52 protein-coding genes, 4 tRNA genes, 1 pseudogene and 2 riboswitches (1 of these 59 running past the window's edge) are annotated in these 57,671 nt (G+C 31.1%); of the genes and pseudogenes, 50 read left to right on the top strand and 7 right to left on the bottom strand.

The features are described from left to right. From atpA to ABF633_RS09940, 10 genes are all read left to right on the top strand, one after another. Positions 1-372, top strand: partial view of a F0F1 ATP synthase subunit alpha gene (gene atpA, locus ABF633_RS09985; RefSeq protein WP_415523544.1) — the final stretch only. Its footprint begins 1,131 nt before the window's first position; 372 of the gene's 1,503 nt are visible here — the last part of the coding sequence; its start codon lies beyond the left edge, outside the window; its stop codon occupies positions 370-372. A 38-nt stretch (positions 373-410) separates the two neighbouring features. Beyond that, positions 411-1,256 carry an ATP synthase F1 subunit gamma gene (gene atpG, locus ABF633_RS09980; RefSeq protein WP_415523543.1) on the top strand — a complete coding sequence of 282 codons (846 nt, stop codon included), beginning with the start codon at positions 411-413 and terminating at the stop codon, positions 1,254-1,256. Between the two features lie 12 nt (positions 1,257-1,268). Beyond that, positions 1,269-2,666 (top strand): F0F1 ATP synthase subunit beta, encoded by a 1,398-nt coding sequence (atpD, locus tag ABF633_RS09975; RefSeq protein WP_415523542.1) that lies wholly within the window; start codon positions 1,269-1,271, stop codon positions 2,664-2,666. Between the two features lie 16 nt (positions 2,667-2,682). Continuing rightward, positions 2,683-3,087, top strand: a complete 405-nt coding sequence (locus tag ABF633_RS09970) for a F0F1 ATP synthase subunit epsilon (protein WP_415523541.1) — start codon at positions 2,683-2,685, stop codon at positions 3,085-3,087. Positions 3,088-3,314: 227 nt separating this feature from the next. Continuing rightward, the gene (locus ABF633_RS09965; protein WP_415523540.1) at positions 3,315-4,118 is read left to right on the top strand and encodes a hypothetical protein; all 804 of its coding nucleotides are present in this window, start codon (positions 3,315-3,317) and stop codon (positions 4,116-4,118) included. Between the two features lie 31 nt (positions 4,119-4,149). After that, complete coding sequence (gene murA / locus ABF633_RS09960; RefSeq protein ID WP_415523539.1) at positions 4,150-5,409, top strand: UDP-N-acetylglucosamine 1-carboxyvinyltransferase; 1,260 nt, start codon at positions 4,150-4,152, stop codon at positions 5,407-5,409. Between the two features lie 104 nt (positions 5,410-5,513). After that, a complete protein-coding gene (spoIID, locus tag ABF633_RS09955) occupies positions 5,514-6,548 on the top strand; it encodes a stage II sporulation protein D (protein WP_415523538.1) in 1,035 nt (344 codons plus the stop codon). 266 nt (positions 6,549-6,814) lie between these two features. Continuing rightward, positions 6,815-7,591, top strand: coding sequence for a peptidoglycan DD-metalloendopeptidase family protein (locus ABF633_RS09950; protein WP_415523537.1), 777 nt, complete (start codon positions 6,815-6,817; stop codon positions 7,589-7,591). A 111-nt stretch (positions 7,592-7,702) separates the two neighbouring features. Next, positions 7,703-7,957 carry a sporulation transcriptional regulator SpoIIID gene (gene spoIIID, locus ABF633_RS09945; RefSeq protein ID WP_003445786.1) on the top strand — a complete coding sequence of 85 codons (255 nt, stop codon included), beginning with the start codon at positions 7,703-7,705 and terminating at the stop codon, positions 7,955-7,957. Between the two features lie 121 nt (positions 7,958-8,078). Continuing rightward, on the top strand, positions 8,079-9,098 hold the full coding sequence (locus ABF633_RS09940; protein WP_415523535.1) for a rod shape-determining protein: 1,020 nt from the start codon (positions 8,079-8,081) through the stop codon (positions 9,096-9,098). Between the two features lie 95 nt (positions 9,099-9,193). On the opposite strand, the gene yyaC is transcribed toward ABF633_RS09940, so the two are convergent. After that, complete coding sequence (gene yyaC, locus ABF633_RS09935; protein ID WP_415523534.1) at positions 9,194-9,736, bottom strand: spore protease YyaC; 543 nt, start codon at positions 9,734-9,736, stop codon at positions 9,194-9,196. Between the two features lie 108 nt (positions 9,737-9,844). Here yyaC and ABF633_RS09930 point away from each other — a divergent pair, with 108 nt between their 5' ends. The 13 genes from ABF633_RS09930 (at position 9,845) to prfB (ending at position 22,409) form a co-directional block, all read left to right on the top strand. Then, a complete protein-coding gene (locus ABF633_RS09930; RefSeq protein WP_415523533.1) occupies positions 9,845-10,510 on the top strand; it encodes a hypothetical protein in 666 nt (221 codons plus the stop codon). Positions 10,511-10,745: 235 nt separating this feature from the next. Further along, a tRNA-Tyr gene (locus ABF633_RS09925) sits at positions 10,746-10,830 on the top strand. 6 nt (positions 10,831-10,836) lie between these two features. After that, a tRNA-Val gene (locus ABF633_RS09920) sits at positions 10,837-10,912 on the top strand. 18 nt (positions 10,913-10,930) lie between these two features. Continuing rightward, a tRNA-Thr gene (locus ABF633_RS09915) sits at positions 10,931-11,006 on the top strand. A gap of 5 nt (positions 11,007-11,011) precedes the next feature. Further along, positions 11,012-11,096: transfer RNA gene (locus ABF633_RS09910), tRNA-Tyr, on the top strand. Between the two features lie 103 nt (positions 11,097-11,199). Then, positions 11,200-11,308: riboswitch (SAM riboswitch) on the top strand. Positions 11,309-11,381: 73 nt separating this feature from the next. Continuing rightward, positions 11,382-12,557: a methionine adenosyltransferase gene (gene metK / locus ABF633_RS09905; RefSeq protein ID WP_415523532.1), complete on the top strand. Its 1,176-nt coding sequence runs from the start codon at positions 11,382-11,384 to the stop codon at positions 12,555-12,557. Between the two features lie 286 nt (positions 12,558-12,843). Then, on the top strand, positions 12,844-15,051 hold the full coding sequence (locus ABF633_RS09900; RefSeq protein ID WP_415523531.1) for an ATP-dependent RecD-like DNA helicase: 2,208 nt from the start codon (positions 12,844-12,846) through the stop codon (positions 15,049-15,051). Between the two features lie 101 nt (positions 15,052-15,152). Continuing rightward, a complete protein-coding gene (locus ABF633_RS09895; RefSeq protein WP_415523530.1) occupies positions 15,153-16,178 on the top strand; it encodes a hypothetical protein in 1,026 nt (341 codons plus the stop codon). Further along, complete coding sequence (locus ABF633_RS09890; RefSeq protein ID WP_415523529.1) at positions 16,151-16,828, top strand: ComF family protein; 678 nt, start codon at positions 16,151-16,153, stop codon at positions 16,826-16,828. The genes ABF633_RS09895 and ABF633_RS09890 overlap by 28 nt, the downstream gene beginning before the upstream one ends. Before the next feature lie 679 nt (positions 16,829-17,507). Then, positions 17,508-17,675 carry an aspartyl-phosphate phosphatase Spo0E family protein gene (locus ABF633_RS09885; RefSeq protein WP_415523528.1) on the top strand — a complete coding sequence of 56 codons (168 nt, stop codon included), beginning with the start codon at positions 17,508-17,510 and terminating at the stop codon, positions 17,673-17,675. A 278-nt stretch (positions 17,676-17,953) separates the two neighbouring features. Further along, entirely contained in the window at positions 17,954-18,490 is a 537-nt protein-coding gene (gene hpf / locus ABF633_RS09880; RefSeq protein ID WP_415523527.1) for a ribosome hibernation-promoting factor, HPF/YfiA family, read from the top strand. Positions 18,491-18,777: 287 nt separating this feature from the next. Next, entirely contained in the window at positions 18,778-21,285 is a 2,508-nt protein-coding gene (gene secA / locus ABF633_RS09875; RefSeq protein WP_415523526.1) for a preprotein translocase subunit SecA, read from the top strand. A 16-nt stretch (positions 21,286-21,301) separates the two neighbouring features. Next, positions 21,302-22,409, top strand: a protein-coding gene (prfB, locus tag ABF633_RS09870) for a peptide chain release factor 2 (RefSeq protein WP_415523554.1) whose coding sequence is annotated in 2 segments (ribosomal slippage) — positions 21,302-21,379 and positions 21,381-22,409 — 1,107 coding nt in all. Because the reading frame shifts where the segments join, the coding sequence is not laid out codon by codon here. Between the two features lie 97 nt (positions 22,410-22,506). Here prfB and ABF633_RS09865 read toward each other — a convergent pair. Further along, a complete protein-coding gene (locus ABF633_RS09865) occupies positions 22,507-22,938 on the bottom strand; it encodes an HAD hydrolase-like protein (protein WP_415523525.1) in 432 nt (143 codons plus the stop codon). A 375-nt stretch (positions 22,939-23,313) separates the two neighbouring features. Here ABF633_RS09865 and ABF633_RS09860 point away from each other — a divergent pair, with 375 nt between their 5' ends. The 20 genes from ABF633_RS09860 to galT all read left to right on the top strand — a co-directional run bounded on the left by ABF633_RS09860 (position 23,314) and on the right by galT (position 45,315). Beyond that, positions 23,314-23,955: a precorrin-2 dehydrogenase/sirohydrochlorin ferrochelatase family protein gene (locus ABF633_RS09860; RefSeq protein WP_415523524.1), complete on the top strand. Its 642-nt coding sequence runs from the start codon at positions 23,314-23,316 to the stop codon at positions 23,953-23,955. Between the two features lie 222 nt (positions 23,956-24,177). Beyond that, positions 24,178-25,389, top strand: coding sequence for an ROK family protein (locus tag ABF633_RS09855; RefSeq protein WP_415523523.1), 1,212 nt, complete (start codon positions 24,178-24,180; stop codon positions 25,387-25,389). Positions 25,390-25,509: 120 nt separating this feature from the next. After that, positions 25,510-25,725 (top strand): sulfur carrier protein ThiS, encoded by a 216-nt coding sequence (gene thiS / locus ABF633_RS09850; RefSeq protein WP_415523522.1) that lies wholly within the window; start codon positions 25,510-25,512, stop codon positions 25,723-25,725. After that, positions 25,715-26,545, top strand: a complete 831-nt coding sequence (locus ABF633_RS09845; protein ID WP_415523521.1) for a HesA/MoeB/ThiF family protein — start codon at positions 25,715-25,717, stop codon at positions 26,543-26,545. The genes thiS and ABF633_RS09845 overlap by 11 nt, the downstream gene beginning before the upstream one ends. Before the next feature lie 164 nt (positions 26,546-26,709). Beyond that, positions 26,710-27,117, top strand: coding sequence for a M67 family metallopeptidase (locus ABF633_RS09840; RefSeq protein WP_415523519.1), 408 nt, complete (start codon positions 26,710-26,712; stop codon positions 27,115-27,117). A 31-nt stretch (positions 27,118-27,148) separates the two neighbouring features. After that, on the top strand, positions 27,149-29,452 hold the full coding sequence (locus tag ABF633_RS09835; RefSeq protein WP_415523517.1) for a sulfurtransferase TusA family protein: 2,304 nt from the start codon (positions 27,149-27,151) through the stop codon (positions 29,450-29,452). 32 nt (positions 29,453-29,484) lie between these two features. Then, positions 29,485-30,714 carry an O-acetylhomoserine aminocarboxypropyltransferase/cysteine synthase family protein gene (locus ABF633_RS09830; protein ID WP_415523515.1) on the top strand — a complete coding sequence of 410 codons (1,230 nt, stop codon included), beginning with the start codon at positions 29,485-29,487 and terminating at the stop codon, positions 30,712-30,714. Positions 30,715-30,723: 9 nt separating this feature from the next. Beyond that, positions 30,724-31,314 carry an adenylyl-sulfate kinase gene (gene cysC, locus ABF633_RS09825; protein WP_415523513.1) on the top strand — a complete coding sequence of 197 codons (591 nt, stop codon included), beginning with the start codon at positions 30,724-30,726 and terminating at the stop codon, positions 31,312-31,314. Between the two features lie 346 nt (positions 31,315-31,660). Next, positions 31,661-33,346, top strand: coding sequence for an adenylyl-sulfate reductase subunit alpha (locus ABF633_RS09820; RefSeq protein WP_415523512.1), 1,686 nt, complete (start codon positions 31,661-31,663; stop codon positions 33,344-33,346). Further along, positions 33,330-33,644: a ferredoxin family protein gene (locus ABF633_RS09815; RefSeq protein ID WP_415523511.1), complete on the top strand. Its 315-nt coding sequence runs from the start codon at positions 33,330-33,332 to the stop codon at positions 33,642-33,644. Before ABF633_RS09820 ends, ABF633_RS09815 begins: the two co-directional genes overlap by 17 nt. Before the next feature lie 46 nt (positions 33,645-33,690). Continuing rightward, the gene (locus ABF633_RS09810; protein WP_415523510.1) at positions 33,691-34,725 is read left to right on the top strand and encodes an aliphatic sulfonate ABC transporter substrate-binding protein; all 1,035 of its coding nucleotides are present in this window, start codon (positions 33,691-33,693) and stop codon (positions 34,723-34,725) included. A gap of 30 nt (positions 34,726-34,755) precedes the next feature. Beyond that, positions 34,756-35,595, top strand: a complete 840-nt coding sequence (locus tag ABF633_RS09805; protein ID WP_415523509.1) for an ABC transporter ATP-binding protein — start codon at positions 34,756-34,758, stop codon at positions 35,593-35,595. Beyond that, complete coding sequence (locus ABF633_RS09800; protein WP_415523508.1) at positions 35,585-36,304, top strand: ABC transporter permease; 720 nt, start codon at positions 35,585-35,587, stop codon at positions 36,302-36,304. The genes ABF633_RS09805 and ABF633_RS09800 overlap by 11 nt, the downstream gene beginning before the upstream one ends. An 85-nt stretch (positions 36,305-36,389) precedes the next feature. Then, positions 36,390-37,190 (top strand): sulfate adenylyltransferase subunit CysD, encoded by an 801-nt coding sequence (cysD, locus tag ABF633_RS09795; RefSeq protein WP_415523507.1) that lies wholly within the window; start codon positions 36,390-36,392, stop codon positions 37,188-37,190. 15 nt (positions 37,191-37,205) lie between these two features. Further along, positions 37,206-39,038: a GTP-binding protein gene (locus tag ABF633_RS09790; protein ID WP_415523506.1), complete on the top strand. Its 1,833-nt coding sequence runs from the start codon at positions 37,206-37,208 to the stop codon at positions 39,036-39,038. Positions 39,039-39,324: 286 nt separating this feature from the next. Beyond that, positions 39,325-40,401, top strand: a complete 1,077-nt coding sequence (gene hemA, locus ABF633_RS09785; RefSeq protein WP_415523504.1) for a glutamyl-tRNA reductase — start codon at positions 39,325-39,327, stop codon at positions 40,399-40,401. A 37-nt stretch (positions 40,402-40,438) separates the two neighbouring features. Continuing rightward, positions 40,439-41,341 carry a hydroxymethylbilane synthase gene (gene hemC / locus ABF633_RS09780; protein WP_415523503.1) on the top strand — a complete coding sequence of 301 codons (903 nt, stop codon included), beginning with the start codon at positions 40,439-40,441 and terminating at the stop codon, positions 41,339-41,341. A gap of 2 nt (positions 41,342-41,343) precedes the next feature. Next, positions 41,344-42,831 (top strand): uroporphyrinogen-III C-methyltransferase, encoded by a 1,488-nt coding sequence (gene cobA / locus ABF633_RS09775; protein ID WP_415523502.1) that lies wholly within the window; start codon positions 41,344-41,346, stop codon positions 42,829-42,831. Positions 42,832-42,929: 98 nt separating this feature from the next. Then, positions 42,930-44,234, top strand: coding sequence for a glutamate-1-semialdehyde 2,1-aminomutase (hemL, locus tag ABF633_RS09770; RefSeq protein WP_415523501.1), 1,305 nt, complete (start codon positions 42,930-42,932; stop codon positions 44,232-44,234). Between the two features lie 64 nt (positions 44,235-44,298). Beyond that, complete coding sequence (gene galT, locus ABF633_RS09765; protein ID WP_415523500.1) at positions 44,299-45,315, top strand: galactose-1-phosphate uridylyltransferase; 1,017 nt, start codon at positions 44,299-44,301, stop codon at positions 45,313-45,315. Between the two features lie 103 nt (positions 45,316-45,418). Here the strand turns inward: galT and ABF633_RS09760 are convergent. Next, positions 45,419-45,595, bottom strand: a pseudogene (locus tag ABF633_RS09760) (nitroreductase family protein); the annotation flags it as partial. Between the two features lie 164 nt (positions 45,596-45,759). Between ABF633_RS09760 and ABF633_RS09755 the strand changes: the two are divergent. The 6 genes from ABF633_RS09755 (at position 45,760) to ABF633_RS09730 (ending at position 53,196) form a co-directional block, all read left to right on the top strand. Beyond that, positions 45,760-45,912, top strand: a complete 153-nt coding sequence (locus ABF633_RS09755) for a winged helix-turn-helix transcriptional regulator (protein WP_415523553.1) — start codon at positions 45,760-45,762, stop codon at positions 45,910-45,912. A 188-nt stretch (positions 45,913-46,100) separates the two neighbouring features. After that, positions 46,101-47,399, top strand: a complete 1,299-nt coding sequence (locus ABF633_RS09750) for a hemolysin family protein (protein ID WP_415523499.1) — start codon at positions 46,101-46,103, stop codon at positions 47,397-47,399. 221 nt (positions 47,400-47,620) lie between these two features. Next, a complete protein-coding gene (locus ABF633_RS09745) occupies positions 47,621-48,340 on the top strand; it encodes a DUF975 family protein (protein ID WP_415523498.1) in 720 nt (239 codons plus the stop codon). A 305-nt stretch (positions 48,341-48,645) separates the two neighbouring features. Continuing rightward, positions 48,646-49,872 carry an EAL and HDOD domain-containing protein gene (locus tag ABF633_RS09740; protein ID WP_415523497.1) on the top strand — a complete coding sequence of 409 codons (1,227 nt, stop codon included), beginning with the start codon at positions 48,646-48,648 and terminating at the stop codon, positions 49,870-49,872. A gap of 270 nt (positions 49,873-50,142) precedes the next feature. After that, on the top strand, positions 50,143-52,299 hold the full coding sequence (locus tag ABF633_RS09735; RefSeq protein WP_415523496.1) for a Tex family protein: 2,157 nt from the start codon (positions 50,143-50,145) through the stop codon (positions 52,297-52,299). Positions 52,300-52,364: 65 nt separating this feature from the next. Beyond that, a riboswitch (FMN riboswitch) is annotated at positions 52,365-52,481 on the top strand. A gap of 91 nt (positions 52,482-52,572) precedes the next feature. Next, on the top strand, positions 52,573-53,196 hold the full coding sequence (locus tag ABF633_RS09730; RefSeq protein WP_415523495.1) for an ECF transporter S component: 624 nt from the start codon (positions 52,573-52,575) through the stop codon (positions 53,194-53,196). A 168-nt stretch (positions 53,197-53,364) separates the two neighbouring features. On the opposite strand, the gene rimI is transcribed toward ABF633_RS09730, so the two are convergent. The 4 genes from rimI to ABF633_RS09710 all read right to left on the bottom strand — a co-directional run bounded on the left by rimI (position 53,365) and on the right by ABF633_RS09710 (position 56,335). Further along, positions 53,365-53,811, bottom strand: a complete 447-nt coding sequence (gene rimI / locus ABF633_RS09725) for a ribosomal protein S18-alanine N-acetyltransferase (protein ID WP_415523494.1) — start codon at positions 53,809-53,811, stop codon at positions 53,365-53,367. Then, positions 53,804-54,517, bottom strand: a complete 714-nt coding sequence (tsaB, locus tag ABF633_RS09720) for a tRNA (adenosine(37)-N6)-threonylcarbamoyltransferase complex dimerization subunit type 1 TsaB (protein ID WP_415523493.1) — start codon at positions 54,515-54,517, stop codon at positions 53,804-53,806. Before tsaB ends, rimI begins: the two co-directional genes overlap by 8 nt. After that, a complete protein-coding gene (gene tsaE / locus ABF633_RS09715; RefSeq protein WP_415523492.1) occupies positions 54,514-54,972 on the bottom strand; it encodes a tRNA (adenosine(37)-N6)-threonylcarbamoyltransferase complex ATPase subunit type 1 TsaE in 459 nt (152 codons plus the stop codon). The genes tsaB and tsaE overlap by 4 nt, the downstream gene beginning before the upstream one ends. A gap of 118 nt (positions 54,973-55,090) precedes the next feature. Further along, the gene (locus ABF633_RS09710) at positions 55,091-56,335 is read right to left on the bottom strand and encodes an HD-GYP domain-containing protein (protein WP_415523490.1); all 1,245 of its coding nucleotides are present in this window, start codon (positions 56,333-56,335) and stop codon (positions 55,091-55,093) included. Between the two features lie 348 nt (positions 56,336-56,683). Here ABF633_RS09710 and ABF633_RS09705 point away from each other — a divergent pair, with 348 nt between their 5' ends. After that, positions 56,684-57,586 (top strand): metal ABC transporter substrate-binding protein, encoded by a 903-nt coding sequence (locus ABF633_RS09705; RefSeq protein WP_415523489.1) that lies wholly within the window; start codon positions 56,684-56,686, stop codon positions 57,584-57,586. Positions 57,587-57,671 lie beyond the last annotated feature (85 nt).

Genomic DNA, 57,671 nt, shown 5'->3' with positions numbered 1-57,671 from the left:
GTGTCTGGAACTCTTAGACTTGAACTAGCACAGTATAGAGAACTTGCTGCCTTTGCACAATTTGGTTCAGATTTAGATAAGGAATCAAAGAAGAGACTTGAAAAAGGTAAAAGACTCTTAGAGATATTTAAGCAGGATCAATATCAGCCAATGTCTGTTGAAAAACAGATAATTATAATTTATGCATGTGTAGAAGAATATTTAATGGATGTAGAAGTGGGTAAGATAAAAGAATTTGAAAAAGGTCTTTTAGACTACATGGATACACACCATAAAGAAATTGGTGAAGCAATACTTACAAAAAAAGTATTGGATGATGAACTTAAAAAAGCTCTTAATAGTGCAATTGAAGAATATAAAAAAGTATTTTAGCAGAGGTGTATTTACCTTACCTTTGCGGGAGGTGAAATATGGCAGCAGGACTTATTGTAATAAAAAGAAGAATTAAGTCTATAACTAATACTAGAAAGATAACAAAAGCCATGGGACTTATAGCCACCTCTACATTAAGAAAAGCCAGGAAAAATTTGGATGCAAATGCAGGTTATTATGATTCCTTTGAAGATACAATGAAAAAGATAGCCAGTGGTGTAATGGGAAAAAGTATATATACCACTGGCAATGACAGCAAGAAGAAATTGTATATAACTATGACTTCAGATGCTGGGCTTTGTGGAGGATTTAATGGAACTGTTGTAAATACAGCAGTAAAGGAAATATCTAAAGACAGAGAAAATTCACTTATAATGTCTGTAGGACAAAAGGGAAGAGGATATTTTAGAAGATTACATTATGATACAATAGCTGAATATGTGGATATCCAAAATGAGCCTACATTAACAGAAGCGAAGACAATATCAGAGCATGCATTAGGTCTCTATAATAAGGGAGAAGTGGGTGAAATAAATATAGTTTATTCAAAGTTTATTTCCACCGTAAAACAAGAGGTAATAATAAAAAAGGTGCTGCCTTTTGACATGAAGAAGATAAAATATGATGGTTCAACTGAATTTGAGCCTGATGCCAATGAGTTGATTGAAGGTATAGCGGGTATATATTTAAAAGCTCAGGTATTTAATTTTTTATTGAATTCAAAAGCAAGTGAGCAGGCATCTAAAATGACTGCTATGGATAGTGCTACAAAAAATGCCAATGATTTATTGGATGCTTTAAATCTAAAATATAATAGAATTAGACAGAGCGCAATCACTCAGGAAATAAGTGAAATAGTTTCAGGAGCAGAGGCTCAGAAATAAGGAGGGAAACTCATGCCAGAACATATAGGTAAAGTTGTTCAGGTAATAGGACCTGTAATAGATATAAGATTTGTAAGTGAAAACCTTCCTAATATATATAATGCATTAGAAATAAGCATGGGAGATAAGAAACTTATAGCTGAAGTTGAGCAGCATATAGGTGATGATATAGTGAGAGCTATATCTATGGAGCCAACTGATGGTTTAAGAAGAGGAGCAGAGGCAGTTGATACTGGAAAACCAATTTCAGTTCCTGTAGGAAGGCCAGTTCTAGGACGTCTCTTTAATGTATTAGGTAAGACAATTGATGAAGCAGGAGATTTCAAGGATGATGAATATTATCCTATACACAGACTGCCTCCTAGCTTTGAAGAACAATCAGTAGTACCTGAAATGTTTGAAACAGGTATAAAAGTAGTAGACTTGCTTGCACCTTATCAAAAAGGTGGTAAGATAGGACTATTTGGAGGTGCTGGTGTTGGTAAGACAGTTCTTATACAAGAACTTATCAACAATATAGCAAAAGAGCACGGTGGATTGTCAGTATTCACAGGTGTTGGAGAGAGAACAAGAGAAGGTAACGACCTTTACTACGAAATGAAAGAATCTGGGGTTATAGATAAAACAGCTTTGGTATTCGGACAAATGAATGAACCACCTGGTGCTAGAATGAGAGTTGCACTTACAGGACTTACAATGGCTGAGAAGTTCAGAGATGAAGGACAGGATGTGCTTCTATTTATAGATAATATATTTAGATTTACACAAGCTGGTTCAGAGGTTTCAGCTTTACTAGGAAGAATACCTAGTGCCGTTGGTTACCAGCCAACACTAGCTACTGAAATGGGTGCTCTTCAAGAGAGAATAACTTCCACAAAGCATGGTTCAATAACATCTGTTCAGGCAGTATATGTGCCAGCAGATGATTTGACAGATCCAGCTCCAGCTACAACTTTTACTCATCTTGATGCTACAACAGTTTTATCAAGATCTATATCAGAACTTGGTATCTATCCTGCTGTTAGTCCACTTGAATCTAGTTCAAGAATACTTGATCCGAATATAGTTGGGCAGGAACATTATGATGTAGCAAGTAAAGTAAAACTTATTCTTGAAAGATATAATGAACTTCAAGATATAATAGCAATACTTGGTGTGGATGAGTTATCAGAAGAGGATAGAGCTATTGTTAACAGAGCGAGAAGAATTCAAAGATTCTTGTCTCAGCCATTTTCTGTTGCAGAACAGTTTACTGGTATGCAGGGTAAATTTGTTTCTATAGCTGATACGATAAAGGGTTTTAAGGAAATACTTGAAGGTAAATGTGATGATTTACCTGAAGCAGCATTTTTGTTTGTAGGTACTATAGAAGAAGCAAGAGAAAAAGCTAAATCCATGATGGAAAGCTAAAAAGGAGTGATTTTGTATGTCATCTAAAATAAAATTAAGCATACTGGCTCCAATGGAAAAATTCTATGAAGGTGATGTATCTGAAATAAATACATCTACAATGACTGGTGACATAGGAATACTTCCCCAACATAGTTCTTTTATAGGATTATTAAGACCTACTGTTACAAAATTAAAGCTTGAAGACGGCAGTGAAAAGTCTTTATTTACATCTACAGGTATACTTAAGGTTACTAAAGAAGAAATACAGATGATAGTTGATGATGCTGAGTGGCCTGAGGAAATTGATGTAGAAAGAGCAGAAAGAGCTAAGGAAAGAGCAGAGGAAAGATTGCATAAGCGTGATCCTAAAACTGATGCTAAAAGGGCCGAAATTGCTCTTCAAAGAGCACTTGCCAGAATTAAGACTAAAGGTATGTAAAAAATGGTCTAAGAATTTATGTTCTTAGACCATTTTTTACATTCAACATATAATGAAAATACTATCTAAATTTATTGAAATACAGTAAATTTAGATAGTATTTTTTTATTTTTAAAGGGCAAAAATAAAATTTTCACACATCATATGTAAAATTTATATATTAATAATGTATAGGAATAAAAAGGAAAAAATAGGTTAATAATCTAAAGAGAAAGGTAGGGGGGAACATGAGGATAAAAAAGAATTATATATTTTTGGTTATCATAATTTCTATTACATTTTTAATGGAAAATGCATTAGCTGTTGAAAATAAGGATATAATTAATGAAATTTTAAGTAAAACTAAAAGTATGCCTGTGGAAATGGGAATAAATACTTATTATGACACAAAAAGTAATGGAAAAGATGAGTGCATAAAATGGCTTAAATTAATGAATTTATATGATAATAGTGCACCAGACATAGTAATTAATAATGACAATTATAATTATGAGGATTTACTAAAGAGTGGTAATGATGTACAGCTAGAGGATAAAAACATAGAAAATAAGAGCAAAAACATAAAAAATAAAGTTACTATAAATGACAATAAAGTATACTGTAGAGAATTTGAAAATGGAGATATATATGGTTATATAGAAAGTAGAAAAGATGGAGATGTAAATAAAATCAATCTATTTATTCGAGAAATAAATAAAAAAGGTGACATTAATAATTTAGAAAAGCAGGTTAGAGCATCTATTGATAAAGAAGCTTCTAATATAACACTTTATAAATATATTAAAGCAAAGATTTCTAAAGACGATGTAAAAACTACTCAAAATAAAATAGAAAATTATTTAAAAGGTATTGGCAGTAGAAATGTATCAACTGTTGAAATAAATAGAGGATTTAGTACGGTAGCTTATACAAATAAATATGCTCCAATATCAGATAATGGAAATCTTATAGATTTTAATTATGCAGTTATAAAGGAATCTGATGGAAATTATATAATTTTAGGTACACCTATAATTGGTATTACTTATTAACGTATAAATAAGAGTAAATTGGAGGAGTAAAATGGAAAAGTTTATTATTAAAGGGGGAAGTACTCTAAGAGGTGAAGTGAATATTAGCGCTGCAAAGAATGCTGTACTTCCAATAATTGCGGCTACAATTTTATGTGGAGATAAATGTATAATAAAAAATTGTCCTATGCTCTTAGATGTATATGTCATTACAGATGTCTTGAAATCTTTAGGAGCAAAGATTAATATAAATAAAATAAATAGAGAAATCGCTATTGATACCAGCGGAATAATTGATTGTGAGGTTAGTAGCGATTTAGTAAGAAAGATGAGAGGATCATTTTTAATAATGGGTCCTATGATATCTAGATTTGGTAAATTTAAAACTTCCTTTCCTGGAGGATGTAATATAGGAACTAGGCCTATTGATTTGCATTTAAAAGGCTTTAAGGCTTTAGGTGCTGAAGTTAAATTAAATCATGGTTATGTAGAAGTTTCTACGAAAAAATTAGTTGGTGGAAAAATATATTTAGATTTTCCATCTGTGGGAGCTACAGAAAATATAATGATGTCAGCAGTATTGGCCGAAGGGGAAACAATTATTGAAAATGCAGCTGAGGAACCGGAGATAGGAGATTTGGCGGAATTTCTAAATCGAATGGGAGCAAAAATTACGGGTATAGGAACAGATACATTAAAAATTATTGGAGTAAAAAATCTAAATGGGATAAGCTATGAACCAATCTATGATAGAATTGAAGCAGGAACTTTTATGATTGCAGCAGGAATAACAAAAAGTAAAATCAAGATTAATGGTATAAACAAAGAGCATATAAAGCCTGTAGTAGCTAAATTAACAGAGATGGGAATTGGCTTTGAATTTAAAGGACAAGAATTACTGATAGATGGAAGAAATGATTTAAAACCCATTGACATAAAAACTATGCCTTATCCTGGATTTCCTACGGATATGCAATCCCAGATGATGAGTCTTCTTAGCTGTGTTTGTGGAACAAGTGTAATTACTGAGACAATTTTTGAAAATAGATTTATGCACGTTACAGAACTTAAAAGAATGGGCGCTAATATTAAAATTGATGGCAGAAGTGCAGTTATAGAGGGTATAAATAAATTAAATGGTGCTGAAGTAAAAGCCACAGATCTTAGAGCTGGGGCAGCTTTAATACTTGCAGGACTGGAAGCAGAAGGTGAAACGGAGATATCTGATATTCATCATATAGATAGAGGTTATGTTGAAATAGAAAATAAATTACAGAATATTGGAGTTAATATACAGAGAGTAAAATGTTAAATAAAAAAAGGGTCACATATCAGTGGCTCTTTTTTTATTTGTAATAAACTAATTAATATTTAAATAAATTATATTAGTAGTGTACAAAGGAGGGGATAATGAAAATGTTAAAGAATTTTTTTATAACTGTTTCTTTGGGAATTGTATTCATATTGTTTCTTGCCATATTCATAGGAGGGACTGCAGAAAATATTGGCAAATTAAATAAAAGCAGCAGCCAATTGGAAAAATATGATATTAGTCCTACGGATATAGTATTTGATAAAAATAATAGTGGAGGGGCAAATATAAAGGTATATATAACCGAAGAAAAAAAGATTAAGGAACTAGCACTTGAAGAATACACAAGGGGAGTAGTGGCTGCAGAAATGCCTGTAGAATTTAATATAGAAGCCCTTAAGGCACAAGCGGTGGCGGCAAGAACTTTTGCAGTAGCCCATATGGAGGTATATGGTGGTAAAAAGTATCCAAAAGCTAATGGAGCAGATGTGACAGATACAGTTGATTGTCAGGTGTATATGGATAAAGATGCTAGATTAAATAGTTGGCCTAAAAGTTTATCAGGAGAATATTGGAATAAAATTACACAGGCGGTTCAGGAAACAAATGGACAAGTACTTAAATACAGTGGAAAATTAGTTACAGAACCATACTATTTTGCTATAAGCAGTGGTAAAACTGAGAATAGTAATGATATTTTAGGTAAGGATATACCATATCTTAAAAGTGTTTCAAGCCCTGGAGAGGAAAGTGATCATAATAAATATAAAAGTCAAGTAAAAATGTCCTATAGTAGTTTTGTGAATAAAGTAAAAAGTGAATACAGTAATTCTAATTTAAATATTTTCAATGTTAAGAGTTCAATAAATATTATAAGTAGAACTGAGGCAGGAAGCGTTAGAGAGATAAAGCTAGGTAATAATACTATAACAGGTTCTAAATTCAGGAGTATGATGAGCTTGAATTCAGCTAATTTCTCTATAAAGTATAATATTACAGATATAGAGATAAACTGTGTTGGTTACGGTCATGATGTTGGAATGAGTCAGTGGGGAGCCAATGTAATGTCAAAACAGGGAAAGAATTATAAGGATATATTGACTCATTATTATAGTGGAGTAAGTATAGAAAAAATTTAAGGCAATATATTTATAGCACTATTATATTATGTATTTAAAATTGAATTTTAATATGGCAGTGGATAAAAGATAAAGATTCTACAATAAAAATTTTATTATTTTTATTGTAGAATCTTTTTAATTATTAAGAAATTAATAATACAAGGCTATTTAAGGGCTAAAATGAAGCATTATCCATATTTATATGATAAAAAAGGAAAAATATTTTATATAAAATGTATTATTTGCTAATTTGTGGACAAAATACAAAAAGGAGGTGTTAATCAATGGATAAAAATGATTTACAAAACAAACAAACAATTAAAAAGGAAAAAATTAGTTTCTGGAAGAAAGATGGATTTTATGTAATCTTGTTTCTATGCTTATGTGTGGTTGCAGGTGTTGCTACATATGTAAATACCAATCCTAAACATAAGAGTAGTTCACTGTCAAAGCAAACGCAAGTATCAGTAAATGATCAAAACAAGAAGGCAACTAATGATCCCAAAACTACAGAAAAACCAAAAACAAATACAGCAAAAGATGATAGTAAAAAAACTAGTATGGACAATGCTAATCTAGTAAAAAAAGACACTACGAAGAGTAATGCAAGTGTTCCTACCAATGCAGCACCGGTAACGAGTATGGTTACACCTGTAAATGGTACTATTGCTCAAGGGTATACAGGAGTTTCTGGTGCTATGGCAGTAGGTTTAGATAATGTATCAAGAACCATATTAGGGGAGTATATAAAAGTAGCCAATAAAGGAGTACCTGTTTATGCGTCAATGAATGGAAAGGTATCTTCAGTTAGCGGTGGAAATGTAGTCATTATAAGTAGTGATGGAAAGTTAAAAACTGTATATGACAATTTAGACCCATCAAGTATATCAATAAAAGCTGGAGATACAGTTGCTAAGAACAGCAAAATTGGTGTAATAGGCGATAGTGATAATGCCAAAGATAGAATAGTTAATTGTGATCACTTATATTTTGAAATTGATGAAAAACAAAGTGATGGAACTTATAAGGATGTAAATCCACAGAATTATATAAAATACTAATTATTCTATATATCAGCCATTCCTAAAAAAATAGGGGAATGGCTGATATTAAGTAATCAATATGGTATATAGTGCATATTTATAATATAGAAGGGTTAAGGAGGTAGCACTTTGAAAGATTACATTGAGGAAAGAGTTTTAGAAGTAGCACAATACATTATTGAATCAAAAGCTACAATCAGAAAAACTGCTAAAGTTTTCGGAGTGAGTAAAAGTACTATACACAAAGATATGACAGAGAGATTACCTCAAATAAATCCTCAAATTGCTGAACAAGCTAAAAATATTTTAGAAGTTAATAAAGCTGAAAGGCATATTAGAGGTGGAAAAGCTACAAAAATGAAGTACAAGGCTATTGAAGGTTAGAAACATTCCTATTATAATAAAAAAAGAGGAAATTTTTATGATTTTATGTAATAATAAAGTTATAATATGATAAATGTGTTGTTTTGTGTAAAAAAACACAGGAGATGGAGTGAATAGAGGAATGTTTTTTGGAATTGGATCTGATATGGGCATAGACTTAGGAACAGCCACCGTGCTTGTGTACCTTAAAGGGAAAGGTATAATTTTAAAAGAACCATCAGTTGTAGCGATAAATCGTAATACTAGCGAAGTTCTTGCAGTTGGTGAGGAAGCAAGAAAGATGATAGGCAGAACACCTGGAAATATAGTAGCTATTCGTCCATTAAGAGATGGGGTCATCTCAGACTATGATATGACTGAAAAAATGTTAAAACATTTTATACAAAAAGCTTGTGGAAAAAGAAGAATGTCTGCACCTAAAGTAGTAATTTGTATACCTTGTGAAGCTACAGAGGTTGAAAAAAGAGCTGTAAAAGATGCGGCAATGAATGCAGGGGCAAAGAAACCTTGCTTGATAGAAGAACCACTGGCAGCAGCAATTGGTATGGGGCTTGATATAACAAAGGCAAGTGGGAATATGGTTATAGACATAGGTGGAGGAACAAGTGATATAGCTGTTATTTCTTTAGGAGGAATAGTAGTAAGAAGGACTATAAAGGTTGCAGGAGATAGATTTGATGAATCTATCATTAAATATATAAGAAAAAAACATAAATTAATGATTGGTGAAAGAACTGCTGAAGATTTAAAAATAAATATAGGTTCAGCCTTTAAAGGCGAATCTGAAGAATCTCTGGAAATCAGAGGAAGAGATTTAATAACAGGGCTTCCTAAAAATTTAATTGTAACTTCGCAAGAGATGAGGGAAGCACTTGAAGAAGCGGTTAGTGCTATTGCTGAATGTACGCATTCAGTACTTGAAAAAACTCCTCCTGAATTAGCAGCAGATATTGCTGATAAAGGAATAGTTATGACAGGTGGAGGTTCCCTTCTAAAGGGGTTGGATAAGCTTATTCAACATGTTACTAAAGTTCCAGTTTATGTTGCTGAAGATCCAGTTTCTTGCGTAGCACTGGGAACTGGTAAAGTTTTGGAATTTATTGATAAAGTATATCTAGATGGAGAAGATATATTAATGTAATAAATAGTGCTAAAAAGTGACTGCAATATAATAACAGTCACTTTTTTATTATTTACATTTTTTATTTTAAAATAATTCCTCTATTTCAGTACTTTTTAATTCCTTTTATTAGGAGTGTTCTTAAATAAATAATATGAATGTAGCAATGCATCACAAATTACTGTAGTCATATCTAAAATTAAGTTTAGTCTTATATTCCTATTGGTAAATAATTCGGTGCTATCGCAGGAGTCAACTATACCAATTATAGATGAATTACCTACGTCAGGAAGAGATTTTCCAACACCTTTTCCAGGATGTATAGGATAATCACGCACTTGTATCTCACCAATATTATTGCTATTACCTAAACATGCATCTATTCCTATAATCTCTGATTTAGGATAGAGTACTTTTAGGTGACTTAATTTTTTATCAAGATTTAGTGCATGAATTGGTTCTGATATTGTTCCATAAACTGGCAAAGGGAAATTTTTATTTTTTAACATAGTGCCTGTTAATGGTCCGAGACAATCTCCTATGCATCTATCTGTACCAATACAAACTATTATTGTATTATCATTAATATAATTTTTTAAAAAATAGGCTATTTCATAATAGGCCATGGAATTTTTGTAAAATGTTTTGACTTTATTCAAGAATTACACCTCCCAATAATCTATATGAAATTGTAATAGGTAATATTATGAAAAATTGAATAAAAAAATTTTTTGATGAAATAATTAATAGATATTGGAGGGATTTGTGTGAATAAAAAGAAATTAAGTATTGTGGTAACAATGGCTACAGTAGTAACTGTAATTATTATGCTTTTAACTTTTAGTTTTAGTAAAGGGATGGATTCTGATGACAATAAAACTTTGATTCTAAATAATACTAAAGTGAAAAAGGAGCCCAATATAGATACTTCTAATAATATTAAAAATAATTCTCTAGAGGGAAGTGTAAATAGCGATAAAAATTCAATTAAATCTGCTGATGTAAAGGTATCTAATAATGAAAGTAGTAATAGACAAGTCTCCTCAGATTTAAATTATCAAAATGAAAGTAAAGCAGGAGACGTAGATAAAGAAAATATAAGTAATATAAGTGGAGAAAATAACTTATCTTCCTATAGTTCAGAAAAAGGAAATGAACCTGAGAATAGAAGTGATGTTTCAGTATTTAAGGTTTCTAAAGAAAAAATAGCAAGTGAACTTACTTTTTCAGATAAAGTAAAAATTTTATCTATAAGTAAAAATCTTTCATCTAGCGACCTAAGTGAACTCAATGATGATATAAACAATGGCAATGAAAAAAAAGGGATTTCAGATGCTATACAACTTTTAAAAAGAAAACTTAATAGCAAGGATTTTAACAATGCCAAAAATATTGCAGCAAGGTTTATTAATTTAAATAGCATAAATAATTGATGTTCTATAAACTATTTTTATAGAAGAGGATGAGAGCATTATTAAAAGTAATAATGGAATAAAAAATATGAGTTGATGCATATAATGGAGAAAAATGAATGTATGGGGAGATATATAGATAAAATCGTGATATTTATCCTGATTTGCAATTTGAAAATTGACCCTTAGAATTATATAATATTCCTTGTTGATGCGCTTGATTCTCAGAGCGTTATCTAAATAGTACTTATAGCGTGGAGGAATTCCCGAGTGGCCAAAGGGGGCAGACTGTAAATCTGTTAGCTCAGCTTTCGATGGTTCGAATCCATCTTCCTCCACCAAAAAATGGGCGCTTAGCTCAGCTGGGAGAGCATCTGCCTTACAAGCAGAGGGTCACAGGTTCGAGCCCTGTAGTGCCCACCATTTTATATAATTGCATAGGCTGGCATAGCTCAATTGGTAGAGCAACTGACTTGTAATCAGTAGGTTATGGGTTCAATTCCTATTGCCAGCACCAATTTTGGAGGAATTCCCGAGTGGCCAAAGGGGGCAGACTGTAAATCTGTTAGCTCAGCTTTCGATGGTTCGAATCCATCTTCCTCCACCAAAAGACACATAGGTGTCTTTTAATTTTATATATATTGACTAGTTATAAATACTATGTTACTATAATATTGAAGTTTAAATTTAACTACATAATGAATTTTATACTCTTATCAAGAGAGGTGGAGGGAAGTGGCCCTATGAAACCCGGCAACCAGTGTGATATTTTCACATTAAGGTGCCAATTCCAGCAGATAGATTTCTGCAAGATAAGAGAGATTTGCAAAAATAGTCTCTTCTTATTTAAGAAGAGGCTTTAGTTTTTTTATATGACAAGGGGGAAAGTACAGTGAAAAAATTATTTACTTCTGAATCGGTAACTGAAGGACATCCAGATAAAATATGTGATCAAATATCTGATGGAGTATTAGATGCTATACTTGCGCAGGATCCATATGGAAGAGTAGCTTGTGAAACAACCGTTACCACAGGTATAGTTAATGTAATGGGAGAAATATCAACAAAATGTTATGTTGATATACCTAAAGTTGTTAGGGAAACAATAAGAGAAATAGGATATACTAGAGCAAAATTTGGTTTTGATTGTGATACATGTGCGGTAATTACGTCAATTGATGAACAATCTTCTGATATAGCTCAAGGTGTAGATGAAGCACTAGAATCAAGAAAGGGAGAAATGGATAAATTAGAGGCTGTTGGAGCTGGAGATCAAGGTATGATGTTTGGTTTTGCAACAAACGAAACTCCAGAATACATGCCTATGCCAATAGCTTTAGCCCATAAACTCTCAAGAAAACTAACTGAAGTTAGAAAAAATGGAAAGTTAGCTTATTTAAGACCAGATGGAAAAACTCAGGTGACAGTTGAATATGAAGATAACAAACCAGTGAGAATAGATACTATTGTTATATCAACACAACATAGCCCAGAAGTTTCACAAGAAGATATTGAAAAAGATCTTATTGAGAATGTAATAAAACCAGTTGTTCCTGCTGAACTTTTAGATGAAAATACAAAATATTTTATCAATCCTACAGGAAGATTTGTTGTAGGTGGACCACAAGGAGATTCAGGTCTTACTGGTAGAAAAATAATAGTAGATACTTATGGTGGCTATGGCAGACATGGCGGCGGAGCATTTTCTGGTAAGGATCCAACTAAGGTTGATAGATCAGCAGCTTATGCTAGCAGATGGGTAGCTAAAAATCTAGTTGCAGCTGGTATTGCTGATAAACTTGAAATACAGCTTGCTTATGCAATAGGTGTTGCAAAACCTGTATCAATTTCTATAGATACCTTTGGAACTGGAAAAATTTCTGAAGATAAGATTGTTGAAATTGTTGAAAAGGTGTTTGATTTGAGACCTGCTGCAATAATAAGAGATTTAGATTTAAGAAGACCAATATACAAACAAGTAGCGGCTTATGGACATTTTGGTAGAACAGATATAGATGTACCATGGGAGAAACTCGATAAAGTAGATGAAATAAAAAAATATATATAAAGTTACTTTAAAATTCAGTATCTAAAATATAATGTTTTAAAGTTAATTAAAATAGGGAGCTTCAATAAGCTCCCTATTTTGATGTTATAAATTATTTGCTAAAGTTTAAACTATTAAATTGTATGTTAAGTACAGTATTTAATGTAATATTTATGTAAATAATAACAATGTCAGTTCTAACTAAATATTTTGTAATGGGCATATTTAGTATGATATAATTTTTATATTAAACATTATAGATAATAATTGTAACTGGATAAGATTTGTTGATAGTAGGAGAGATTTTATGTCCCAATTAAACTGCATTGTTGAAGATATAGTTTTTAAAAATGAAGAAAATGGGTATGTTGTAGCTCACGTTAAAGAAAAAGATATAAGGCATACTATAGTAGGGTGTATACCATATATTATAGAAGGGCAATCACTAAAGTTGCAGGGAGAATGGGTTAAGCATCCGCAGTTTGGAAAGCAATTAAAAGTTACTGCCTGTGAAGAAATAGTACCAGATTCTAAAATTGGAATAGAAAAATATTTATCTTCTGGAGTTATAGTTGGAATTGGTCCTGTAACAGCGAAAAAAATAGTTGATAAATTTGGTGAGAAGACTCTTGAAATATTGGATAATGACATAGATAGGCTTAGTGAAATAGAAGGTATAGGAGATAAAAAAATAAAAATTATATATGAATCTTATTCTGCACAAAGAGAAATAAGAAATATAATGGTTTTTTTACAAACTTATGGAATAACCTCTAACCAATGTGTAAAAATATATAAAAAATATGGATCAGAATCTATAAAAGTTGTTAAAGAAAATCCCTATATGTTAACAGAGGATATAGCTGGTATTGGATTTAAAAGTGCAGATAAAATTGCAAGGAGTTTAGGTATAGAAGCAGACTCTCCTTTTAGAATACAAAGTGGAATAAACTATGTTGTAAATGAATTTTGTGCTATGGGAAATACCTATATGCCTGTAGAAAAATTAATTAAGCAAGCCATGGATGTGCTTTCAGCAGAAAAATCAAATATAGAAAAAAATATATATGAATGTACTCTAGAACAGAAAATAAAAATTGAGATAATTGATAATCAAAATTGTGTATTTACTATGCCCTATTACTATTGTGAATTAGGTGTAACTAAAAAAATAATAACTTTGGCTACTAACAAATATGATGATATTAAAATTGATATAGATAGCAAAATAGAAGAGTTTGAAAATTTGAATTCTATAAATTTCGCATTGACGCAGAAAGAAGCTATAAGAGGTGCTTTTGAAAATGGAGTTGAAGTGATTACTGGTGGTCCTGGTACAGGAAAAACTACTATCATAAATTGTATAACCCATATATTTGAAAAGGAATCTTTGAGAGTATTTATGGCTGCGCCAACAGGTAGAGCTGCCAAAAGAATGTCAGAGGCTTCTGGAAGAGAAGCAAAGACAATACACAGATTATTGGAACTTGGGGTTGGAAACGATGAACAAATGACATTTTTTAAAAAAGAGGAATGTCCTTTAGAGTGTGATGTAGTTATAGTTGATGAAGCATCTATGATTGATATTGTATTGATGAATAATCTCCTTAAAGCCATAGGAATGGGCACAAGGCTTATAATTGTTGGGGATGTTGATCAATTGCCTTCTGTGGGACCAGGTAATGTGCTAAAAGATATAATAGAAAGTGGAGTTATAAAAGTAGTGAGGCTAAAAGATATATTTAGGCAAGCTAAAGAGAGTATGATTATAGTAAATGCACACAAAATTAATAACGGAGAAATTCCAATTTTGAATAAAAAAGATAAGGATTTTTATTTTATAGGCAGGGATGGAAACGAGAATATACTTAATACTGTTATAGAGCTTATACATAAACGTCTGCCTAAGTTTAATACAAAATGGCATAGTAAACAGCATATTCAAGTTCTTTCACCTATGAGAAAGGGACTTCTAGGAGTATCAAACTTAAATAATAGTATTCAGCAGGTTTTAAATCCCAATGAAGAAGGAAAAAAAGAAATTAAATCTAGAGACATGATATTTAGAACTGGTGATAAGATTATGCAGACTAAAAATAATTATACATTGAAATGGACTAGAGTTGCCGGTATTGGGGAAAAAGAAGGCGAAGGTGTATTCAATGGAGATATAGGATTTATTGAAGATATTGATGATAAAAATAATCTTATTGTAATATTTGATAACGAGAGAAAAGTAGTCTACGAAGACATGTATCTAGATGAGTTAGACCTTGCATACGCTATTACAATACATAAAAGTCAGGGAAGTGAATTCCCAGTAGTAGTAATTCCAGTGTTTATGGGACCACCGCTGCTTATGAATAGAAATTTATTATATACGGGTATAACTAGAGCTAAAAAGCTAGTAGTTCTTGTAGGTAACCAAAAGGCAATACAATTTATGATAAGTAATAATAAAAGCTTTGATAGATATTCCGGTCTTAAATGGAGAATTTTAGATATAATGAAATAGAAATGTAATAAAATACAAATAAATATATTATTTGTATTGGAAAAATTGAATTCTATTATATCATCATTGAGAATAATATGATGAGTATGGGAGGCATAGTTATGAATGCTAATAATTTAAATAATCTAAGCATAGAAGAAATAAAAATCAGTAATGCCATTTTAAATTGGAGTTTCGGAAGAAAAAATTTTTTAAGCGTTGTAGCGCCTCCGTATAATACATCCCTTATATTTATTAAGACAATAATGGAATTCATAAGTAATGAAAAAAAAGTATTATACATAACTGGTGAATATGAAAAGAATATTCAAATAATTAAATACTTTAGAAATAATACTAAGTTTAGAAAATATACTTATATTAGAAATAGTGTAACTATGACAAATTCTTCTTTAGTCTTCTGTAATTATAAAAAGTCTATACTGATTAAGGATAAATTTGATTTAGTAATTTATGATGATATTAGAAGCTACCCACTATATTCTAAATATGAAATAATAGATATTATGAATAAATGCTGTAATGAGCATGGAAAACTTATAGCATATTCTATTGATGATATATTTAACAAGGGAAAAGAGATCCTTTTACCTGCTAAGTATAATAAAATGCCTTTAGTTGAACCTAGAATCATAACTACAAGAATTGATATAAATAAAGATATGCCATTTGTTGTATACGAATATATAAAATGGTCCATAAATATAGGTAGAAGAGTAGCTATGATTTTGCCAAATAGTGTAAATATATTTAATGTTACATCTTATGTATTTAAGTATTGTGAAATGCTTACTCACAATATAACATATCATTCTAAGTACGAAAACAATACAAATAAAATAAATGAGCTCCATAAATATGAGAGCGGAATAATTGTAACAGATGATTTTGATAGTATTTGTATCGATAATAGCAGTATGAATATAATAGTTTTATTTGCAGATAATAGTGAGTTTAATTATAAAAAATTAGTATACTTTTGTGGTAGAACAGGAGAAGGAGATATAGGAAGTCGGGGAGAAGTTATATTTTTAGCAAAGGAAGAAAATTATGAAATTGAAAAAGCTAAGGCTATAACTCGAAACTTCAACAAAAAAGCATGGGAAGATGGATTGTTAAGTATATAAAATATTTATTGGATTGTATACTGAGCATAGTATACTGTGGAGAATGTAAGTGTATAGCATGTGGAGCTCATGTGGAAGAAATAAATATATGCGGTGAATGCAGAAAAAAAATTAAATTTTGTAAGGATACTATGAGAATTGAAAGGGCAAATAGTGAAATAATTTGTTATAGTGTGTCTTATTACTCTAATATTATGGCTAAATTGATTTTAAGGCTTAAATATAAAAGTGATTTTGCCTGTGCAGATATTATAGGAAGTTTTATGGTAAAAACCATAGAAGAAAATAATATTAAATTTGATTGTGTGACCTTTGTTCCCATGACTAAAAAAGCTATGAGGAAAAGAGGATATAATCAAAGTAGAATTTTAGCTAAGGTTATAAGTGAAAAATTTCATGTAGAATTGATAGACTGCCTTGGGAAGGTAAAAGAAACTAAAGATCAAATTGGATTGGATGGTGATTCAAGATGGAAAAATCTATCCTCATCCTTTAAAATAAAAAATTCAAGTATAATTTTAAATAAAAATATTTTAATTATTGATGATGTTATAACTACAGGTGCTACTTCCTATTATTGTGCTCAGGAAATACTTAACAATGGAGCAAAAAAGGTTAACGTCTTGACTGCTGCTAAAACTAGTATATAATATTAAGTATTAAGTTAGGTTTGTGGTTGAAAGTCGATGCCAGTCGCAGGCAAAGCGATCCACGTAAGTTAAACAAAGTTTAATGAGCATGGTGCGGTTTAGAGGTAAGTCCTGCCGTGAAAGCGAGAGAGCAATTAGTGAGAGGTTAATTCCGGGTAGCAAAAGTTCCAGCAGGCGAGTGTGGGGTCAAAGACCAGGTCAGCTAATTTAATAATGCACCAACGGGTGCTATTTAGCAGTCTTTTTTAAGGCTGCTATATTTATTTAAAAATAATTATTCCCTGCCTATTCTCCACCTAGATGTCATAAGCGCTAATTCTATATTGTGCTAATGCTTTCTTAGTGTTCTCTTTATTTATGTTTATTTTTCACTATTTATTTTTATTTAATTCCAGACTTTTAAAATAATTAAATATGTATACTTGTTAGTAATTACCATCAGCAAAATGCTGATGGTTTTTTTATATCTTAATTTACCCGATGACTACCATCCGTAATACTCCCATCTTCTATCAAAGTGGGAGATAACGGCTGCTACGTCCCTGGATAACGATTTCTAAGTTTCAGCTGGAGAAAAAAACTCCACCTGAAACAAAGAACTCTGTTTATAAATATTCTCAAAAAAATATGTTTATATTCGCGAATTTTGTTACTATATGGTAATGAAAGGAGGGATATTATGACAGAACTAGAGATAATGTTAAACAAAATTGAAGAGTTAAGAACTTTAATGTATCAGTTAATGACTAAAGAATTAGAATTAACTGATCCAGAATTAGTAGACTTAAGTCAAAATTTAGACAAGCTACTAAACAAATATAATAGATTATTAAATAAGTTTAAATAATCTATTATAGAAATTGAAAGGAACACCCAAATTGGGTGTTCTTCTGATGGAAAATAATTGTATATAAAAATGACAATTATTTTATTGTTTTAAATATATGTATTTTGTAAATAATAATAAAGTATTTAGAAATAGCATTAATAAAAAATTTATATAATATTCTGTCAATTTATTTTTTTAATACTTGATACTTTATATAAAAAGTAATAAAATATTATCACAGGAATAATTATCCTAAGAAATAAGTTAACAATTGGTTTTAGAGAGGAGCTGTTAATATGAGAATAACTATTAGCGGAAAAAACGTAGAGGTTACAGATGGTCTTAGAAGTTCTATTGAGAAGAAATTAACAAAATTAGATAGGTACTTTAATCCTGATGTAACAGCTCATGCAACTTTAAGTGTGGAAAATTACAGACAAATAGTTGAAGTGACTATTCCTTTTGGAGGAGCTATACTTAGAGGTGAAGAGTCTAATACAGATATGTATGCTGCCATAGATTTAGTTGCAGACAAAATGGAAAGACAGGTAAGAAAGCAAAAAACCAAATTAGAAAAGAGAAAATATGGTGCATCTTTAAGATTCCAATCTATACCTGATTTTGAACAAGATGATAAAGATGAAGTAAAGGAACCATCAATAGTAAAGACAAAAAGATTTGCTATAAAGCCAATGTCCGAAGAAGAAGCTGTTTTACAGATGGAGTTATTAGCACATAGTTTCTTTGTTTTCCAAAATGCGGATTCAAGTGAAGTAAATGTGGTTTATAAGAGAAAAGATGGTAATTATGGTCTTATTGAACCAGAATTTTAATTTATATATTTAAAGGAGTGTGGATTTATAAATCTACACTCTTTTAACGTAAGGTTAAATAGTTCCATATAAGTTGAAGGAATATAAGTTAGATGTTATAATCTATTAAGTATAATACTTTTATCCGATGACTACCCACTCTAATACTTCCATCTTATTCAAGTGGGAGTAAAGAGTGGCTACGTCCCTGGATAACGACTTCTAAGCATCAGATGGAATAAAAACTCCACCTGATGCCAAGAATTCTGTTTATATAATCTTATAAAAATATAGTGAGGATGAATTCAATGGGAATTTTAGGGAAAATATTTGGATCTTATAGCGAAAGAGAAGTAAAGAGAATCATTCCAATTGTAGATAAAATAGAGAGTTTTGATGAAAAAATAAGTGTTTTAAATGATAATGAACTTAAAGAAAAAACAGAAGAGTTTAAAAATAGACTTAGCAACGGAGAAACATTAGATGATATACTTCCAGAGGCTTTTGCGGTAGTAAGAGAGGCTTCTTATAGAGTACTTGGAATGAAGCATTTTAGAGAACAGCTTATTGGTGGTATTGTGCTTCATCAAGGAAGAATTTCTGAAATGAAAACTGGTGAAGGTAAAACATTAGTTGCTACATTACCTTCATATTTGAATGCATTAACCGGTAAGGGTGTACATATAGTAACTGTAAATGATTATCTTGCAAAGAGAGATAAAGAATGGATGGGTAAGGTTTATGAATTTCTTGGCTTAAATGTAGGAGTTATACTTCATAATTTAAATCAGGATGAGAGGAAAGAAGCCTACGGTTCAGATATAACCTATGGAACTAATAATGAATTTGGTTTTGATTATTTAAGAGACAACATGGTTATATATAAAGAAGAAAGAGTTCAAAGACCATTAAACTATGCTATTGTGGATGAGGTTGACTCTATTTTGATAGATGAATCCAGAACTCCTCTTATAATTTCTGGTGAGGGAGATAAATCAACTGAATTCTATAAAGTAGCAGACGGATTTGCTAAAACACTTATAAAGGAAGATTATACAGTAGATGAGAAGTCAAATTCTGTAATATTGAATGACTCAGGAGTGGAAAAAGCAGAAAAGTTTTTTGATTTAGAAAATTATGCAGATGCTTCCAATATGGAAATTCAACATCACCTATCGCAAGCATTAAAAGCTAATTATATGATGAAAAAAGATAAAGATTATATGGTTAAGGATGGAGAAGTAGTTATAGTGGATGAGTTCACTGGAAGACTTATGGAAGGCAGAAGATATAGTGATGGTCTTCATCAGGCAATTGAAGCAAAAGAATCAGTAAGAGTTCAAAAAGAATCAAAAACTCTTGCTACTATTACATTCCAAAATTATTTTAGATTGTATAATAAGCTTTCTGGTATGACTGGTACTGCATTAACTGAAGAAGTAGAATTTAGAGAAATATATGGCTTAGATGTAATTGTTGTACCAACACATAGAGGTATTGCAAGAAAAGATTTTCCTGATCTTGTTTATAAAACAGAAATGGGAAAGTTTAATGCTATAGTTGACGAAATAGTAGAAACTAATAGAAATGGTCAGCCAGTACTTGTAGGTACCGTAAGTATAGAAAAATCAGAAGTACTTTCTGAGCTTTTAAAAAGAAAAGGTATAAGGCATCAAGTGCTTAATGCTAAATATCATGAAAAGGAAGCTGAAATTATATCCCGTGCAGGTGAAAAAGGCAGTATAACTATAGCTACAAACATGGCAGGTCGTGGTACGGATATTAAGCTTGGTGATGATGTTGTACAACTTGGTGGACTTAAGATAATTGGTACGGAAAGACATGAGTCAAGACGTATTGATAATCAATTGAGAGGTCGTTCTGGACGTCAAGGAGATCCAGGAAGTTCAAGATTCTATGTATCATTAGAAGACGATCTTATGAGAATATTTGGATCAGATAAATTAAGTGGCATGGTTGATAGACTTGGATTACAAGATGATGAAGCAATTGAAAGTAAAATGGTAAGTAATGCTATAGAAAATGCACAGAAAAAAGTTGAAGGTAATAATTTTGATATAAGAAAAACTTTGTTAAAATATGACGACGTAATGAATCAACAGAGAGAAATTATGTATAAACAAAGAGCACAAGTGCTTGAAGGCGAAGATATGAAATCACAAATCCAAGCCATGATTAGAGATCTTGTTTATACTTCTGTAGATTCACATTTAACAGATATAGAAGAGAATATAGAAGAAGATTTATTACATTTAATTGAATTTCTAGAGGATATATATGTACCAAAAGGCAAGGTTACTGTTGATGAATTAAAAGTATTGTCTAATGAGGAAATTAAAGATAAACTTTTACAGATAGCTATGGATATATATTCTGAAAAAGAGGAAAGCTTTGGTCCTGAACAAATGAGGGATATAGAGAGAGTAATTCTCCTAAGGGTAGTAGATACAAAGTGGATGGATCACATCGACAATATGGATCATCTGAAACAGGGTATGGGACTTAGAGCCTATAGACAGCAAGATCCTGTTCAGGCTTATCAGTTTGAAGGAAGTCAAATGTTTGATGAGATGATTTATAACATTAAAGTTGAAACAGTAAAATATTTATATCGTGTTCAGGTTGAAAGAGCTCCTGAAAGATTGAGAGTTATTAGACCAACTACTACAAACCATGGTGATACAGAAGAAGTGAGAGAACCTATAAGAAGGAAAGAAGAAAAAGTTGGAAGAAATGATCCTTGTCCTTGTGGATCTGGTAAAAAATATAAAAATTGTTGTGGAAAAAGAGCGTAGATAGGATGTGGTTACAGTGCTTATAAAGCTTGATGAGTGCTTAAGTGATACAAAAATACTTGAAGAGGGAATACAGGAAATAAGGGATTCACTTTGACCTGCCTTTAATGCAAGTAAAAATAGAGGAATTAGAGAATACCATGCAGGAGTCAGGCTTCTGGGATGGTATGAAGAGAGCTCAGGAAATAACTCAAGAAGCTAAAGCATTGAAAGACAAGGTAGAGTTAGTTAATTCTTTAGAGCAAAAATTAGAGGATGTTAAAGTTTTGATAGAAATGTGCCAAGAAGAAGAGGATGAAGATATTTTAGATGAAGTAATATCTGAAATTAAAGAATTGGATCTATCTATAGATAAATTTAGGATAGAAATTCTACTCTCTGGTGAATATGACAGGAATAATGCCATATTGGATTTGCATACTGGTGCAGGTGGTACAGATGCTCAAGATTGGACAGAAATGCTTCTTAGAATGTATACTCGTTGGGCGGAGTCAAAAAATTTTAAAGTTGAAACCTTAGACCTATTACCTGGTGATGAAGCAGGTATTAAAAGTGTTACACTAAAGATAACAGGAGAATTTGCATATGGATATTTAAAGGCGGAAAAGGGAATTCACAGACTTGTAAGAATATCCCCTTTTAATGCAAATGGTAAGAGGCAAACCTCCTTTGCTTCTGTAGAAGTTTTGCCTGAACTTACAGAAAGTCAGGATATTAATATAAAAACAGATGATTTAAGAATTGATACCTATAGATCTAGTGGGGCCGGTGGACAGCATGTAAATAAAACTGAATCTGCTATAAGAATAACCCATATCCCCACAGGAATAGTAGTTCAATGCCAAAATGAGAGAAGTCAGCATTCAAATAAAGAGTCAGCTATGACCATGCTTAAAGCTAAATTAGTTGAATTAAAAGAAAGAGCACATAAAGAAAAGATAGAAGATTTAACTGGTGAATTGAAAGATAATGGTTTTGGAAGTCAAATACGATCTTATGTTTTTCAGCCATATACTATGGTAAAAGATCATAGAACTGGTGTGGAGACGGGTAATATTGATTCAGTAATGGACGGGGATATAGACAATTTTATAACAGAATACTTAAAGAAAAATAGCCTATAAAACAAAAGAAGGACTATCTAAAAAATTTTTTCAGATAGTCCTTTTTAAATTCAAAACTTTAATAAACAATGATATAAGAAATAGAATAAATATATGACTAACTAAAATTTAATATTGATGAATTTACATCAGAAAGATTTGGTATTATTTTATCTGCCATATTTGTTTCTATGGTAATTCCTATTCCTATAGCTGTCATATTAAGCATTTTTGCTTCATTTAATCCATCTATTTCACTGTCAAATACAACACAGTTTTCAGGTGCAATATTAAGTCTTTCGGCAGCTTTAAGAAGAAAAGGCTTAAAATCAGAATCCAAATTGTTATCTGAGATGACGTCAAAGAAATCTTCAATTTTTAGAACTTTTACAATATCCAATAAATTACTATTGTTAGAAATAACAGCTAATTTCATGTCGGACATTCTTAGATCAATTAAAAATCTTTTAAGATCTTTTAATCCAATTGAATTTTTAGAATAATTTAAAATGTAGTCAAGGTGAAAAATACATCCTTCTACTTTTTTCAAAATTACACCCCCATCAATAAATAGAAATTTAATAAATCTATTATTGTATGAAAAATTTGTAATAATAAATCTAATATTGTTAAATTTATTATACAATCATAGTTTAATTTTATTATAATACAATTTAATGAGAAAATAACATTTGTTAAGAAAAATTAACATTGGTGTAATGATTTCCACTAAAGGGCAGCCATTTCTAAGTATCATAAATACCAAAGCAAAGAATTCTGTTAGTAAAGTATCAGAGGTTATAAATAAAAATTTTAACTTATGACGAGAATTTTGTTTATTATAATATAAATTAATCAATATACCAATATTTATAGATAGCAGTAAAATAAGTAATAATATATAATAGAAAAGGGTGTAATTATTATGAATGAATATTATCCAATAATGTTAAATGTAAAAGGTAAAAAATGTGGAGTTATTGGTGGCGGTAAGGTTGCATATAGAAAAATAACTACTTTATTAGAATGTGGAGCTGAAGTTTTAGTTATATCTAGAGAGATAATACAAGATATTAAAATGTTGGTAAATGAAAACAAGGTAATATATTTAGAAGATAATTATGATTTTAAATATATTTCAGACTCTTATCTTGTCTATGCTGCTACTAACGAAAAAGATATAAATGAGAAAATATATAAGCAATGCAATGAAAAAAACATTCTTGTGAATGTAGTTGATGAACCAGATATTTGTAATTTTATAGTTCCATCTAAGATTAAAAGAGGAGATTTGACAATAGCAGTATCTACTAATGGTAAAAGTCCAATGCTTGCCAAGAAAATAAGAGAGGATTTGGAACAAATTTATGATGATAAATTTGAAATATTTTTAGATATTATGGGACAGATAAGAAAAGAGGCTTTTGTTATTTTAAAAGATAGTAGGGTACGAAGTGAATTTTACAAACATATAGTATACTCAGATTTTATTAATAGATTGTCCTGCCATAATAGGGAGGGCATAAAAAAAGAAATAATGGATATTTTAATGGAGTATGAAAATTAGCTGTTTTTGTTGAATTTTAAAAGATAAATTCAGGATTTTTTATAAAACCCATTGACATATTCTTTAATATAAACTAAAATAAACATTAATATAGTAAAACCATTTAAACATAGCAGAATAGTTGGTATTAAAAAAGGTTAATAAATGATAATTTATTAACCAATAATCTTGTAAAAACTTTTTACCATTTTGGATAAAATGAATATGTTAAGGGGCTTATAAATGATAAAAGTTATTGATATATTGAGAAATATGAATAAAGATGCAAAAAATATTTTCAGTATTGTTCAAAAAAATGGTCCATTGACAAAGGCACAAATTATGGATTTATCCAAAATGAAATTGACAACATTAAATCGTATAATTAAGCCTATTATTGATGAAAAATTAATTGTTGAAGCAAGTATAGGTGAATCAACAGGGGGAAGAAGACCCAGCTTATATGATGTAAACACACTGGATTATGCATTTATTGGTATAGACATTTCTAGAATTTACACACAAGTTGTCTTTACTGATTTAAAACTCAATATACTTTATAAAGAACGATTTAATATGGACAGCTCCCATTCGCCAGAAAAGACAGTTGATAAAATAGCAGAGATATGTAAAAATGCAATTCATGTAGATGAGTTGAGGAATAGAGAATTAATTTCGGTAGGTCTTGGTACAGTTGGGCCAATGGATAATCAGAATGGCATAATGAAAAGTCCAGCTAATTTTATGTCAATGGGATGGACAGGTGTTCCAATAAAAGAAATGCTGCAAAAAAGCTTAAATTTAGAGGTATACATGGATAATGGAGCAAATGCAGCGGTTACAGTAGAAAATTTATTTGGATATGGAAAGAACTTAAAAAATATTGCTTACTTTAATTTTGGTATAGGTATAAGAACAGGTGCTATATCTGATGGGAATATAATAAGAACAATTAACGATGCAGAAGACGCTTTTGCTCATATGGTAATAAATGTAGATGGTGAAAAATGTATTTGTGGAAATTACGGTTGTGTTGAATGCTATTCTTCCATAAAATCTATTACAAAAAATTTCAAAAAGAGAATTACTATGGGTGAAAGTACTAAAATACAAAAATCTATAGATAATATTAATTATATTGATATAAGTCTGGCAGCACAAAATGGAGATAGTGCAGCAGCAGAGGTAATAAAAAAAGCAGCAGAGATATTTGGAACAGGATTATCAAATTTTATAAATTTATTGAATCCAGAATTAATTATTTTAAGTGGACCACTTATAATGGCCTCAGAGTTGTTTTATAAAATTAGTGTAGCTACAGCAAAGCAAAAATGCTATTTAAGTAAACATAGCAACATCTTTTTCAATAGAGGTGGTTATTTTAAAGAAAATGCAATTTCAGCGGGAGCTGCTGCTATGGCAATTGAGAATTTACTTAAAGAATATAAAAAATAAATTACGATAAAATGTCGGGTATTGAATTTTATGTATTTGAAAATGAATAAGTATATGTTAAAGCCAAGATGTTAGATATTAAATTTAAAATATATAGTTATTATAATGAGGAGGACAATCATGAAAGTTAAAGTAAATGGTGAAGTCAAAGAAATAAAGGATGCAGTAACAGTAACGGAGATATTGAAAATTGAAAATGTAGAAATGCCTGATATGGTATCAGTACAATTAAATGGAGAATTTGCAGAAAGAGATAAGTTTGACACCACAGTACTTAAGGAAAATGATGAAATTGAATTCCTATATTTCATGGGAGGTGGAAGCTGTGGATTTTAGTGAAGAGCAGATAGAGAGATATTCAAGGCACATAATTTTGTCTGAAGTTGGAGTTGAAGGCCAGGAAAAATTACTTAATTCAAAGGTACTTATAATAGGAACTGGTGGACTTGGAGCACCAGCAGCTATGTATTTGGCAGCGGCTGGAATTGGTACTATTGGGCTTGTAGATGGAGACGCTGTAGATCTTTCCAATTTACAAAGACAGATAATTCATCAAACTGCAGATGTTGGTAAATTAAAGGCTGAATCCGGTAAGGAGACTATTAATGCTATAAATCCAGATGTAAAGGTAATTACATATAATGAATTTGCAACTTCAGAAAATATAATGGATATAATAAAGGATCAGGATTACGATTTTATATTGGATGGTACAGATAATTTCCCAGCAAAATTTTTAATAAATGATGCTTGTGTACTTGCTAAGAAACCATTTTCCCATGCAGGTATAATAAGATTCCAGGGGCAACTTACAACTTATATACCTGACAATGGAACACCTTGTTATAGATGTATTTTCCAATCACCACCACCAGAGGGAGTTGTACCAACTTGTAGAGAAGCTGGTGTAATAGGTGCTATGGGAGGAATAATTGGAACACTTCAGGCCATGGAGGCAATTAAATATCTACTTGGACTTGGAGAGACTTTAGCAGGATATCTTTTAACTTATGATGCATTAAAAATGGAGTTTAAAAAGATAAAAATAAATCATAATAAAAAATGTGGAGTATGTGGTGACAATCCAACAATTGATACATTAATTGATTATGCTAAACCAGCGTGTGATTTAAAAACAGGAAATCTAGGCATGTGAGAATAAATAGGAAGTCAAAGATGCGACGAATATTTTGAATGATACAAGGAAACAGGTTCCGAAGATAGTGAGCTATCTGAGGGTTCTGTTGACGCAGTAGGATTCAAAATATTCTAGCATACTGACTGGTTATTTATTTGAATATGACTCGAATGGGTGATTATATGATTTATATAGAAAAAAAAGAGTATGAAAAAATTATAGAGCAGGCCAAAAAAGAATTTCCAAATGAGTGCTGTGGTTTTCTTGCAGGAAATAAGAAGGAACAGAATTTATTTATAAAAACAGCATATGCAATGACAAATATAGATGCTAGCAGTGAACATTTTTCTATGGATCCAAAGGAACAGTTTAAAGCTGTAAAGTCTATAAGAGAAAATAATATGGAGTTAGTAGGGAATTATCATTCTCATCCATATACACCTTCACGTCCTTCGGAAGAGGATAAGAGACTTGCCTATGATCCAAAGGCTATCTATGGAATTTTGTCACTGGAAAAGGAAGAGCCAGTTTTTAATCTTTTTAAAATAGAAAAGGGTAATGTAGAAAAGATTCAATATGAAATTATTTAGAAATTTAAAATAATTATATGGGGTGATATGAGTGATAAAGATAACTGAAGACAATTTTAAAGCTATAGAAGATTTTAAAGAAAAAGCAGATCAGTATAAAAATGGAGAGATAGATCCACTTAGGTTTAAAGCTTTCAGAGTTTCAATGGGAGTCTATGAACAAAGAGCAAAGGAAACTTATATGGTTAGAACCAGAGTTCCAGGAGGAGTTATAACTTTTCAGCAGCTTCAGACCATAAACAGTATTGCAAAGAAGTATGCAAATGGCGGCATGCATATTACATCAAGACAGGATCTTCAATTTCATAATGTAAAACTTGAAGATGTTTATACTATTATGAAACAGCTTATAGAAGTTGGAATAATTACAAAAGGTACTGGAGGAAATACTGTAAGGAATGTACAATGTGCATCACTTTCAGGGGTTTCAACAGATGATGTATTTGATGTAACTCCATATGTGAGAGAGGTAACTAATTATTTAATAAAAGATCCTTCAAATATGAATCTTCCAAGAAAATATAAATTAGCTTTTTCAAATAGTGCAGTGGATGAAGCTGATGCTACAATATCAGATCTTGGTTTTATAGCTAAAGTACAGGATGGCAAAAAAGGGTTTGAAGTCTATGGCGGCGGCGGTTTCGGAGGTAATCCTAGAGTATCTCTGAAATTGGCAGATTTTATTGAGGATAAGGATGTAATATATTACGTTCAGGGTATGAAAGAGCTTTTTGAAAAAGAAGGAGATAGATCCAATAAAAATAAAGCTAGAATAAGATACATAGTTGCAAGACTTGGAAAAGAAAAATTTATTCAGCGTTTTGAAGAGGAATTGGCAAGAGTAAGGAAAGAAAAGAATCTTGATCTTAATATAGATGAACCTTATGAAAAATATGCCGCTGATAATATAAAAGCTGTGGATAAATCACTTAAGAATATAATATTCCCACAGAAACAAAAGGGCCTTTATTCTGTATATGTACATCCACAAAGTGGTAATTTGACTTCAGAAAATCTAGATAAGGTTATAAACTTTATAAATACTTTAGAATATGGCACTTCCATAAGGGTGACAAATACTCAAGGTTTCTTTGTAAGAGATTTAAAGGAAAAAGATGCAGCTGAATTATCAGATGTAGTTCTTCAATTTACATCTAGATTTAATATAGATAATTCCATAACCTGTGCAGGAGCTTCTACCTGTCAATTGGGACTTTGTCTTTCACAAAATCTTTTAAAGGGAATTAAAGAGGAATTTAATGATGCCAGCGATGATATAAAATATGCTTTACCAAGAATATATATATCAGGATGTCCAAATTCTTGTGCAGTACATGAAAAGGGGAAGATAGGTCTAAGTGGAAGAGCAACAAGAACTGAAGATGGACTTATACCAATGTATACAATTTTCCTTGGAGGAAAAGTTGGTGCTGGTGGTGCAAAAATGGGTGAGGTTTATGGAGACATACCGGCTAAAAAAATTCCTAAGTATCTCTACAAATTAGCAGAATTAAAAAGTAAATCTTCTTATGAGGATTTTGATGAATTTTTAGATAACAGTAAGGAAGAAATTAAGAACCTTGTAAAAGAATACAGTAATTTAGAAAGCTTTGCCGAAAATTCTGATCTTTACTATGATTTTGGAGCTTGTAATAAATTCACATTAGAAGGAAGAGGAGCAGGCGAGTGTAGTACAGGGGTTATTGATGTTATTAAACTTGATCTTTCTAATGCAGAAGGAGCCCTTGCAAAGTATAAAACTACTAAGGAAGATGTTGATTTATATTCTTCAGCTGTATCATCTGCTAGAGCACTTCTTGTCCTAAATGGAGTAGATACAAATAAGGATAGAGAGATTTTTAATACCTTTAAGAAGGATTTTGTTGACACAGGATATGTAAAAGCTGAAATAGCTGGCTTATTTGATACACTTATAGATTACAAGCTAGGTGATATAAAAAATATAGCTGATAAGACAGAGGATATAGAATATCTTTATAATAAAGTGAAGGCTATGTATGACTCATTAGACGGACAATTGCATATAACTCTTTCCAAAGAAGCTGAAAAAGAAGAAACTAAGGAAAACTTAGAAGATAAGCAAGAAAATTCATATGAAGTGATTGACTTTAGAGGAGTAAAATGTCCTATAAACTTTGTAAAAGTTAAGGTTGAGTTGGCAAAAATAAAATCTGGAGAAAAAAGAGGATTTTATTTAGATGATGGAGCTCCTATAGATAATGTGCCTAAAAGTGTAGAAAAAGAAGGACATAGAATAGTAAACATTGATACTAATTATGATGGATATAATCTGCTTGTAGTAGAAAAGAAATAATTAAAACTAAGTTAGTATAGTGGAGGTTGTATATGAAATTTAATACCAAACTTATTCACGGAAATCGTAAAGCAGATGAAACTGGGGCTACTAATACACCTATTTATCTTTCTAATGCTTATGCACATGATTCAGCAGAGAAACTTGAAAGTATTTTAATGGGAACTAGTATGGGCTATGCTTATACTAGAATATCCAATCCTACAGTTACAGCCTTTGAAAGAAGAATTGCCAGCGTAGAAGGTGGTATGATTGCTACTTCGGCAGCATCAGGTATGAGTGCAATATATCTGGCAATTACTAATATAGTGGAAGCAGGAGATGAAATAATTGCTTCCAGTGGGCTATTTGGTGGAACCTATACTTTAATGAGAAACCTAAAGTCCTTTGGTATAAGTGTTAAATTTTTAGACAGTATAACTGAAGAAACTCTAAGAGAAAATATAAGTGTAAATACAAAATTAGTATTTGCAGAAACTATAGGAAATCCAAAACTTGATATTCTGGATATAGATGAAGTTTCAAGGGTTTGTAAAGAAAATGACGTGATTTTAATAGTTGACTCTACGGTGACTACACCATATCTTATAAAGCCATTGGAGCATGGGGCAGACATAGTTATACACTCTACTTCTAAATATATAAACGGTACTTCAAATTCCATTGGTGGAATTATAGTAGATGGTGGCAGTAATAAATACAGTAATGAGAAATTTAAGAACTTCAAAGATTTTGCTAAAAAGTTTGGGAAAATGGCATTTACAGCAAAGCTTAGAGCTACTGTGGGCAGAGATATAGGTGCAGCTTTATCACCAGTTAATGCATTTTTAAATCTCACAGGAATTGAGACTTTGTCACTTAGAATGAAGGAGCACTGCAAGAACTCTATGGCTGTAGCTGAATATTTAAGTGAAAATAAAAAAGTTGTTTCTGTAAATTATCCTAAGCTTAAAAACTCAGAATACTATAGCTTAGCTGAGAAGTATTATGAAAGAGGTGCCAGCGGAGTTTTAACTTTTAGACTTGGAACAAAAGAAAATGCGTTTAAATTTGTAAATAATCTAAAGCTTATATCAAATTTAACTAATATAGGAGATACAAAGACATTAATTATTCATCCCTCTTCTACTATTTGTGCAGGAAATACAGAGGAGGAAAAACTTCAAATGGGAGTTTATGATGATCTTTTGAGAATGTCTGTTGGAATTGAGGATATAGAAGATATAATAGCTGATATCAAATGTGCTTTAGAAGCAATATGAGGTGATTCTGTGGGAATAAAGGCAACAAATATAGTTTGGCAGCAGACAAATGTAAGCAGACAGGATAGAGAAAAACTACTTCGACAGAAGGGTATACTAATCTGGTTTACAGGGCTTTCAGGGTCTGGCAAGTCAACTGTGGCAACTATGCTTGAAAAGAAGCTTCACGATATGGGAAAGCTCACATATTTATTGGATGGCGATAATGTAAGACATGGTTTGAATTCTGATCTTGGATTTTCTAAAGAAGATAGAATTGAAAATATAAGAAGAATAGCAGAACTTTCAAAATTATTTGTGGATGCAGGAGTTATAACTATAACAACTTTCATTTCACCATTTATAAAGGATAGGGAAGCTGTAAGGGAACTTTTAAAAGATGATTTCATAGAAGTTTACATAGATTGTCCCATAGAGGTTTGTGAGAAGAGAGATCCAAAGGGTATATATAAAAAAGCCAGAAAAGGTGAGATTAAAAATTTTACAGGTATAGATTCACCTTATGAACCTCCTGTTAATCCGGAAGTAACAGTGAAAACACACGTAGACAGCTTAGAAGAATGTGTATCTAAAATTATAGATTATCTAGAGCTCAAGTAATCTGTTGTAAAATTAATTTTATCCGATGACTACCCACTCTAACACTCTCATCTTATTCAAAGTTGGAGTAAAGAGTGGCTACGTCCCTGGATAATGATTTCTAAGTATCACAACCGATACTAAGAACTCTGTTTATAGAAATCAGTTTAGGCATATGAAAATAAATAGTAAGTCAAAGATGCGACGTATATTTTGAATCATACAAGGAAACAGGTTCTGAGGATAGTGAGCTATCTGAGGGTTCTGTTGACGCAGTAGGATTAAAAATAGGCTAGCATACTGACTAGTTATTTATTTGAATGTGCCTAAAGATACCATAAAGGTAATTAAAGTGAGGACAATACCGATGAAATTAGAACCTAAAATTATTACTACAGATATTCTTATAATAGGCGGTGGTGCTGCAGGTTGCTTTGCAGCCATCACTGCCGCTAAATCAGATATAAAGGTAACTATTGCGGAAAAGGCAAACATAAAAAGAAGTGGATGTCTTGCAGCAGGAGTTAATGCCTTGAATGCCTATATAACAAAGGATGAAACACCAGAATCTTTTGTAGAATATGTGAAAAAGGAGTTCAATGAAGTTATAAGGGAAGACCTTGTATATTCCATTGCTAAAAGACTTAATAAAGTAACTAAGGATATAGAAGATGCTGGACTTACCATTTTAAAGGATGATGCTGGTGAGTATGTAACCAGAGGCAAGCGAAGCATAAAAATAAATGGTGAAAATATTAAACCAATACTGGCAGATATGGTTAAAAACATAGAAAACATAAAGGTTATAAATAGATTGAACATTATAGATTACATTGAGAAAGATGGAAAGATAATAGGGGCATACGGATTTTCTCTAGACACTGATGAGTTTTATGTAATACATGCAAAGGCAGTAATATGCACTACAGGAGGAGCAGCTGGGATATATAAACCTAATAATCCTACTTTTTCAAGGCATAAAATGTGGTATAGTCCCTTTGATACTGGGGCAGGTTATGCTATGGGCATAAGGGCTGGGGCCGAAATGACTACCTTTGAAATGAGGTTTATAGCACTTAGATGTAAAGATACCATAGCACCTACAGGAACTATAGCACAGGGAGTTAGAACACCTCAGGTAAATGGTTCAAAAGAATTATATGTAAATAAATATGGCAAACCTACTACAATTAATAGATTATATTCCACAGTTATGGAAAATTTAAATGGAGAAGGTCCTTGTTATTTAAAGACTACAGGTATAACAAAGGAGCAGAATGAGGAATTACTTAAGGCTTATTTAAATATGGCACCAGCACAAACTTTGAAGTGGATAGAGAATGGTACTTCACCGGCCACGGAGGATGTAGAAATTGAAGGAACAGAACCTTATATTGTTGGAGGTCATACAGCTAGTGGATACTGGGTAGATACTAATAGAAAGACTACTTTAAATGGTTTATATGCAGCAGGAGATGTAGCAGGTGGCAGCCCTAAGAAATATGTAACGGGATGCTTTGCAGAGGCTGAAATAGCTGCTGAGGAAGCGGTAAAGTATGTACAAACTGTACAATTTGAAGAAGTTTCAAAGCTTCATATTGAAAAAGAACTGAAAAAGATTAACAATTTCTTTGAAAATAAATTTTCGTTATATTCTATAGAAGAAGTAGAAGAAGCCATGCAAAAAGTAATGGACGAATATTCCGGTGGTATATCTCAAAATTATAGATATAGTGATAAAAAACTTGGTATAGCAGCAAAGAGAATTGAAGAGCTTATTGAAATAACTGAAAAGCTTAATGCAAAAGATACTCATGAATTATTATTTATATATGAAATACTTGATAGATTGTATGTAGCTAAAGTATTAATTTGTCATCTAGCAGCCAGACACGAAACTAGATGGAAATGCTATCAGGAAAATGAAGATTATACAAAAATAGATGATGAAAACTGGCGAAGATATGTAAATTCTATTCATAGAGATGGAAAAGTTAAAATTATATTTAGAGATTTAGTGGGAAGGGATGAAATCTATGAGCATAAAAATTGATAAAGATAAATGTGTTGGTTGTGGAAGATGTATAGATGTTTGTCCTGGTACCTTAATATATAAAGACAAAGAAAATAAGGCATATATAAAATATAAAGAGAACTGCTGGGGATGTACAGCTTGCCTAAAAGAATGTAAAGTAGCTGCAATTAAGTACTATTTAGGAGCAGATATTGGTGGTAACGGCGCCAGCTTATATGTAGAACAGGATAAAGATATATTAAATTGGAATATTACAGACAAAAACGGTAAGAAAACAATAATAACCACTAATAGAAAAGAATCAAATAAGTATTAGAAGCTTGAAGTTTGAAGTCAATTTATTTTCTTAAAGGGGGCATAAGATGAGGAGAAAAAAGAGTTTATTTTTACTTATTGTGATTCTAATTTTCAGTTTGTTATTCATCAACGGTTGTGAAAAAAAGCAGAATGTTAGTGATGGCTCTACTGTAAGAATTGCCTATTTCCCTAATATAACTCACTCTCAAGCACTGATAGGAATGAAAAATGGAGAGTTTCAAAAGGAACTTGGTAATACTAAAATTGAATGGAAACAATTTAATGCAGGAGCCTCTGAACTTGAAGCTTTTCTTGCAGGAGCAGTAGATATTGGATATATAGGACCGGGACCGGCTATAAGTGGTTATATGAAATCTAAGGGTGATATACAAATAATAAGTGGTGCAGCTGATGGAGGAGCAGTATTAGTTGGAAAGAAAGGCACTAATATAAAAACTGTTAAGGATTTGTCTGGTAAAAAAGTTGCCATACCGCAATATGGTAATACTCAAGACTTATGTCTGAGATTTTTACTCCAGGAAAATGGACTGAAAGATGCGGCAAAGGGTGGAACCGTTGAAATAGTACAGGCAGATAATCCGGATATACAGTCACTTTTGCAGAATGGTTTTATTGATGCTGCATTAGTACCTGAACCTTGGGGAGCTACCCTGCAGGAAAAGATAGGAGCATCAGTAATATTTAATTATAACCAGATATGGAGACAGGGTAACTATCCTACAGCAGTTATAGCAGTAAGGAGAGAATTTCTTCAGCAGCATCCAGATATAGTAGAAAAATTTCTTAGAGTACATTTGGAGATAACTGGTTATATAAATAAAGATGAAGAGCAGGCGGTGGCTGATACTAATGATGAATTTGCTGCTTTAACTAGGAAACCATTGTCCAAGAATGTTTTGAATATTGCTTTTAACAGGATAACAGCTACTGTAGACCCACAGGCACAGGCTGTAAGAGATATGATTCAAATGTCTATAAAAGCAGGCTTTATAAGAGAACCATACAGTGATAAAGATTTATTTAAGCTAGATATTCTCAATAAAATTTTAAAAGAAAACGGACAGAAAACCATTAATTAGATGTAAATTATCAGGGTGGAGGTGAAATATTTGAGCCTAATAATCAATGGAGTAAGTAAGAAATTTGTGACAAAAAGTAAGGAAACATACACTTTGGATAATATAAACCTTTCCTTTAAAAAGGGTGAATTTATATGTCTTTTGGGACCATCTGGTTGTGGGAAATCTACTTTACTTAATATAATTGCAGGACTTGAAAAACCAACTTCAGGAAAAGTACTTTTAAATGATAAAGAGATAAAGGAAATGGGGCCTGACAAGGCATTTATGTTTCAAGAAGCAGCTTTATTTCCATGGCTTAAAGTAATAGATAATGTTGAGTTTGGAATGAAAATGGCAGGGGTACCAAAGGCTGAAAGAAGAGAAAAGGCTTTAAAATATCTTAAAATGGTACATTTGACTAAGTTCCAAAATTCTTTTGTACATGAATTGTCAGGTGGAATGAGACAAAGAGTATCTCTTGCAAGAGCTTTAACACTTGATTCAGAATTATTATTGATGGATGAACCTTTCTCAGCCTTGGATAGCCAAACTAAGAGTATACTTCAGCTTGAACTTCAAAAAATATGGTGGGAAACAAAGAAAACTGTAGTATTTGTAACTCATAATGTAGAGGAAGCTGTACTTTTAGGAGATAGGGTAATAGTAATGGCCGCAAACCCTGGAAGGGTGAAACAGGAATTTAAAATTGAACTTGCAAGGCCTCGAGAAGCACAAAGCTGTGATCTTGCCTATGTAGCTTCACAGGTTATGAAGGATCTTAAAGAGGAGGTTGAGAAGGTTGCAAAGACTGAATATGACAGTGATTGGAATATTGAAGAGAATAATATTCTATATAATTCTGATAATAATTTGGGAGATGGTCTATAAAATAGGTGTAGATGTTTTAGGAGTATGGAAATCCTATACTTTTCCATCACCCATTGATGTAATTAAAACATTAATTTCACTTATGTCAGATGGCTCATTGTTTATTGCAATTATTGTAAGTTTAAGAAGGCTTGCAATAGGCTATATAATTTCACTTGCCATAGGTTTGAGTTTAGGACTTCTTATTGTGAGATATAAATATCTTGATGAAAATTTCAGTTCATTGATATTAGGACTTCAGACACTTCCAAGTGTATGTTGGCTGCCCTTTGCAATACTCTGGTATGGTCTTGATGAAAAATCTATAATATTTGTTATTGCCATTGGTTCAATATTTGCTATTTGTATGGCTACAGAATCTGGAATAAAAAATGTTAATCAATTATATGTTAAAGCCGGAAAGGTTATGGGAGCAAGAGGCTTAAAGCTTTATTGGAATGTTGTAATTCCCTCTGCACTTCCTTCTATAATCAGTGGTATGAAACAAGGATGGTCTTTTGCATGGAGGGCCTTAATTGCAGGAGAAATGTTATCTGCAACTAAAGGTCTTGGTCAAATACTTATGGTAGGTAGGGATCTTGCTGATATAAGTCAGGTTATGGCAGTTATGGTTGTAATTGTAGTTCTTGGTCTCATAATTGATAAATTGATATTTGGAACTTTAGAAAAAAATATGAGATATAAGAGAGGATTAGATAGAAGTATATAAAATAAATATTTATTAAAATAGTAAATGCCTAGAATTAAAATAATTTAAAATATAAATAGTATTAATATAATAGGAGGAGTTAATTATGGATCATTTAGACAGATTGGAAGCCGAAAGTATATATATATTGAGAGAAGCATATAAGCATTTTGGAAAACTTGGAATGCTTTGGTCTATAGGTAAGGATTCAACAGTAATGCTATGGCTTGCACAAAAAGCATTTTTTGGAAATTGCCCATTTCCACTAATTCATGTGGACACTACTTTTAAAATACCTGAAATGATAAAATTTAGAGATAAAATTGCCAAAGAGTATAATTTAAATCTAATAGTAAATACAAACTGGAAGGCATTAGAAGAGGGAATGGGACCTGAAAAGGGAAGATTGGTTTGTTGTAAGGCATTAAAGACTGATGGACTTCAGGAAGTAGTTAGTAAATATGAATTTGAAGGCCTTATTGTTGGAGTAAGAAGAGATGAAGAGGGATCAAGATCCAAGGAAAGAGTTTTCAGTGAAAGAAATGCTGATTCAGAATGGGATTATACTGATCAGCCGCCAGAGCTTTGGGATCAATTTAAAACTGACTTTAAAAAGGGAAATCACATAAGAATACATCCCCTTTTAGGTTGGAGAGAAATAGATATTTGGGAATATATAAAGAGAGAAAATATTCCTATTATAGATTTGTATTTTGCTAAAAATGGTAAGAGATATAGAAGTTTGGGATGTGCTCCATGTACTAAACCTATAGACTCCAATGCTTCTAATTTAGATGAGATAATTGAAGAATTAAAAAATACTAAAGAAACAGAACGATCAGGAAGAGCACAGGATCAGGAAGATGCTCATGCATTAGAAAAACTTAGAAAACATGGATATATGTAGTTGGGGGTGGCTAAGATGAAGAGCGAAAGAGAAAATTTAAATATAGTTGTGGTTGGACACGTAGATCATGGTAAGTCAACACTTATAGGAAGATTGCTTTATGATACGGATTCACTTCCTGCAGGAGCTATAGAAAAAGTGAAAAAGATATCTGCAGAAAAGGGGAAGTCCTTTGAATATGCGTACCTTTTAGATGCCTTTGAAGAGGAACAAAAGCAAGGTATAACTATAGATATAACTATGATTCAATTCTTTACAAAGAAGAGAGATTACGTAATAATAGATGCTCCAGGACATAAGGAATTCTTAAAAAATATGATATCAGGTGCAGCCAGTGCAGAAGCAGCTTTTCTTCTGATAGATGCAAAGGAAGGTATTCAGGAGCAATCTAAAAGACATGGTTACATACTTTCACTACTTGGTATAAAGAAAGTATATGTACTTGTGAATAAAATGGATCTTGTAGACTATTCAGAAGAGAGATTCAACGAAATACAGGTTCAATTCAATGAATTCTTAAATAATTTAAATGTTTATCCTGAAAAATATATACCAATATCTGCTTTTAATGGTCAGAATATAACTTCAAAACCATCTGAAATGCCTTGGTATAAAGGTGATTATGTCCTTGAGTGTATGGATAAAATAGAAAAGGCAAAGGGTATAGAGGAAAAGCCTTTAAGATTTCCAATACAGGATGTTTATAAATTCGATGACAGAAGAATAATCGCGGGAAGAATAGAATCAGGTACTTTAAAAAACGGTGATGAAATTGTAATATACCCAAGTGGCAAAACTACAAGAGTTAAATCCATTGAAGCTTGGCAGGGTAAGGATAAGACTGATGTGGTTTCAGCTGGCATGTCCGTTGGAATCACTGTAGAGGATGAATTCTTTAACAAAAGAGGAGAAGTTATCTGCCATAAGGATGAACATGTGGCTACTGCTAATATTTTTAATGCAAATGTATTCTGGATGGGTAAGAATAACCTGGAAAGAGGAAAGAAATATAAGCTTAAAATTGCAACTCAGGAAGTGGAATTTGAAGTTTTCTCAATTAACAGGATAATAGATGCGGCATCATTAAAAACTAATACTGAATTAAATTATATAAAGAAAAATGACGTTGCAGAGGTTACTATAAAGACAAAGACACCTATATGCTTTGATTCCTTTGGAAATATACAGGCTCTAGGAAGATTTGTAATTATAGATGATTATAATACTGCTGGTGGTGGAATCATATCAAATGTAGAAGATTCTCTTAACAGAGAGATTACAAATGTAAAAAGCAAAAATATAACTATAAGAAAGAGACTTGTATCTAGAAAAGACAGAGAAGAGGCTCTAGGACAAAAAGGTAAAGTAATATGGCTTACTGGATTACCTGGATGTGGAAAAAATGAAATTGCCGTTAAGCTTGAAAAGAAACTTTTCGAACTTGGCAAGAAAGTATATTATATAGATTCAGCTAATGTAAGATTTGGCTTAAGCAGTGATTTGGATTTTTCTCCTAAGGATTCCTATGAGCAGACTAGAAGAATATCTGAAGTTTCAAACCTATTTGCAGATAGTGGAACTATAACTATAGTAACTTCTGTAAGCAGATTTAAAGAAGCAAGGGAATATGCTAGAAAAGTAATTGGAAAAGATAACTATGTGGAGATATTAGTGGAAGCTTCTAATGAAATATGTAAAAAGAGAAATCCAAATGCCTTTACAGAGGATTGTGATAACATATTTGATTACGAAAAATCAGAATATCCGGTTGTATCTTTGAATATAGATGATTCAGAGTTTAATTCTGATAAAAAGGCTGAGGCTATTATAGATTTATTAAATCTATAAATTTTAAAATAATACATCTTAAAAGAAATAACTGTAGCTAGTATATAGTCTATTTCTTTTAAGATACTTAAATAGATACTTTATTTATAATATTGTAGATTGTAATTGTATATAATTACAATTTTCTAACTTGTTATTTTATTTAATATGCTTTACAATTGATATTATAGTATTAGGATAAGACATAACTATGTCTTATCCTATAATAATTTTTAGACATTTGATCAATGATTCTTACTTAATTCAGTAAAATTATTAAGAAATAATTTTAGAAGGTGAATATAAAATGTATTATTTAGTTATGGCTGGGATTGATTACAAAAACAGCAAACTAACCACAAGAGAAAAAGTGAATTTTACTTCTAGTGCCATAAAAAGGGCTTTTGAAAGAATAAAAAGTGAAGGTATTTTAAAGGAAGCTGTAATTTTATCTACCTGTAATAGAAGTGAAATATATGGGGTTTTGGAAGAAGAAAATGGAGAAGGATACCTGCGTAATTTCTATTCTTCATTTTTTAATATAGATTCAGAGGAAATTAAAGACAATGTGGTCTGTAGATCAGGCTTTCAAGTTATTGACCACCTTTTTCAGGTGACTAACGGATTTAAGTCTATGGTATTGGGAGAAGACCAGATACTTGGTCAGGTGAAAAATGCCTATAGTGAGGCACTTAATAATAAAGCTAGCGGAAAGATTTTAAACAGATTATTTTTAAGTGCTATTACTAATGCCAAAAAAGTTAAAACCATTACAAATATATCTCATGCATCTATATCTGTAAGTTCAATAGGTATAAAGCTTATACACAGACATTTCGGAAAGCTTAAAGGTAAAAAAGTCCTTGTAGTAGGACTTGGGAAAATGAGTAAGATAGCCATAAAATATCTCCTATCTGAAGGTGTAGAAAAAATTTATGTTACCAACAGAACTAAAAATAAAATTATGGATATGGAAATTATTGCAGATAATATTCAGGGTGTAGATTTTGATAATAAATATGAAGCTGTTAAAGATGTGGATATAATAATAAGCTGTACCAGTGCGCCTCATTTTGTCATACACAAAGAGGAATTCTTAAATAATTATAGTGGAAATCCTATGTGTATATTGGATTTGGCTGTGCCAAGAGATGTAGAACCAGACATTGGGAATATAGATAATGTAAAATTATATGTAGTAGATGATATAGAAAAAATAGCAAAAGAAAATGAAAACAAGCGCAGAATAGAATTTAATAGGGGTATGATGTTGTTAAAAGAAGATATATCTAAATATTTAGAGTGGATTGTAAACGAAAATATAGATATATATCAGTGTGATAATTCCACCAGACTTACCTTGGAAAAGGATATTGCACTTTAGCTTACAAACTTAATTTAAAGTTGAGAGAGGATTGTACATGAAATCTAAAATTACAATAGGTACTCGTGGAAGTAAATTGGCAGTTACTCAAACTAATATGGTTATTGAAAACCTGAAAAAGCATTATCCCAATCTTATTATAGAAGTAAAGCAGATTAAGACTACTGGGGATAAGATACTGGATAAAAGTTTAAGCAAAATAGGTGGTAAAGGATTATTTATAGCAGAAATAGAGAATGCACTGAAAAATCATGAAATAGATTTAGCTGTTCACAGCATGAAGGATGTGCAAAATGTTGTGTCAGGTGATTTTGAAATTCTGTCTGTGCTAAAGCGAGAAGATCCAAGAGATGCTCTGATTGCTAAGAAAAAAATATCTCTTTTGGATTTACCAGAAAGAGCGGTTATAGGTACCAGCAGCCTTAGAAGAATGGTACAGCTTAGGAGTCTTCGTCCTGATTTTCAGTTTAAACTTTTAAGAGGAAATATAGATACCAGGATAAACAAAATGCTAAATGGAGAAGCAGATGGAATAATATTGGCAGCAGCTGGTCTTAAGAGAATGGGCTGGGAAAATAAAATATCAGAATACATTGATGTACATAAATGTATACCTTCTGTTGGTCAGGGAGCATTATGTGTAGAATTCAGAAGTGGAGACAGGGCAGTAAAGGATATGGTAAGCCTTCTGGTGAAGGAAACAGAATTTAAATGTTTGCTTTCAGAACGCAGCTTTTTAAGGGAAATGAATGGAGGATGCAGTATTGCTATAGGTGCTCACAGCACTGAAATCAATGGTAAAATCGAACTGGAAGGTTTTGTATGTGATGATGATAATGCTGCTATTTTTAAAAGCAAAGCAGTAGGTAATATAGATGAATATGAAAATATAGGTATAGAACTTGCTAAAAAACTTGTGAAACTTAAGGAGGGCAAATAATTGTGGAGGGTATAGTATATATTATTGGGGCTGGTTCAGGAGATGAAAAGCTTATAACCTTAAAGGCATTGGAATGTATAAAAAAATCAGACGTAATAGTATATGACAGACTTATAAACACAAAGCTTTTGTCTTATGCTAAGGAATCAGCTGAAAAGATAGATGCAGGGAAAAAAGCAGGTAATCATACCATACCTCAGCATAATATCAATGAAATATTGGCAGATAAAGCGAAACAAGGCAAATGTGTGGTAAGGCTAAAGGGAGGAGATCCTTTCGTGTTTGGAAGAGGCAGCGAAGAGGCGATTCATCTTTTCAAAGAGGGAATAAAATTCGAAATTGTACCTGGAATTTCAGCAGTAAATGCTGTAACTGCCTATGCAGGAATTCCAGTAACACATAGAAATGTAAGCAGTTCCTTTCATGTAATAACAGGTCATGAAAATCCATCTAAACAGGAAGAAGCTATAGATTATAAGGTCATAGCAAAACTTTCTGGAACCTTGCTTTTCTTTATGGGACTTAACAATCTGGATACTATATGCGAAAATCTTATAAATTACGGTAAGAAAAGAGAAACTCCTGTAGCTGTAATATCCAATGGTACTCGTGTAAATCAGAAAACAGTGTGCGGAACCTTAGAGAACATTGGAAACTTTAAGGCTGAAATGGAATCTCCCGCATTAATTGTAGTTGGAGAGGTGGTTTCACTTAGAGAATATCTAAACTGGTTTGAAGATAAAATTAGCTTTAAAAAGAGAGTGCTGGTAACCAGATCAAAAGAACAATCACAGAAGATATGCTCAAGACTTAAAGATATAGATGCAGTTCCTGTAGAACTGCCTATGATAGAAGTAAAGGATAATATTGATAGAAATAAGGAAATATATTTAGATATAGGAAAGTATGATTGGCTAGTATTTACCAGTGAAAATGCTGTAAAAATATTTATTAAGGGATTAATGAAATATAAGGAAGACATAAGAGCCATAAGTAAAGCTAAAATAGCTGTAATTGGCAGTGCTACAGAAAAAGCTTTAAATAACTACTATTTAAAGTCAGAAATTTTCCCAAAGGAATTCCAATCAGAAAAATTAGCAGAAGAGTTAAAGCATAGAGTTAAAAGGGGAGAAAAGGTACTAATGCCAACTTCTAATATTGCACATAATTCCATTGCAGAAACTCTTGAAGAAATTGGAGCGGAGCTGGAGGTAGTATATATATACGATGTGGTAACTCCACAGTATGAGTCAGGTAAACTATTGAAAATTTTAGAGCAGGTTAATGTACTTACCTTTACCAGTCCATCATGTGTAAAGGGATTTATGAAGAATCTTAAAGAGAGTAAATTGGATTTCAAATTATTAGAGGAAAAAGAAATAATATGTATAGGGCCTATAACTGAAAAGGCTCTTGAAAAAGTTAATATTAATAATTACAAGTGTGCAAAAACTCATAATGTGGAGGGGATTATTGATTTGTTAAGATAATATCTGGAAAAATTTACACCCCTGGGGTGTAAATTTTTCCGGATTTAGTTCGCAATTTTCTTAAATTAACTACTATGTAATATACGAGGTGAATTATAATGAAAAAAATGCATAATGTAAAGTCAGAGGAACTCTTCAGGAGAGCGAAAGAGATTATTCCTGGTGGTGTAAACAGTCCTGTAAGAGCGTTTAAAGGTCTTGATATAGATCCACCCTTTATAGTGAGGGCTGATGGAAGTAAAATTTATGATGAAGATGGTAATGAATACATAGATTACATAGGTTCCTATGGTCCTATGATTTTAGGGCATAATTCTAAAATAGTAAATAATAAATTAAAAGATCAGATAGATAATTCCTTAAGTTTTGGGGCACCTACAAGGCTTGAAGTTGAAATTGCAGAACTTATAAGGTCAATTGTACCATCAGTAGAAATGATAAGAATGGTGAATTCAGGAACAGAAGCTACTATGAGTGCTCTAAGAGTGGCAAGAGGATATACTGGAAGAAATAAGATAGTAAAATTTGCAGGTAATTATCATGGTCATGGCGATTGTCTTCTAGTTCAGGCAGGTTCAGGGGCCTTAACTCACGGAGTGCCAAGCAGCAGCGGAGTACCAGAAAGTATTACTGACAATACTATAGTTGCTGAATATAATAGTATAGAATCCATTGACAGTATATTTAAAGAATATGGAAATGACATTGCAGCAGTTATTATGGAACCTATTTCTGGTAATATGGGAGTAGTTCCTGCAACTCAGGAGTTTATGGACTATGTACGAAAAGTTACAAGAGAATACAGCAGTATTTTAATTATAGATGAAGTTATGACTGGGTTTAGAGTGGCGCTTTCTGGAGCACAAAGTCTATATAAGGTGGAACCAGATTTAACTTGCTTTGGTAAGATAATAGGGGGAGGGCTTCCAGTAGGTGCTTATGGTGGCAAAAAGCAAATAATGCAGTGTGTAGCTCCACTGGGTCCTGTATATCAGGCAGGTACTTTATCAGGTAATCCACTGTCTATGACTGCAGGAATTACAACTTTAACATATTTAAAGAACAATCCAAAAGTGTATGAAGAACTTGAAAATAAAGGGCAAAAGCTGCAGCAGGGAATAGAAAAAGCTATAGCTGATTTTAAAATTGAAGCTACTGTAAATAGAGTCGGTTCTATGGTCACTTTATTTTTTTCCAAGAAAAAGATAGAAAATTATGAGGATGCCAGAAAATGTAATACAGAAGTGTTTGGAAGGTATTTTAAAGCTATGCTTCAGCAGGGAATATATTTGCCTCCATCTCAATTTGAAACCTTCTTTATTTCACAGGCTCATAGTGAGGAGGATATTGAAAATACTATAAGGGCTGTAAGAAATGCTTTTAGTAATTTATCCGATAACTAGCCACTGTAACACTACACCTTCAAAAGGTGAAGATAGACAAAGATAGCATGAATATTTTGTAATCATGTGTTCCTTAAAGGTTACTAATGAAAATTGTATAGCAAGGAGTGTTGAGGAGGAGTTGGCAGTGCCGCATATGAGAATAAATCCTATTTCCAAGGAAACTGTAATAATGTCAGAAAACCGCTCAAAACGACCAACAGATTTTTCTTCCAGTAAAAATTACATTGGAAAAATGAAATTTAGGGAGGATTGTCCGTTTTGTATTGCAAATCAGCATATGACAGCGGAAAAGATTTATGACAGTGAAGGTTCATATCCAGTTACAGTAGTAGAAAATAAATATCCTATTGTATTAAAAAAAGAAGACACTAAAAGTAATATATACGGTTTCCATTATGTAGTCATTGAGGGAAGAGAGCATAGTAAAAGTTTTTATGAACTTGAAAAAGTGCATATAGCTGAAATAATAAAGGCTTATATTAATGTTTCAAAGGATATATATGAAAATAAATTTATTAAATATGTACAGATATTTAAAAATAATGGTAGAGATGCAGGAGCATCATTGCAGCACCCCCATTCTCAAATTGTGGGTATTAATATTATGCCAGAAAAGGTAAAAAAAGAAATAGAAAACACAAAAGAATATTATAAAAATAATAACATGTGTGCTTTATGTGATATATTAAAAAATGAAATTCAGATAAAAGAGAGAATTGTGTATGAGGGCAAAGAGTTTATAGCCCTTTGCCCTTATTCTTCTACCTACAAATATGAAATTCAGATTGTAAAAAGAAAACATTCCAGTACTATGCTGAATTTAGATAAAAGGGAAATAGATGACCTAAGTGATATGCTAAAAGTTGTAACAAATAAGCTTCATAGAGTACTTGGAGAGAACATTTCCTATAATATATATTATAATTTTATTAAAGAGGATAATGAATACTATCATTTCTATATTGAAATATGTCCTAGAACAGTAAAGGGAGCGGGTTTTGAGATTAGTACAGGAATAATGGTAAATACGGTTTTACCTGAGATTGCAGCTAAAAATTTGAGAGAAGCTATTGTTTAGCTTCTCTATAAAATTGGAGTTTTATTTTTTTATAATTATTGACCTGAATTTATAGTTACCTTATTTAAATTCTATTTTATATAATTAATCACATCTAAATTTCGTTTTGGATATATTGAAGTTTCTCTTTATTCTGTATAATTGTAAAATGCCATGGCTGGTCATTATGAGCAGTAGGTGCATAAATGCCCGCTTCAAGTATCGCCTGCAAGTCTTCATCAGGTATCTGATCTGGTAAATATGCTCTTATACTTTTAAGTGTCTTTAAAACTTCGTTCATAAAAATCGTCCTTTCACATAGATAGTATTTGAAAATAAATAAAAAGTATATAATGTGTAATTTACATTATTATATAAAAATAATAACATTGAGTATAGCAATTTTAAAGTATGCACAAATTTGAAACTTGGTATCAAAAATGATATTATATATATTAATAAAATATTCAGATAATTTACACTAGTCAGGAGAGTAAATATGGGCTTACGGAGATTGGAGAAAGCATAAAGCCTGCTTTAAAATCCATGTGTGATTGGGGAAAAGAATACACAAAATTAATAGAACCAAATTTTAATAGTGAAATAGAGAATAATTAATATGTAATAATTTGACTTAATAATATGTGACTGATATGATAATTATACCAATATAATAAAATTTAGGAGAAAAGATAAATGGATGTAGACAGGAAACACCAAAATATACCTGATAAATTGTATAGAAGGAATGCTAGAAAAATTAGCTTTAAAAGATTAAAATTTATTGGGGAGGAATTCATCACTATATGATTATTTTTATAAATATTATTATCGTTATTTTACTTGTATTTATGAATGGTTTTTTTGTGGCTACTGAATTTGCAATGGTAAAGGTAAGAAAATCCAGAATAGAGACTTTGGTACATGAGGGAAATAAAAGTGCAAGATTTACAGAAAAAGTGGTAAATGATCTAAATTCATATTTGTCTGCCTGTCAGCTTGGAATAACTTTAGCTTCTTTAGGTTTAGGCTGGATAGGAGAGCCAGCTGTAGCAGATATACTTATGCCTTTATTTAATCTTATGCACATGCCAGAGAGTGCTATTCATTCTATTTCTTTCGTGTTTGGCTTTGCAATAATAACAGCTTTTCATATAGTGCTTGGTGAATTGGCTCCTAAATCCATAGCAATTATAAGCGCAGAGAATATCGCCTTATATACAGCATTACCCTTAATTATGTTTTACAAGTTAACCTTTCCTATAATGTGGACATTTAATCATAGTACTAATTTAGTCCTAAGAATATTTCATATTTCACAGGTAGAAGAGCATGAAGCAGCCCATACTGATGAAGAGATAAAATTATTAGTTGAAGACAGCTATAATCATGGACTTATAGATAAAACTGAATTAACATTTGTAGATAATATATTTGATTTTTCTGAGACAACGGTAAAGGAAATAATGGTGCCCCGTACGGATATGGAGTGTATTTCCATTGATGATACTTTTGATGAAATAATAGAAACCACACTGAAAGAACAATTTACCAGATATCCAGTTTATAGAGAGGGCAAAGATAATATTATTGGATTTATACACATCAAAGACCTATATGAACAGAAGATACATGGCAATAATCAGGATATAAAGGGAATTATTCGTGAAATAAAATTTGTTCCTGAATCATTATCTATAAGTGAGTTGCTTAAGACCTTTAAAAGGGAAAAAGCTCAGATAGCAATAATAATTGATGAATATGGTGGTACAGCTGGACTAGCTACAATTGAAGATATACTGGAAGAAATTGTTGGAGATATACAGGATGAGTTTGATGAGGAGAGCAAAGAAATCAATAAAAATGAAGAGGGAAATTATATTGTAGACGGTAAAGTACTTATTGAGGACATCAATGAACTTCTAGAAACTGATATTAATGTGGAAAACATTGATACTATAGGAGGCTGGGCTTATTCTCAGTTAAGTTCCTATCCTAAAATTAATCAGAAAATTATTTATTCAAATTATGAGTTTATTATATTAAAATGTAATAAGAAGAGAATAAGTAAATTGCTTATTAAGGGAATATCAAAACAACAATAAAATCACACAAATATTCTATTAATACAACATACTCCAATATTTTAAAAATATTGGAGTATGTTCGTTTTTTTGAATTTTTTTAATAGAGTTTCATATTTGTCGTTATATAGTCATATAAGTTTACTTTAAAGAATAAATTTAATTTAAAGGGGTGTGATAATTTATTGAATATAGAAAATTTCAATGGTTAGTGCTCTAAAATTTGGAGGAGGTTTTATTAAATGTATATTAGTGAAATAAAATCAAAAGCAAAAGAAAGTTTAAGGGGAAGAAAAGGAAAGGCGGCTTTAGCAACATTTCTTTATTATTTAATTACAATATCTATTCCAGAGATAATAAATTTTATTATAAGAAGTACAATAGGTAATACACCAGCAGATATAATTGTCCCAATTGTATCCATTATATGGTCTTCATTATTTTTAATTGGATTTTATAAATATTTTATAAGCTATTCTGATAGAGATAAAGATACAAAAATTAATTTATTATTTTCAGAGTTTCATTCTTTTCATAAAGCACTTGGATTTCAGTTATTAATAAGTATAGCTATTGCCGTTCTCTATTTAATATTAGGTCTAATAGGATTTATAATAGTTCAATTTAATGATTTTAATGCTCTATCAATAATTATTTTAATTATTCTCATTTTAATCGGAATTATAGGAACCATTTATATATCTTTTAGAGTAATATTCTCTGCTATAATTATAGCAGAAGATAAATCAATTGGTGTCATAGAATCCATAAAAATCAGTTTACAATTGACAAAAGGATATGTATGGAAGTTATTTTTAACAGGTCTTAGTTTTATCGGATGGATTATATTAGTTGGTATAACCTTTGGGATAGTTGGATTATATGTAATACCTTATATGCAGCTGACTTATATTAATTTCTATTTTGAATTGAAGAATAAAAACTTAAAGAGTAATGTATAGTCAATAGTAAAAATTAACACTATCAAAGTCATTTAATTCTAATTGATTTTGGTAGTGTTTTTATTTTAAAATCTTTTCTTTTATGCATATACTAAAAATAGTTTTAATCATAAGTAATTTGTAATTAAATGATATTTATAGTAAAATTAATATATAAGTTGTAAAATAAAGTTTAAATTTGAAAAATAGTATATAAAAATACAAATATATGGATAATAGATTTAAAATACTCTAGAGATAAAGGAGAAGATTTAAATTTTATTGTTTATAGGACAAGTATAAAATTTAAATTGAAATAAGATATTATGGATATATTTCTAGCAAGACAACCTATTTTTGATAAATCAAATAACATATATGGTTATGAAATATTGTTTAGGGATGATGAATTCAGCAATGAATATATGAATGAGGATGGAGATCATGCTACACTGTCTGTAATAAGAAATAGCTTTAATATTGGTGTAGAAAATATAGTTGGAAATAAGAAGGCATTTATAAATTTTACAGAAAATATTTTAAGATCAAAATTATCTTCAATAATTCCATCTGAAAATATTATAATTGAAATTTTGGAAAATGTTAGGCCTAAAGATGAAATCATAAATATATGTAGGGATTTGAAAAGAAAAGGATTTATTATTGCACTAGATGATTTTGTATTTAATGAAAGTTATGTTAAGCTTATAGAAATTGTAGATATAATAAAAATAGATTTTAATATAACTAAAGGTAATGAAAGAAGAGAAATAATAGAAACAATAAAAAGAATAGCATCAAAATGTAATAACAAAATAAAGTTTCTTGCTGAAAAGGTTGAAACAATTGAAGAATTTAATGAAGCTTTAGCCCTTGGATATTCATATTTTCAAGGATATTATTTTAGTAAGCCTAAATTAATAAAAGGCAAAAAAATACCAGAAAATAAGTATATATATTTAAATTTATTAAATGAATTAGGTAATAGGGAATTTTCTATTGATAATATAGAAAGCTTAATTAAAAAGGATGTAGCACTATGCTATGAGCTATTTAAAATGATTAATTCACCAATGTTTTATTTTGAAAATGAGATAAGGACAATAAGGCATGCAATAGCATTAATAGGTGAAATTAATATAAAGAAATGGCTATATTTTGTCTGCATGAAACCTATTTCTAAAGATAAACCTGATTTCATTATGATAGAATCCTTATTAAGAGCAAAATTCGCGGAGATATTAGTTAAAAAGGCTAAACTAAATAAGTATTCATTTAATGCTTATTTAACTGGTATTTTGTCATTAGTACATGTAATGCTGGAAAAGCCCTTAGAAGAAATATTAGAGAATATATCAGTGCCCTCTGAAGTTAAAAATGCATTGACAGGTAAGAAGATAAATATTTACAGCGAACTTTTAGAGATAATTGTCAGTTATGAAAATGGAGAATGGGATAAATGTATGTTAATTTTATCATATTTCAATCTAGATAGAGGGGAATTAATTAACAGCTATGTTGAAGCCATTTCATGGGTAAATTTAAACATTTGAAATAGTTTTATAGTATCCGCCTAATAGATGCTTGAAATACATAAAGAAAGTACAATATAATATATAATAGTATAATGGAGTTATATACATTAGGCACATTCAAATAAATAACTAGTCAGTATGCTAGTCTATTTTGAATCCTACTACGTCAACAGAACCCTCAGATAGCTTACTATCTTCGGAACCTGTTTCCTTGTATGATTCAAAATATCCGTCGCATCTTTGACTTACTATTTATTTTCATATGCCTTATTAGGAGGAAATAAAAACATGACAAATATTAATGAAAGATTGGCTGAGGAGTTTAAAATAAGTATAAAACAGGTAGATAGCGTTATTGAAATGTTAGATGAAGGCAGTACAGTGCCTTTTATAGCAAGATATAGAAAAGAAAGAACTGGTGGACTGGATGATACTTTACTGAGAAACCTTAATGACAGACTTATATATCTTAGAAATTTGGAAGATAGAAAGGAAACAGTAATAAAAGCTATTCTAGACCAGGAGAAATTAACAGATGAGTTAAAAGAAAAGATAATGAAGGCCAATACTTTAACAGAAGTAGAGGATTTATATAGACCGTATAAACAAAAGAAGAGAACAAGAGCAACCATAGCTATGGAAAAGGGATTAAAACCATTGGCAGAAGTTATTCTTAATGGAGAATTTAAAGAAGATATTGAAGGATATGCTAAGCAATTTGTTAATGAAGAAAAGGGTGTAAAAAATACAGAAGAGGCTCTATATGGAGCGCAGGATATAATAAGTGAAATTATTTCCGATGAAGCAGAGCATAGAAAGTGGATAAGAACTTTAGTTGAAAAGGAAGGTATTATTGAGACCAGCGGAAGTAGCGAAGAGCCTACACCTTATGAAATGTATTATGATTACAAAGAAGCTGTAAGCAAGATTCCTCCTCATAGAATTTTAGCTATAAATAGAGGAGAAAAGGGAAAAATTTTATCTGTAAAAATAAGCTGTGATGAAAATAAGATAATAGATTATCTAAAGAATAAATGTTTAAGGGGAAATAGTAATACAGATAAATACATAGAGGAAAGTGTAAAAGATTCTTTAAAGAGACTTATATATCCTTCTATAGAAAGAGAAGTTAGATCAGAGTTATTTGAAATAGGTGAAGATAGTGCCATAGATATATTTAAGGCTAATTTAAAAGCACTTTTGATGCAAGCACCAATAAAGGGAAGAGCAGTCTTAGGATACGATCCTGGTTTTAGAACAGGTTGTAAAATTGCAGTGCTAGATGAAACTGGAAAGCTTTTAGATACCGCAACAGTTTATGCAACTGCTCCTCAAAACGATGTAGAAGGAGCTATAAAAGTATTAAAAGCACTTGCATATAAACATAATGTAGGCATGATATCACTTGGAAATGGAACAGCCAGCAGAGAGTCTGAAGAAGTAGTGGCAAGACTTATAAAAGAAGTTAAAACTGAGAAAAATATGGATTTGTACTATGTTATAGTTTCAGAAGCTGGAGCTTCTGTTTACTCAGCATCAGAGCTTGCAAGCAAGGAATATCCTGATGTAAATGTATCATTAAGAGGAGCTATATCTATTGGCAGAAGGTTACAGGATCCTCTTGCGGAACTAGTGAAAATAGATCCTAAATCCATAGGGGTAGGGCAGTATCAGCACGATGTGACTCCTAAAAAAATGGATGAATCCCTAAGGGGTGTAGTGGAAGATTGTGTTAATAGCGTTGGAGTAGATTTAAATATAGCAACCCCATCACTACTTTCCTATGTATCAGGAGTTAATAGCAATATAGCTAAAAATATAGTTGATTATAGAGAAGAAAAAGGTAAATTTAGCAGCAGAAAAGAGCTTTTAAAGGTTAAGAGATTGGGACCAAAGGCCTATGAACAATGCGCTGGTTTTTTGAGAGTTATGGAAAGCGAAGAGGCACTGGACAATACTGCAGTGCATCCAGAATCCTATAAAGCTGCGAAGGAGCTCTTAGATATATTAGGTTATACAGAAGAGGATATTAAAGAGGGAAAGCTTATAGATATAGATAGTAAGCTTAGATTCATGGGAACAGAGAAACTTGCTGAAAAACTGGAAATAGGAGTTCCAACTCTATTAGATATAGTTAAAGAAGTAAAGAAACCTGGAAGAGATCCAAGAGAGGAAATGCCAAAGCCAGTACTTAAAACAGGAATAATTGATATTAGTCAGCTTAAACCAGATATGCTGCTTACAGGTACAGTAAGGAATGTAGCGGATTTTGGTGCCTTTGTTGATATTGGAGTTCATCAGGATGGACTTGTACATATAAGCCAGCTTTCAGACAAATTTGTAAAACATCCTTTAGATGTAGTAAAGGTGGGAGATATTGTAGAAGTTAGAGTTTTAGAAATTGATGAAAAGAGAAATAGGATATCTCTTACCATGAAGAAATAAATTCTCAATTTAGTATTGAATATTAATAAAATGTGTACTATAATTTAATTGTAAAATTAAATATTGATAATCTTCAGGGCAGGGTGAAATTCCCTACCGGCGGTATAGTCCGCGAACCAATTTTGGTATGATTCGGTGAAACTCCGAAACCGACAGTAAAGTCTGGATGGAAGAAGAAAAAACGTGTAGATGTGTTTAGTGCCCTGATTTTTATAATCAGGGCTTTTTGATTACTGTCTTTTGAAGAGAAGTCAAAATTGGAGGGGTAAAATTATGAGAAATTCAAAACTGAATATTATGACCAAAACAGCAATACTAAGTGTTATAGGTTTTTTAATTATGTTTATTGAAGTACCTATACCAATATTTCCATCCTTTTTAAAAATTGATGTAAGTGATTTACCAGCACTTGTAGGTGCATTTGCATTAGGACCAGTTGCAGGAATTATAATTGAATTAATAAAAAATATATTACATGGCATCTTTAATGGACAAACTGCTTTTATAGGAGAATTGGCAAATTTTCTAGTAGGTGCAATATTTGTGGGAGTAGCAGGAGCAATATATAAGAGAAAGAAAACAAGAACTAATGCTTTAATTGGTTTAGCTACAGGTACTATAATAATGTCAATAGGGGCTAGTATTCTTAACTACTTTGTTATACTTCCACTTTATGAAGCTGTGCTCCATTTTCCAATCAATGCAGTTGTAGGCATGGGAAGAGCGGTAAATCCAGCTATAAAAAATTTAAATACCTTTATAGTATTTGCAATACTTCCTTTTAACATAATAAAAGGTGTAGTGGCTTCAGTAATAACAATGGCTGTTTACAAGGTTGTATCACCATTAATTCATAAAGAAGCAGAGAAGGTAGAAGCAGTGCAGAATAAAGCTTAGGACTATTATCTTTGACTTGCTATTTATTTTCACATGCTTAAATAAAAAGAGGGTGTTCGGAATATATTCTGAACATCCTCTTCTTTAGCTTTAAATATTCCAATAATATAATAAACTCTGTATAATATCCTTGGATTTCTTTAAAGCTTAGCTTTAGTTATTCATTTTTTATATATCTCTTTTCCACATTATAAGAGCGTTTTCATTGTTATCAGCATAATAATTTTTTCTTATACCCTCTGTTACAAAGCCAAATTTACTATAAAGACTTTGGGCAATTGTATTAGATACTCTCACTTCCAGAGTAAGAGAAATAACTTTTTCTTTTTTACAAATATTTATAAGAGACTTCAGTATAAGCTTTCCAGCACCAATACATCTGTATTCAGGTGCAACTGCAATATTTGTAATATGTCCTTCGTCTAAGATTATCCACATACCACCATAGCCTATAACTTTATCCTCCAGTTTAACAACTACGTATCTGGCAAAGTTATTATTAAGTTCTTTTTCCATGGAATCTCTGCTCCAGGGATCTGTGAAACTTAGCTTTTCTATAGACAGAATAGAATCTATATATTTTTCTTCGAAAGGGCAAACTACTAAATTATTCATCTATACTTTTACCTGTCCTTTTTTCATACTCTCTTTCCGCCTGAGATTTTCTTATATATATGGGAGCTGAATTATATAAATTATCATTTTTACCTTGAAGTAATTTTTTAAGACCAAGTTCCCCTAAAGCCGACGCTCTAGCTACATTTAGATGAGTAGGGGCAAAGTTTGCTTCTGGAAGATATTTTACTATTTGTTCTTTAAATAATTTTATTCCATCGCCAATAAATGTAACGGATTTATTTTGTTCTTTAACAAGGGCTAAAAGTTCTTCTAAAGATATAATCTTGTAGTCTGTTAATCTATTCAGGTTATTTTCTTCGAATTGATATAATGCAGTGTACACATTACCTCTTAAAGCATCTAATATAGGGCATATAATACCAGTGGTATATGCCATATTATAAGCTAGAGCATCTAGGGTTGAGATGCTTATAAAAGGCTTATTGGAACCCTGGCTTAACCCTTTAACTGTAGCCATACCAATTCTAAGGCCTGTAAAGGAGCCGGGCCCTTTTGAAACTACAAAACCATCTATAGTGCTTATATCTGTGTTTATATTTTTTAGCAAGTTATCAATTATAGTCATTAAAATAATGGAATGTTGTTTCTTATAATTGAAAGTAATTTCTCCTAGAAGTCTTTCATCTTCAATAATGGCACAAGTAGCAGCTTCTGTAGCTGAATCTATACTTAAAACTCTCATAGTGTAATCCCCTTTACATAATTGTATCTATCTCCACAATAATTTAGTACTATTTTTCTGTAATTATTGCCCTTTGCAGGAAGTTTTTCTATTGTAACAGATATATGCTCCTTAGGAATAAGCTCCTCAATATAAATTGACCATTCTATTATGCTTACAGCATCACTAAAAATATATTCATCAAAGCCTATTGCATATATTTCATCAGGATCATTCACTCTATATACATCAAAATGATATAATTTTAATCTTCCATTGTATTCATTAACTATGTTGAATGTAGGGCTTGTTATATAATCTTTTATTAGAAGACCTTTGGCAACTCCTTTAGTGAAATGAGTCTTTCCTGTACCAAGTTCTCCATTTAAGCATATTATATCCCCTGGATTTAAAAGAGAACCTAATTTTTCTCCAAGTTCCATAGTCATATTTTCATTATTAACTATAAATTCCATAAGAATTCACCTCTTAAATATTTTATATTAAAAACAAAAAAAAGAAAAGGCAGAGCCTTTACTTCTTACTTAGTATTTATCATAATCTATGTTTTTAACATACTATAATATTTATATATTATAGTACATTTTGTGTTAAAGTATCCTTTAATTGGGCTACTGCGTTTTTACATATTAAACCGTCGATTACCATTCCATCAAGAATTGAAAATGCCATGTAGCTATCTAAACCATTTCTATAGGGCCTGTCCTCTGTTAGCGCCTGATATATGTCACAGGCACAAAGAATTTTGGCTTCATCAGAAAGAGTAAAATTATCTAATTTTCTTGGATAGCCGGCAGAATTTAATTTTTCATGATGGTTAGATGCCCAGTCGCTTATATCCTTTATATCTTCTATTCTATCTAAGATTATCTTAGTATAATACACATGTGATTTAATAATTGAAAATTCATCTTTTGTAAGCTCACCAGTTTTATCCAATATGCTATTGGGAATAGCTAATTTACCAATGTCGTGAAGAAGACCAGCTATTTTCATTTCTAAACATTTTTCTTCTGGATATCCTATATGTTGTGATACCATCCAGGATAGGTTGGCAATTCCTCTTGAATGTTTAGCCGTAAAAGAACTTTTATTATCAATTATACTGGCTAAGATATACGCTATTTTTTCAAATTGGTATAAATCAAGAGAGATATTTAATTTTGGAGAGATATTATCTAAGATAAAATCCATAAAAGATATATTTTCTATATCAAACCAAAATATCTCTTTTTCAGCAATAGATAAGAAGATATTAACTAAATTTTCGGAAAAAATAGAATTAGCGTTTAATTTAACCCATTCGATAATTTTAAATCTTTGCCTATAAGATGGAGCATCTTCATCATAGAGCAGTTCAACTAAATCAGAAAGCCTGATAATTTGACTAGCTAGTGGAATTTCATTTCCTTTTAATCCCATAGCGCCACTACCATCAAAATTTTCATGATGATATAATATTAAAGGACTTATGTTGCTGAATATAGGGAAATTTTCTATTATATGAGAACCATTTTTACAATGGTCTAAAATAAAAGTATTTGTTATATGACTTTCCTTCAAAAAATTTGACGCACCAATGTCATGCAAAAGGCTGGATATATATAACTCTTTCATGAAAATTTCAGAAAGACCTAATTGTTCTCCTAATTTTAATGAAATATATGTAGTTCTTTTGGAGTGGTTTAAGTAGTTATGCTTTGAAAAATTTATATTTGATATATCTTCGATTATTGTTGAATTTTTTACTGAACTTATTTCAGCTAGGTCTAATGCGATAGCCATGGCTCTTATGGTTTTGTCTAAACTTATCTTCATAGTATTATCCCACCTAAAATTTACTACTTTAATTTTAGAGCATCTTCAAAGAGGTAAATAATCAGTATACTAGATTATTTTGTATTATACTTTTTCTCCATAATTCTTTTGTGATAGAACTATGTGGAAAATTTGTAAGCTTGTCTCATACAAAATATACAGCATTTTTGAACTGGTATTTTTTTCAGATGTCTTATTGCAATTACATTTTATCACATTTAATTCTATTGTAAATTACTTAATAATACTTTAATAAAAAATGTTTTAGTAATGTAGAAATAATACAGTAAATTACTGTATAATATATATATACTTTTAAGCTATGCATTTAAAACTGAGGTGGAAAAATTGAAAAAACTAATCTGCTTATTTTTTTTATCTATAATAATTATATTACAGAGTGCCTGCGATAAGAACATAAATATTAATTCAAATACAGAGAGTAATAAAAAAGTTATAAAAAATTTAGATATTATGATAACTAATAAATATCTTTACAATATAGTAAGTGATATTGCAGGTGACAATAATAATTTAGAGTTCATGTTAAAAAATGAAAATGAAGATTTTAAATATACTGACGACAGCATTCTAAATGTAGGAAAACAAGATTTATTTATATATACTGGTGCGGGATTCGAAAATTGGATAGATGATTTTTTAAGTAAGGTAGATAAGAGTAAAGTATCAATAATAAATTCTTCTAGAGGAGTTAGCCTTTTAACTTACAATAATAAAAATTCCAAAAGCTACGGACAGAAGAATCCATACTACTGGATGGATGTAGATAATTACAGAACAATGCTTCTAAATATTAAAAATGCTATAGAAGAAAAAGATCCTAAAAATAGAAATGAATATGAAACCAATTTTAGAAATCGTATTAAGGATGTAGACAAATATGAAACTACTATGAAAGACATTACTAATAAAATGAATGAATATACGACTATTACTGATACGGACAGATTTGATTATTTGTTAAAAAGTGAAAGCCTGAAAAGTATAAAATTTTATAGAAATGATCAAGGAAATATTTCCGCTGAAGATAATCAAAGAATATCAACGGAAAAGAATAATGGCAGAAAATTATGTTTTATATATGATGATGATAAAGATTTGCAACAAAATAAAGATATAATAGATAGATATGGTATACAGCCAATAAAGCTTACAGTTTATAATCCTGATATGAGTTATATTGATATGCTGAAGAGCAATATAGAAAGCTTTAAAAATGTTGTAAAATGATATTGATACAATGAACTGTTGTAACATTTCATATTTTAACCTGACTAACTTGGCGTAAGTCTCCCACGCACTCTGTGAAAGCGAT

Source organism: Clostridium sp. (assembly GCF_047718555.1).
Lineage (GTDB): Bacteria > Bacillota > Clostridia > Clostridiales > Clostridiaceae > Clostridium_I.
The sequence above is the reverse complement of the archived record's forward strand: the minus strand, read 5'-3'. Positions and strand labels throughout refer to the sequence as shown.

Coding starts and splice junctions, on each gene's coding strand:
- atpG (WP_415523543.1), top strand. CDS start 411: ATGGCAGCAGGACTTATTGTAATAAAAAGAAGAATTAAGTCTATAACT.
- atpD (WP_415523542.1), top strand. CDS start 1,269: ATGCCAGAACATATAGGTAAAGTTGTTCAGGTAATAGGACCTGTAATA.
- ABF633_RS09970 (WP_415523541.1), top strand. CDS start 2,683: ATGTCATCTAAAATAAAATTAAGCATACTGGCTCCAATGGAAAAATTC.
- ABF633_RS09965 (WP_415523540.1), top strand. CDS start 3,315: ATGAGGATAAAAAAGAATTATATATTTTTGGTTATCATAATTTCTATT.
- murA (WP_415523539.1), top strand. CDS start 4,150: ATGGAAAAGTTTATTATTAAAGGGGGAAGTACTCTAAGAGGTGAAGTG.
- spoIID (WP_415523538.1), top strand. CDS start 5,514: ATGTTAAAGAATTTTTTTATAACTGTTTCTTTGGGAATTGTATTCATA.
- ABF633_RS09950 (WP_415523537.1), top strand. CDS start 6,815: ATGGATAAAAATGATTTACAAAACAAACAAACAATTAAAAAGGAAAAA.
- ABF633_RS09940 (WP_415523535.1), top strand. CDS start 8,079: ATGTTTTTTGGAATTGGATCTGATATGGGCATAGACTTAGGAACAGCC.
- ABF633_RS09900 (WP_415523531.1), top strand. CDS start 12,844: ATGTCCCAATTAAACTGCATTGTTGAAGATATAGTTTTTAAAAATGAA.
- ABF633_RS09895 (WP_415523530.1), top strand. CDS start 15,153: ATGAATGCTAATAATTTAAATAATCTAAGCATAGAAGAAATAAAAATC.
- ABF633_RS09890 (WP_415523529.1), top strand. CDS start 16,151: ATGGGAAGATGGATTGTTAAGTATATAAAATATTTATTGGATTGTATA.
- ABF633_RS09885 (WP_415523528.1), top strand. CDS start 17,508: ATGACAGAACTAGAGATAATGTTAAACAAAATTGAAGAGTTAAGAACT.
- hpf (WP_415523527.1), top strand. CDS start 17,954: ATGAGAATAACTATTAGCGGAAAAAACGTAGAGGTTACAGATGGTCTT.
- secA (WP_415523526.1), top strand. CDS start 18,778: ATGGGAATTTTAGGGAAAATATTTGGATCTTATAGCGAAAGAGAAGTA.
- ABF633_RS09860 (WP_415523524.1), top strand. CDS start 23,314: ATGAATGAATATTATCCAATAATGTTAAATGTAAAAGGTAAAAAATGT.
- ABF633_RS09855 (WP_415523523.1), top strand. CDS start 24,178: ATGATAAAAGTTATTGATATATTGAGAAATATGAATAAAGATGCAAAA.
- thiS (WP_415523522.1), top strand. CDS start 25,510: ATGAAAGTTAAAGTAAATGGTGAAGTCAAAGAAATAAAGGATGCAGTA.
- ABF633_RS09840 (WP_415523519.1), top strand. CDS start 26,710: ATGATTTATATAGAAAAAAAAGAGTATGAAAAAATTATAGAGCAGGCC.
- ABF633_RS09830 (WP_415523515.1), top strand. CDS start 29,485: ATGAAATTTAATACCAAACTTATTCACGGAAATCGTAAAGCAGATGAA.
- ABF633_RS09820 (WP_415523512.1), top strand. CDS start 31,661: ATGAAATTAGAACCTAAAATTATTACTACAGATATTCTTATAATAGGC.
- ABF633_RS09815 (WP_415523511.1), top strand. CDS start 33,330: ATGAGCATAAAAATTGATAAAGATAAATGTGTTGGTTGTGGAAGATGT.
- ABF633_RS09810 (WP_415523510.1), top strand. CDS start 33,691: ATGAGGAGAAAAAAGAGTTTATTTTTACTTATTGTGATTCTAATTTTC.
- ABF633_RS09800 (WP_415523508.1), top strand. CDS start 35,585: ATGGTCTATAAAATAGGTGTAGATGTTTTAGGAGTATGGAAATCCTAT.
- cysD (WP_415523507.1), top strand. CDS start 36,390: ATGGATCATTTAGACAGATTGGAAGCCGAAAGTATATATATATTGAGA.
- ABF633_RS09790 (WP_415523506.1), top strand. CDS start 37,206: ATGAAGAGCGAAAGAGAAAATTTAAATATAGTTGTGGTTGGACACGTA.
- hemA (WP_415523504.1), top strand. CDS start 39,325: ATGTATTATTTAGTTATGGCTGGGATTGATTACAAAAACAGCAAACTA.
- hemC (WP_415523503.1), top strand. CDS start 40,439: ATGAAATCTAAAATTACAATAGGTACTCGTGGAAGTAAATTGGCAGTT.
- hemL (WP_415523501.1), top strand. CDS start 42,930: ATGAAAAAAATGCATAATGTAAAGTCAGAGGAACTCTTCAGGAGAGCG.
- galT (WP_415523500.1), top strand. CDS start 44,299: ATGTGTTCCTTAAAGGTTACTAATGAAAATTGTATAGCAAGGAGTGTT.
- ABF633_RS09750 (WP_415523499.1), top strand. CDS start 46,101: ATGATTATTTTTATAAATATTATTATCGTTATTTTACTTGTATTTATG.
- ABF633_RS09745 (WP_415523498.1), top strand. CDS start 47,621: ATGTATATTAGTGAAATAAAATCAAAAGCAAAAGAAAGTTTAAGGGGA.
- ABF633_RS09740 (WP_415523497.1), top strand. CDS start 48,646: ATGGATATATTTCTAGCAAGACAACCTATTTTTGATAAATCAAATAAC.
- ABF633_RS09735 (WP_415523496.1), top strand. CDS start 50,143: ATGACAAATATTAATGAAAGATTGGCTGAGGAGTTTAAAATAAGTATA.
- ABF633_RS09730 (WP_415523495.1), top strand. CDS start 52,573: ATGAGAAATTCAAAACTGAATATTATGACCAAAACAGCAATACTAAGT.
- rimI (WP_415523494.1), bottom strand. CDS start 53,811: ATGAATAATTTAGTAGTTTGCCCTTTCGAAGAAAAATATATAGATTCT.
- tsaB (WP_415523493.1), bottom strand. CDS start 54,517: ATGAGAGTTTTAAGTATAGATTCAGCTACAGAAGCTGCTACTTGTGCC.
- tsaE (WP_415523492.1), bottom strand. CDS start 54,972: ATGGAATTTATAGTTAATAATGAAAATATGACTATGGAACTTGGAGAA.
- ABF633_RS09710 (WP_415523490.1), bottom strand. CDS start 56,335: ATGAAGATAAGTTTAGACAAAACCATAAGAGCCATGGCTATCGCATTA.